The 56454-nt window shown below is 64.4% G+C and carries 52 protein-coding genes and 2 tRNA genes (1 of these 54 only partly in view); 27 read left to right on the plus strand and 27 right to left on the minus strand.

What is annotated here, in order from left to right; all coding sequences use genetic code 11:
- A tRNA-Asp gene (locus NX862_RS00005) sits at nucleotides 1–77 on the plus strand.
- A 25-nt stretch (nucleotides 78–102) separates the two neighbouring features.
- Nucleotides 103–179 (plus strand) — tRNA-Asp (locus tag NX862_RS00010).
- 91 nt (nucleotides 180–270) lie between these two features.
- On the opposite strand, the gene NX862_RS00015 is transcribed toward NX862_RS00010, so the two are convergent.
- Nucleotides 271–705, minus strand: coding sequence for a GNAT family N-acetyltransferase (locus NX862_RS00015; protein ID WP_264491820.1), 435 nt, complete (start codon nucleotides 703–705; stop codon nucleotides 271–273).
- Nucleotides 702–2075: a M20/M25/M40 family metallo-hydrolase gene (locus NX862_RS00020; RefSeq protein ID WP_264491821.1), complete on the minus strand. Its 1374-nt coding sequence runs from the start codon at nucleotides 2073–2075 to the stop codon at nucleotides 702–704. Before NX862_RS00020 ends, NX862_RS00015 begins: the two co-directional genes overlap by 4 nt.
- 105 nt (nucleotides 2076–2180) lie before the next feature.
- On the opposite strand from NX862_RS00020, the gene NX862_RS00025 reads away from it, so the two are divergent.
- The 4 genes from NX862_RS00025 to ispG all read left to right on the plus strand — a co-directional run bounded on the left by NX862_RS00025 (nucleotide 2181) and on the right by ispG (nucleotide 6349).
- Complete coding sequence (locus tag NX862_RS00025) at nucleotides 2181–2573, plus strand: hypothetical protein (protein ID WP_264491822.1); 393 nt, start codon at nucleotides 2181–2183, stop codon at nucleotides 2571–2573.
- 105 nt (nucleotides 2574–2678) lie between these two features.
- Complete coding sequence (hemA, locus tag NX862_RS00030; RefSeq protein ID WP_264491823.1) at nucleotides 2679–3902, plus strand: 5-aminolevulinate synthase; 1224 nt, start codon at nucleotides 2679–2681, stop codon at nucleotides 3900–3902.
- Nucleotides 3903–4027: 125 nt separating this feature from the next.
- On the plus strand, nucleotides 4028–5137 hold the full coding sequence (locus tag NX862_RS00035) for a helix-turn-helix domain-containing protein (RefSeq protein ID WP_264491824.1): 1110 nt from the start codon (nucleotides 4028–4030) through the stop codon (nucleotides 5135–5137).
- Nucleotides 5138–5221: 84 nt separating this feature from the next.
- Nucleotides 5222–6349 carry a flavodoxin-dependent (E)-4-hydroxy-3-methylbut-2-enyl-diphosphate synthase gene (gene ispG, locus NX862_RS00040; RefSeq protein ID WP_264491825.1) on the plus strand — a complete coding sequence of 376 codons (1128 nt, stop codon included), beginning with the start codon at nucleotides 5222–5224 and terminating at the stop codon, nucleotides 6347–6349.
- 148 nt (nucleotides 6350–6497) lie between these two features.
- Here ispG and NX862_RS00045 read toward each other — a convergent pair whose 3' ends face one another.
- Complete coding sequence (locus NX862_RS00045) at nucleotides 6498–7223, minus strand: DsbA family protein (protein WP_264491826.1); 726 nt, start codon at nucleotides 7221–7223, stop codon at nucleotides 6498–6500.
- A gap of 61 nt (nucleotides 7224–7284) precedes the next feature.
- Here NX862_RS00045 and NX862_RS00050 point away from each other — a divergent pair, with 61 nt between their 5' ends.
- Nucleotides 7285–8415, plus strand: a complete 1131-nt coding sequence (locus NX862_RS00050) for a pyridoxal phosphate-dependent aminotransferase (protein ID WP_264491827.1) — start codon at nucleotides 7285–7287, stop codon at nucleotides 8413–8415.
- Here NX862_RS00050 and NX862_RS00055 read toward each other — a convergent pair.
- Nucleotides 8393–9238, minus strand: a complete 846-nt coding sequence (locus NX862_RS00055; protein ID WP_264491828.1) for a DMT family transporter — start codon at nucleotides 9236–9238, stop codon at nucleotides 8393–8395. The genes NX862_RS00050 and NX862_RS00055 overlap by 23 nt on opposite strands.
- A 390-nt stretch (nucleotides 9239–9628) precedes the next feature.
- Here NX862_RS00055 and NX862_RS00060 point away from each other — a divergent pair, with 390 nt between their 5' ends.
- On the plus strand, nucleotides 9629–11101 hold the full coding sequence (locus tag NX862_RS00060) for an ABC-F family ATP-binding cassette domain-containing protein (RefSeq protein WP_264491829.1): 1473 nt from the start codon (nucleotides 9629–9631) through the stop codon (nucleotides 11099–11101).
- A gap of 35 nt (nucleotides 11102–11136) precedes the next feature.
- Here the strand turns inward: NX862_RS00060 and NX862_RS00065 are convergent, their stop codons facing one another.
- A complete protein-coding gene (locus NX862_RS00065; protein ID WP_264491830.1) occupies nucleotides 11137–12414 on the minus strand; it encodes a 4-aminobutyrate--2-oxoglutarate transaminase in 1278 nt (425 codons plus the stop codon).
- 140 nt (nucleotides 12415–12554) lie between these two features.
- Between NX862_RS00065 and dprA the strand changes: the two genes are divergently transcribed.
- The 3 genes from dprA to NX862_RS00080 all read left to right on the plus strand — a co-directional run bounded on the left by dprA (nucleotide 12555) and on the right by NX862_RS00080 (nucleotide 17142).
- Nucleotides 12555–13694, plus strand: a complete 1140-nt coding sequence (gene dprA / locus NX862_RS00070) for a DNA-processing protein DprA (protein WP_264491831.1) — start codon at nucleotides 12555–12557, stop codon at nucleotides 13692–13694.
- Between the two features lie 209 nt (nucleotides 13695–13903).
- Nucleotides 13904–16549 carry a type I DNA topoisomerase gene (topA, locus tag NX862_RS00075; RefSeq protein WP_264491832.1) on the plus strand — a complete coding sequence of 882 codons (2646 nt, stop codon included), beginning with the start codon at nucleotides 13904–13906 and terminating at the stop codon, nucleotides 16547–16549.
- Nucleotides 16546–17142 carry a hypothetical protein gene (locus tag NX862_RS00080; protein ID WP_264491833.1) on the plus strand — a complete coding sequence of 199 codons (597 nt, stop codon included), beginning with the start codon at nucleotides 16546–16548 and terminating at the stop codon, nucleotides 17140–17142. Before topA ends, NX862_RS00080 begins: the two co-directional genes overlap by 4 nt.
- A 31-nt stretch (nucleotides 17143–17173) precedes the next feature.
- On the opposite strand, the gene choV is transcribed toward NX862_RS00080, so the two are convergent.
- From choV to choX, 3 genes are read right to left on the minus strand one after another with little or no spacing between them, the layout of a single operon-like run.
- Entirely contained in the window at nucleotides 17174–18196 is a 1023-nt protein-coding gene (gene choV, locus NX862_RS00085) for a choline ABC transporter ATP-binding protein (RefSeq protein ID WP_264492707.1), read from the minus strand.
- Nucleotides 18197–18198: 2 nt separating this feature from the next.
- Nucleotides 18199–19029, minus strand: a complete 831-nt coding sequence (gene choW, locus NX862_RS00090; protein WP_264491834.1) for a choline ABC transporter permease subunit — start codon at nucleotides 19027–19029, stop codon at nucleotides 18199–18201.
- A gap of 53 nt (nucleotides 19030–19082) precedes the next feature.
- A complete protein-coding gene (choX, locus tag NX862_RS00095; protein ID WP_264491835.1) occupies nucleotides 19083–20012 on the minus strand; it encodes a choline ABC transporter substrate-binding protein in 930 nt (309 codons plus the stop codon).
- 109 nt (nucleotides 20013–20121) lie between these two features.
- Here choX and betI point away from each other — a divergent pair, with 109 nt between their 5' ends.
- On the plus strand, nucleotides 20122–20730 hold the full coding sequence (gene betI, locus NX862_RS00100; RefSeq protein WP_264491836.1) for a choline-binding transcriptional repressor BetI: 609 nt from the start codon (nucleotides 20122–20124) through the stop codon (nucleotides 20728–20730).
- Between the two features lie 14 nt (nucleotides 20731–20744).
- Nucleotides 20745–22406 carry a choline dehydrogenase gene (betA, locus tag NX862_RS00105; RefSeq protein WP_264491837.1) on the plus strand — a complete coding sequence of 554 codons (1662 nt, stop codon included), beginning with the start codon at nucleotides 20745–20747 and terminating at the stop codon, nucleotides 22404–22406.
- Here betA and NX862_RS00110 read toward each other — a convergent pair.
- From NX862_RS00110 to NX862_RS00120, 3 genes are read right to left on the minus strand one after another with little or no spacing between them, the layout of a single operon-like run.
- A complete protein-coding gene (locus tag NX862_RS00110) occupies nucleotides 22375–22845 on the minus strand; it encodes an SRPBCC family protein (protein ID WP_264491838.1) in 471 nt (156 codons plus the stop codon). The genes betA and NX862_RS00110 overlap by 32 nt on opposite strands.
- 32 nt (nucleotides 22846–22877) lie before the next feature.
- Nucleotides 22878–24074, minus strand: coding sequence for a multidrug effflux MFS transporter (locus tag NX862_RS00115; protein WP_264491839.1), 1197 nt, complete (start codon nucleotides 24072–24074; stop codon nucleotides 22878–22880).
- Complete coding sequence (locus NX862_RS00120; protein WP_264491840.1) at nucleotides 24074–24421, minus strand: DMT family protein; 348 nt, start codon at nucleotides 24419–24421, stop codon at nucleotides 24074–24076. Before NX862_RS00120 ends, NX862_RS00115 begins: the two co-directional genes overlap by 1 nt.
- A gap of 57 nt (nucleotides 24422–24478) precedes the next feature.
- Between NX862_RS00120 and NX862_RS00125 the strand changes: the two genes are divergently transcribed.
- The 3 genes from NX862_RS00125 to NX862_RS00135 all read left to right on the plus strand — a co-directional run bounded on the left by NX862_RS00125 (nucleotide 24479) and on the right by NX862_RS00135 (nucleotide 25742).
- A complete protein-coding gene (locus NX862_RS00125; RefSeq protein ID WP_264491841.1) occupies nucleotides 24479–24853 on the plus strand; it encodes a DUF6497 family protein in 375 nt (124 codons plus the stop codon).
- Nucleotides 24854–24865: 12 nt separating this feature from the next.
- Nucleotides 24866–25261, plus strand: coding sequence for a hypothetical protein (locus NX862_RS00130; protein WP_264491842.1), 396 nt, complete (start codon nucleotides 24866–24868; stop codon nucleotides 25259–25261).
- A gap of 268 nt (nucleotides 25262–25529) precedes the next feature.
- Nucleotides 25530–25742 carry a YMGG-like glycine zipper-containing protein gene (locus tag NX862_RS00135; RefSeq protein WP_264491843.1) on the plus strand — a complete coding sequence of 71 codons (213 nt, stop codon included), beginning with the start codon at nucleotides 25530–25532 and terminating at the stop codon, nucleotides 25740–25742.
- 54 nt (nucleotides 25743–25796) lie between these two features.
- Here the strand turns inward: NX862_RS00135 and NX862_RS00140 are convergent, their stop codons facing one another.
- From NX862_RS00140 to NX862_RS00150, 3 genes are all read right to left on the minus strand, one after another.
- Entirely contained in the window at nucleotides 25797–26195 is a 399-nt protein-coding gene (locus NX862_RS00140; RefSeq protein ID WP_264491844.1) for a (deoxy)nucleoside triphosphate pyrophosphohydrolase, read from the minus strand.
- 103 nt (nucleotides 26196–26298) lie between these two features.
- The gene (argJ, locus tag NX862_RS00145) at nucleotides 26299–27615 is read right to left on the minus strand and encodes a bifunctional glutamate N-acetyltransferase/amino-acid acetyltransferase ArgJ (protein ID WP_264491845.1); all 1317 of its coding nucleotides are present in this window, start codon (nucleotides 27613–27615) and stop codon (nucleotides 26299–26301) included.
- A 10-nt stretch (nucleotides 27616–27625) separates the two neighbouring features.
- A complete protein-coding gene (locus NX862_RS00150) occupies nucleotides 27626–28468 on the minus strand; it encodes a peptidylprolyl isomerase (protein ID WP_264491846.1) in 843 nt (280 codons plus the stop codon).
- Between the two features lie 201 nt (nucleotides 28469–28669).
- Here NX862_RS00150 and secA point away from each other — a divergent pair, with 201 nt between their 5' ends.
- From secA to NX862_RS00165, 3 genes are all read left to right on the plus strand, one after another.
- Entirely contained in the window at nucleotides 28670–31375 is a 2706-nt protein-coding gene (gene secA, locus NX862_RS00155) for a preprotein translocase subunit SecA (RefSeq protein WP_264491847.1), read from the plus strand.
- A gap of 118 nt (nucleotides 31376–31493) precedes the next feature.
- Nucleotides 31494–32315 carry a hypothetical protein gene (locus NX862_RS00160; RefSeq protein WP_264491848.1) on the plus strand — a complete coding sequence of 274 codons (822 nt, stop codon included), beginning with the start codon at nucleotides 31494–31496 and terminating at the stop codon, nucleotides 32313–32315.
- Between the two features lie 12 nt (nucleotides 32316–32327).
- Nucleotides 32328–33848, plus strand: coding sequence for a phosphate ABC transporter substrate-binding/OmpA family protein (locus NX862_RS00165; protein WP_264491849.1), 1521 nt, complete (start codon nucleotides 32328–32330; stop codon nucleotides 33846–33848).
- Nucleotides 33849–34061: 213 nt separating this feature from the next.
- Here the strand turns inward: NX862_RS00165 and radC are convergent, their stop codons facing one another.
- The 4 genes from radC to NX862_RS00185 all read right to left on the minus strand — a co-directional run bounded on the left by radC (nucleotide 34062) and on the right by NX862_RS00185 (nucleotide 39089).
- On the minus strand, nucleotides 34062–34835 hold the full coding sequence (gene radC / locus NX862_RS00170; protein ID WP_264491850.1) for a RadC family protein: 774 nt from the start codon (nucleotides 34833–34835) through the stop codon (nucleotides 34062–34064).
- Between the two features lie 140 nt (nucleotides 34836–34975).
- Nucleotides 34976–36136: a molecular chaperone DnaJ gene (gene dnaJ / locus NX862_RS00175; RefSeq protein ID WP_264491851.1), complete on the minus strand. Its 1161-nt coding sequence runs from the start codon at nucleotides 36134–36136 to the stop codon at nucleotides 34976–34978.
- Between the two features lie 63 nt (nucleotides 36137–36199).
- The gene (dnaK, locus tag NX862_RS00180) at nucleotides 36200–38104 is read right to left on the minus strand and encodes a molecular chaperone DnaK (RefSeq protein WP_264491852.1); all 1905 of its coding nucleotides are present in this window, start codon (nucleotides 38102–38104) and stop codon (nucleotides 36200–36202) included.
- A 163-nt stretch (nucleotides 38105–38267) separates the two neighbouring features.
- Nucleotides 38268–39089, minus strand: coding sequence for an ABC transporter permease (locus tag NX862_RS00185; protein WP_264491853.1), 822 nt, complete (start codon nucleotides 39087–39089; stop codon nucleotides 38268–38270).
- A 126-nt stretch (nucleotides 39090–39215) separates the two neighbouring features.
- Between NX862_RS00185 and cysQ the strand changes: the two genes are divergently transcribed.
- From cysQ to NX862_RS00215, 6 genes are all read left to right on the plus strand, one after another.
- Nucleotides 39216–40007 carry a 3'(2'),5'-bisphosphate nucleotidase CysQ gene (gene cysQ, locus NX862_RS00190; protein WP_264491854.1) on the plus strand — a complete coding sequence of 264 codons (792 nt, stop codon included), beginning with the start codon at nucleotides 39216–39218 and terminating at the stop codon, nucleotides 40005–40007.
- On the plus strand, nucleotides 40004–40798 hold the full coding sequence (locus NX862_RS00195) for a 3-deoxy-manno-octulosonate cytidylyltransferase (protein ID WP_264491855.1): 795 nt from the start codon (nucleotides 40004–40006) through the stop codon (nucleotides 40796–40798). The genes cysQ and NX862_RS00195 overlap by 4 nt, the downstream gene beginning before the upstream one ends.
- 181 nt (nucleotides 40799–40979) lie before the next feature.
- Nucleotides 40980–41891, plus strand: a complete 912-nt coding sequence (galU, locus tag NX862_RS00200) for a UTP--glucose-1-phosphate uridylyltransferase GalU (protein ID WP_264491856.1) — start codon at nucleotides 40980–40982, stop codon at nucleotides 41889–41891.
- A 2-nt stretch (nucleotides 41892–41893) separates the two neighbouring features.
- Entirely contained in the window at nucleotides 41894–42886 is a 993-nt protein-coding gene (locus tag NX862_RS00205; RefSeq protein ID WP_264491857.1) for a glycosyltransferase family 2 protein, read from the plus strand.
- Between the two features lie 177 nt (nucleotides 42887–43063).
- A complete protein-coding gene (locus NX862_RS00210) occupies nucleotides 43064–44074 on the plus strand; it encodes a glycosyltransferase family 2 protein (RefSeq protein WP_264491858.1) in 1011 nt (336 codons plus the stop codon).
- Nucleotides 44071–45768 (plus strand): DUF5927 domain-containing protein, encoded by a 1698-nt coding sequence (locus NX862_RS00215; RefSeq protein ID WP_264491859.1) that lies wholly within the window; start codon nucleotides 44071–44073, stop codon nucleotides 45766–45768. Before NX862_RS00210 ends, NX862_RS00215 begins: the two co-directional genes overlap by 4 nt.
- On the opposite strand, the gene NX862_RS00220 is transcribed toward NX862_RS00215, so the two are convergent.
- From NX862_RS00220 to NX862_RS00260, 9 genes are all read right to left on the minus strand, one after another.
- A complete protein-coding gene (locus tag NX862_RS00220; protein ID WP_264491860.1) occupies nucleotides 45753–46196 on the minus strand; it encodes a MaoC family dehydratase in 444 nt (147 codons plus the stop codon). The genes NX862_RS00215 and NX862_RS00220 overlap by 16 nt on opposite strands.
- A complete protein-coding gene (locus NX862_RS00225; RefSeq protein ID WP_264491861.1) occupies nucleotides 46193–47266 on the minus strand; it encodes an N-acetylglucosamine-6-phosphate deacetylase in 1074 nt (357 codons plus the stop codon). Before NX862_RS00225 ends, NX862_RS00220 begins: the two co-directional genes overlap by 4 nt.
- Entirely contained in the window at nucleotides 47266–48165 is a 900-nt protein-coding gene (locus tag NX862_RS00230; protein ID WP_264491862.1) for an ROK family protein, read from the minus strand. Before NX862_RS00230 ends, NX862_RS00225 begins: the two co-directional genes overlap by 1 nt.
- Nucleotides 48162–49130, minus strand: a complete 969-nt coding sequence (locus tag NX862_RS00235; protein ID WP_264491863.1) for an SIS domain-containing protein — start codon at nucleotides 49128–49130, stop codon at nucleotides 48162–48164. The genes NX862_RS00230 and NX862_RS00235 overlap by 4 nt, the downstream gene beginning before the upstream one ends.
- Entirely contained in the window at nucleotides 49127–50269 is a 1143-nt protein-coding gene (locus tag NX862_RS00240) for a Gfo/Idh/MocA family protein (RefSeq protein ID WP_264491864.1), read from the minus strand. The genes NX862_RS00235 and NX862_RS00240 overlap by 4 nt, the downstream gene beginning before the upstream one ends.
- A 10-nt stretch (nucleotides 50270–50279) precedes the next feature.
- Nucleotides 50280–51374 (minus strand): ABC transporter ATP-binding protein, encoded by a 1095-nt coding sequence (locus NX862_RS00245; RefSeq protein ID WP_264491865.1) that lies wholly within the window; start codon nucleotides 51372–51374, stop codon nucleotides 50280–50282.
- A 63-nt stretch (nucleotides 51375–51437) separates the two neighbouring features.
- Nucleotides 51438–52667, minus strand: coding sequence for an ABC transporter substrate-binding protein (locus NX862_RS00250; protein ID WP_264491866.1), 1230 nt, complete (start codon nucleotides 52665–52667; stop codon nucleotides 51438–51440).
- Nucleotides 52668–52705: 38 nt separating this feature from the next.
- Complete coding sequence (locus tag NX862_RS00255; protein ID WP_264491867.1) at nucleotides 52706–53548, minus strand: carbohydrate ABC transporter permease; 843 nt, start codon at nucleotides 53546–53548, stop codon at nucleotides 52706–52708.
- The gene (locus tag NX862_RS00260; RefSeq protein WP_264491868.1) at nucleotides 53548–54486 is read right to left on the minus strand and encodes a carbohydrate ABC transporter permease; all 939 of its coding nucleotides are present in this window, start codon (nucleotides 54484–54486) and stop codon (nucleotides 53548–53550) included. The genes NX862_RS00255 and NX862_RS00260 overlap by 1 nt, the downstream gene beginning before the upstream one ends.
- Before the next feature lie 204 nt (nucleotides 54487–54690).
- On the opposite strand from NX862_RS00260, the gene NX862_RS00265 reads away from it, so the two are divergent.
- The gene (locus tag NX862_RS00265; protein WP_264491869.1) at nucleotides 54691–55446 is read left to right on the plus strand and encodes a GntR family transcriptional regulator; all 756 of its coding nucleotides are present in this window, start codon (nucleotides 54691–54693) and stop codon (nucleotides 55444–55446) included.
- 89 nt (nucleotides 55447–55535) lie between these two features.
- A protein-coding gene (locus NX862_RS00270; RefSeq protein ID WP_264491870.1) for a beta-N-acetylhexosaminidase crosses the window boundary here: on the plus strand, nucleotides 55536–56454 show its 5' portion. Its footprint extends 893 nt past the window's final position; only the first 919 of its 1812 coding nucleotides appear in the window; the start codon lies at nucleotides 55536–55538; its stop codon lies beyond the right edge, outside the window.

Consider the following 56454-nt stretch of genomic DNA (forward strand, 5'->3'; position numbering starts at 1 on the left):
GCGGTGGTAGCTCAGTTGGTTAGAGTACCGGCCTGTCACGCCGGGGGTCGCGGGTTCGAGCCCCGTCCACCGCGCCAGCCGGTCCGACGAACGTGATGAAGTGCGGTGGTAGCTCAGTTGGTTAGAGTACCGGCCTGTCACGCCGGGGGTCGCGGGTTCGAGCCCCGTCCACCGCGCCACTTCAAAAGGCCCTCGTCGCAAGACGGGGGCCTTTGACGTTTTACGGCCTTGCTGGGCAGAGTAGGGCGGGGTTCACCCCGCCGCTCCTCCTCACAATCCGATGCGATAGCGGATATGGCCGTCCTCTTCGACAAAGCTGTCATACAAGGCCCGGGCGCGCGCATTGCCCCGGTCGGTGTGCCAGTAAAGCCTGTGCCAGCCCCGCCCTCGGGCGATCTCTTGCAGGTCCAGAATCAGCGCCCGTCCAAGGCCTTGGCCGCGGGCGGCTTCGCCGACAAACAGGTCCTCCAGATAGCAGTCATCCCCCATGACCCAGGTCGAGGGGTGATGCTGGTGGATGGCAAAGCCCAGCACCTGATCGCCCTGCACCGCCAGCCTGGCCTTCAGCGCATGGCCGGGGTCCATCAGGCGCGACCAAGTGAAGGCCACCTGAGCCTCGGGCAGGGGATGGTCGTAAAACGCCAGGTAGGCGGCCCAAAGGGACCGCCAGCCTGCTTCATCGCCCGCAACAGCCCAGCGGATCATGCCAGCCGCGCCAAGACACGGGCCCAGGAGCGGATGCCCTTGTGGAAGGACGAGACGTCGTATTTCTCGTTCGGCGAGTGGATCTGGTCGTCATCCTTGGCGAAGCCGATCAGCATGGCATCCATGCCCAGGATCGTCTTGAAATAGCCCGCAATCGGGATCGACCCGCCCTCGCCGGTAAAGGCCGCGGGCACGCCCCATTCTTCGGCCAAGGCCGCGCGGGCCAGTTCGAAGGCCGGGTTCGACAGGTCCATGATCGAGGCGGGCGACCCCCCGATCTCGTCATGCCAGAGGATCTGGCAATCGGCGGGGATTTGGGCCTCGGCCCAGGCGCGGAAGGCGGTCAGGACCTTGGCGGGGTCTTGACGCGACACCAACCGGAAACTGACCTTGGCATGGGCCTCGGAGGGCAGCACGGTCTTGAAGCCCGCGCCATTATAGCCGCCCCACATGCCGTTCACTTCGGCGGTGGGCCGCGACCAGATCATCTCCAGCGGGGTGCGGTCCTGCTCGCCTGCGGGAACCGAAAGCCCGACCTCGCCCAGATAGGCGGCATGGTCGAAGGCCAGCGCCTGCCACTGGCTGCGCAACGCGTCCGACAGTTCCGCCACATCGTCGTAAAAGCCCGGCACCGTGACGGCGCCCGTGGCGTCATGCAGCCCCGCCAGAAGCGATGCCATCACATGCAATGGATTGCGCGCAAGGCCACCATAGGCGCCGGAATGAAGGTCGCGCTTGGCGGCCTTGATGGTGAACTCGGCCTTGCAGAGGCCCCGCAGCATCGACGAAATCGCCGGCACCCGGTCTTCGTAAAGCCCGGTGTCGCAGATCATGGCCAGGTCGGCGGTCAGCTCGGCCCGGTTCTCTTCCATGAAGGGGATCAGCGACGGCGAACCCGATTCCTCTTCGCCCTCCAGAAAAATCGTCAACCGGCCCGGGAGTGACCCATGGACCGCCTTCCAGGCCCGGCAAGCCTCGACAAAGGTCATCAGCTGACCCTTGTCATCCGAGGTGCCACGGCCGCGGATCACCGGGCCCTTGGGGGTGTCCTGAACCACGGGGTCAAAGGGATCGCGGTCCCAAAGTTCCAGCGGGTCAACGGGTTGCACGTCGTAATGGCCGTAAAACAGCAGATGCCGCGCGCCGGTGCCACCATGGGCCACGACCATCGGATGACCGGGCGTCGGGCGGGCGGAGGCGTCAAAGCCCAGGGCCCCAAGGTCGGCGGCCAGCCAATCGGCGGCCCGCGCACAGTCCTTGGCATAGGCCGGGTCGGTCGAGATGGAGGGGATGCGCAACAGATCCTGCAGCCGCGCGATTGCCTGCGGCAAATCGGCGTCGATCCGGGCCAAGACGGCGTCCAAGGTCATATTTCTCTCCTTCTCGTGAACAGCAAGACAGGTTAGGTCGGACCAAAGCCCCTGTCCATGGGCGGGGTGCCTTGTTAGAACGATTCGAAAGTGAAAGGTCCCGTCATGCGTCTTGCCCTTGCCCTGTGTTTGCTGGCCTCTCCGGTTCTGGCAGAGGCCCCCCCGGTCGAGACCTCTGAACTGGGGGCCTCGGTCGTGACGCTGCATGTCCTGCCGTCGCTGGATCAGGCAGAGCTTTCGACGCTGCGGGTTGTGGCGACCAACGAACAGGCGCTGGCGCTGTTCGTGCCCGAGGGCGGCAAGGGCTTTTCGGCCATCGCGATTTCGCCCTCCGAAGGTTTCATGCGCGACAATGCCCCGGTGAAGTCGGCTTCGGCGATTGCCGGTCTGGCCGATGCGGCGACGGCTGCGGCCGATGCCATCGCCACCTGCGAGGCGGCGCGCGACCCGGCCTCCGAGCCCTGCGTGGTCGTGCTGGAGATTGCGCCCAAGGGCTGATTTCGGGGTGGGACCTTATGACCAATGGGCGGCCCGGCCCGTTTGATGCAAATCAAGGCCGCCTTAAGGCAAATGTCGCACAAGAAGGCGCGACAGGAGAACAGAATGAACTATGACGCCGCGCTGGACCTTGCCCTGAACCGTCTGCATGACGAGGGGCGCTATCGGACCTTTATCGACATCGAGCGCCAGCAGGGCCATTTCCCGCAGGCGATCTGGCACCGTCCCGATGGCAGCCAAAAGGAAATCACCGTCTGGTGTGGCAATGATTACCTTGGGATGGGGCAACATCCCGTGGTTCTGGCCGCCATGCACGAGGCGCTGGATGTCTCGGGCGCTGGGTCGGGCGGCACGCGGAACATCTCTGGCACCACGGTCTATCACAAGCGGCTTGAGGCCGAGTTGGCCGACCTGCATGACAAGGAAGCGGCCCTGGTTTTCACCAGCGCCTATGTCGCCAATGATGCGACTCTGTCGACCCTGCGGGCGATATTCCCCGGGCTGATCATCTATTCCGACGCCTTGAACCACAATTCGATGATCGAGGGGATCAAGCGCGGCGGTGGGGCCAAGCGGATCTTCCGCCACAATGACGTGGCCCATCTGCGCGAATTGCTGGCCGCCGATGATCCGGCGGCGCCGAAACTGGTGGCCTTCGAATCGATCTATTCGATGGATGGCGACTTCGGCCCGATTGCCGCGATCTGTGACGCGGCGCAGGATTTCGGTGCCCTGACCTATATCGACGAGGTCCATGCGGTCGGCATGTATGGTCCGCGCGGCGCCGGTGTGGCGGAACGTGACGGGCAGATGGCCCGGATCGACATCATCAACGCGACGCTGGCCAAGGCTTATGGCGTCTTTGGCGGCTATATCGCGGCCAGTGCCAAGATGGTCGATGCGGTGCGGTCCTATGCACCGGGGTTCATCTTTACGACCTCGTTGCCGCCTGCGGTGGCTGCGGGGGCTGCGGCCTCGGTCCGGCATCTGAAGACGGCGCAGGATTTGCGCGACGCCCAGCAACTGCATGCCCGTATCCTGAAGATGCGGCTGAAAGGGCTTGGCCTGCCGATCATCGACCATGGGTCGCATATCGTGCCGGTCCATGTCGGCAACCCGGTCCATTGCAAGATGCTGTCCGACATGTTGTTGGAAGATCACGGGATTTACGTTCAGCCGATCAATTACCCCACCGTCGCCAAAGGGACAGAGCGTCTGCGCTTTACCCCCTCGCCGGTGCATGACGCGGGGCAGATCGACCGCCTTGTGCGCGCCATGGATGTGCTTTGGGGGCACTGTGCGCTTAACCGTGCGCAAGCTTCCGCCTGATGTAACGATGGATCACGCTTCGGTGTGCGGAAAGGCTTGCCCTGCGCCATCCTTTACGGAATACGAAGGGTGAAGAGTCGTGAAAGGGCGACTCGTCATGGGTCAGGCAGGATGAGGACAAGCGCATGATCGGGCGGCTATTCCGCGCACCGACGCCGGAGGAGGAGGGGCCGAAGGGCTTCGACGACTACGAGTTGCGTTTGGGTGATCTGATGCGGGGCGAACGCGCCACGCTGGGCAAATCCTTGCTGGATGTGCAACGCGAGTTGAAGATCAAGGCGAGCTATATCGCTGCGATCGAAAACGCCGATGTCTCGGCCTTTGAAACCCCTGGCTTCGTGGCGGGCTATGTGCGGTCCTATGCGCGCTATCTGGGGATGGAGCCCGACGAGGCCTTTGCGCGGTTCTGCCGCGAGGCCAAGTTCGAGGTCGCCCATGGCATGTCGGCCGCGGCTTCGGGCCCGGTGGTCAAGCCGGTGCGCGCGATTTCCGAACCCCGCGACCCCTTTGTTCAGGCGACCTTCGTTCCCCGCGCCGAATCGCTGTTCGCCCGGGTCGAGCCGGGGGCTGTGGGCTCTTTCGCCGTGCTGATCGCGCTGATCGGCGCTCTGGGATATGGCGGCTGGTCCGTGTTGCAAGAGGTGCAGCGCGTCCAGTTGGCCCCGGTGAACGAGGCCCCCGCTGTGGTGGCCGAGATTGACCCGCTGGGCAATGTGAAACAGGGCGCCTCAGTCGACCTTCCGGCCCGCGCGCAGGCGCTGGATGTGCCGGTCATGGTGCCGCGCGATGGCCCCATCGCCGCTATCACGCCAGGCGAGGCCGCGCCTCAGCCGACCGTGATCGACCAGGCTGTGGCCGAAGCTGCGGGCGACGACGTTCAGGTCGTGGCCGATGCCGAACCCGTGGTCGAGGTCTTGGCCGTGCGCCCCTCTTGGGTGCGCGTCTCGGCCGAGGATGGCACGGTGCTGTTCGAGAAAATCCTTGACGCGGGCGAGCGTTACACGGTGCCCGCCCTGGCTCAGGCGCCGGTGTTGCGGGCGGGGAACTCGGGTTCGATCTATTTCACGGTGAACGGCAAGACCTATGGCCCGGCCTCGTCCGGCAACCAGGTGGTCAAGAACCTGTCCTTGGACATGGCCTCGCTGACCGTGGATTTCCAGACCGCCGATCCGGCCGCCGATGCCGATCTGGCGGAATATGTCGCCCAGGCGACGCAGGTGGTTCCGCAGAACTGATTGCCCGCAGGCCTCATTGCCCGCAGAACGGATTGCCTGTCCGGGCTTGCCGTCCTATCTAGGAGGGGCAACCCGGAGGCTTTCATGTCGCACAATCCCGTCCGTCCCTGGCGCAACATCGAACGCCGGTTCAGCCGTCAGATCCGCGTCGGCAAGGTGCTTGTGGGGGGCGATGCGCCGATCTCGGTGCAGACCATGACCAACACGATCACCTCCGATGTCAAGGCCACGCTGGAACAGGTGCAGCGGGCGGCCGTGGCCGGGGCCGATATCGTGCGAATTTCAACGCCGGACGAGGACAGCACGGCGGCGCTGCGCCATATCGTGGCCGAAAGCCCGGTGCCGATCGTGGCGGACATCCATTTTCACTACAAGCGCGCGATTGAGGCCGCCGAGGCGGGCGCGGCCTGTCTGCGGATCAACCCGGGCAACATCGGTGATGCCCGCCGCGTGGCCGAGGTGGTGCGGGCGGCCAAGGATCACGGCTGTTCGATCCGGATCGGGGTGAACGCGGGGTCTTTGGAAAAGCACCTCTTGGAAAAGTATGGCGAGCCCTGCCCGGATGCCATGGTCGAAAGCGGCATGGACCATATCAAGCTGTTGCAGGACCACGATTTCCACGAGTTCAAGATCAGTGTGAAGGCGTCAGATGTCTTTATGGCCGCCGCCGCCTACAGCCAACTGGCCAGCGTGACCGATGCGCCGATCCACCTTGGCATCACCGAGGCGGGGGGGCTGACCTCGGGCACGGTGAAATCGGCCATCGGGCTGGGGAACCTTTTGTGGGCCGGGATCGGTGATACGATCCGCGTCAGCCTGTCCGCCGATCCGGTCGAAGAGGTCAAGGTCGGGTTCGAGATCCTGAAGTCGCTGGGCCTGCGCCACCGCGGCGTCACGATCATCTCTTGCCCCTCTTGCGCGCGTCAGGGCTTTGACGTGATCAAGACCGTGCAAACGCTGGAGGAGCGGCTGGCGCATATCACCACCAGCCTGTCCCTGTCGATCATCGGTTGCGTGGTGAATGGCCCGGGCGAGGCGCTGATGACCGACATCGGCTTTACCGGCGGTGGGGCGGGCAAGGGGATGGTCTATCTGGCCGGCAAGCAGGATCACACGATGGGCAATGACCGGATGGTCGACCACATCGTCGAATTGGTCGAAGCCAAGGCCGCAGAGATTGAGAAGGCCGAAATCGAAAAGGCCGAGGTCTAGAAGGCCGAGGTCTAGAAGACTGGGCTCTGGAAGGCTGGGCTCTGGAAGGCTGGGGTCTAAGACACTCGCGCAGAGCCGCTTTGACCCAAATCCCGTCTGACCAATGCAGGGCCAAGCCGAAGGCGACGTTTGGCCGCGTAGCCCGGGTTTACCCGCGCGCCGCCGCCACGATCTCTCTCATCCCGTCTTCGGGCACATAGCCGCGCAACATCTCGTTGCCGATCACGAAGGTCGGCGTGCCGGTGATGTTCAGCGCCTGGGCAAGGGCATGGTTGGCGGCGATGACCTCGGCCACCTCGGGCGTGGCCATCTTGTCCAGGATCGCCTTGGGGTCATGGCCCAGGCTTTCGGCCAGGCGGGCCAGCGTCTCGGGGTCGGGCGTGCCGCGCAGCGTGATCAGCGCGTCATGCGTCGCCTCATAGGCCGCATCGCCATGCAGCATCCGCACCGCGATGGCGAATTGCGAGGAGGTCAGGCTATCGGGCCCCAGAATCGGCAGTTCCTTGACCACCAGGCGGATGTTGCCATCGCCCTCGACCAGGTTCGCCACCTCGGCATAGGCTTTGCGGCAATAGGTGCAGCGGTAGTCCATGAATTCGACCACGGTCACATCGCCTTGCAGGTTCCCGCCAACCCAGTCGCCCTTGGAGGCCAGGATCGCGTCCTTGTTGCCCTGCAGCGCCTGAATGTCGGCCATGGCGGCGGCCTCGGCCTGACGGGCCTGCAGCACATCCATGGCCTCGACCAGAACTTCGGGGTTCTCCAGCAGATAGGCCCTCACCTCGGCGCGGAAGGACTCGCGCTCTTCCAGGGTCATCTCTTCGGCCAGCGCGGGCGTGGCGGCAAGCAGCAGGGCGAAGGCGAAACGCAGCATGGGGACCTCTGGACAGACGGGCTTTGACGTGGTCAATCGGCGCAAACCATGGGGCAGGCAGATGGATAGATCAAGACGTGGTGAGGTCGATCCCTTCATCGTGATGGATGTGGTCGAGGCCGCGCGCCAGGCCGAAGAGGCGGGGCGCCACATCATCCATATGGAGGTCGGTCAGCCCGGCACAGGCGCGCCAAAGGGCGCCGCAGAGGCGGTCGCGCGGTCCTTGGCGCAGCCCCTGGGCTATACCGTGGCGCTGGGTCTGCCGGCGCTGCGTCAGGGGATCGCCACGCTGTATCAGCGCTGGTATGGCGTCGATCTGGACCCCGCCCGGGTGATCGTGACCAATGGGTCCTCGGGGGCCTTCCTGCTATCCTTCACCGCGCTGTTTGATGCGGGCGACCGGGTGGGCATGGGTCTGCCGGGCTATCCCTCGTATCGGCAGATCCTGAAGGCGCTTGATCTTGTGCCGGTGGGCCTGCCGACCCGCCCCGAAAACCGCTTTCAGCCCGTCCCCCTTGACCTGCCCGACCTTGAGGGCCTGATCGTCGCCTCGCCGGGGAACCCCTCTGGCACGATGCTGGACCGTGACGCGTTGGCGGCCCTGATGGCGGCGCAAAAGCGCGGCTTTGTCTCGGATGAAATCTATCACGGGCTGCACTACGGCCCCCGGGCGGTTTCCGCGCTGGAGATCAGCGACGAGGTCCATGTGATCAACTCGTTTTCCAAGTATTTCTCGATGACGGGGTGGCGGATCGGCTGGATGGTCGTCCCCGAGGACCACATCCGCCCGATCGAGCGTCTGGCGCAGAACCTGTTCATCTGCGCGCCCCATGTCTCGCAAGTGGCGGCGCTGGCGGCGCTGGACTGTATCGACGAGCTGGAGGCCAACCGCGCGACCTATGCCATGAACCGCGCCCTGATGCTGGAGGGCCTGCCGAAAGCGGGCTTTACCCGCATCGCGCCGCCGGATGGCGCCTTTTACATCTATGCCGATGTCAGCGATCTGACGACGGACAGCCGCAGCTTCTGTGCCGAGATTCTGGCCGAGGCGGGGGTGGCCGTCACCCCGGGCCTGGATTTCGACCCCTCCCGCGGGCATCAGACCCTGCGCTTTTCCTATGCCCGCGCGACGGCGGATATTCAGGAAGGCTTGCGGCGGTTGCAGGCCTTCATGGCGTCTCGCGCACCGTAGAGATATAGACCGCGCAGCCAATCAGGATGGCCACGCCCAGCAGCGTGTAAGCATCGGGAAAGTCGCCGAAAAACACGAGGCCAAAGATCGTGGCCGTCACCATCTCGGTATAGGCCAGGGGGGCCAGAAGCGAGGCCTCGGCATAGTCATAGGCCCGCACGATCAGCCAATGGCCCAGGTTCGCAATGACGGCGAGGCCGAAGAACAGCGCCCATTCCGTCGGGGTGGGCGCCTGCCAGACCCACAGCACCAGGACCGAGGCGATCACCCCGCCAATCGCATTGGTCTGAAACGTGGTCACAATCGCCGGCGCCGTGCCAGAGACCTTGCGCGTCAGCAGGAAATACAGCGCCAGCGCCGTGCCCGCTCCCAAGGCCAAAAGCGCGCCGGGGTTGAAGGCGCCCATGCCGGGGCGGATGATGATCAGCGTGCCGACGAACCCAACCCCCACCGCGATCCAGCGGCGCAGGCTGACACGCTCTTGCAGCACAAAGGGCGACAGGGCGGTCAGGACAAGCGGTTGGACAAAGAAAATCGCCAGGGCGTCGGCGATGGGCAGGAATTTCAGCGAGGAAAAGAACAGGAAGGTCGCCGCCATCAGGAACCCCGCCCGCGCGGTGTGCAGCCAGGGCCGTGCGGGCACCAGGCCGCCATGGCGGGCGGCGATGGGCAGGGTGATCAGCGCGCCCAAAGCCAGCCGCGCCCAGACGATCTGCAGGATCGGGATGGACTGGCCCAGGTGCTTGGCGATGACGTCGATCATCGGCAGGATCGCCATGGCGCCCAGCATGAAGAAGATGCCGATCAAGGGGTTGCGCGTCATGGGACCTCCGGTTGGGGCACCCTGACCGAAGCGGGGGGCCACCGCAAGCCTGCGGGGCGGTCCAGTCGGGCGGCGACGATAGGGCCAGAGGGGCTTGACGGTTGGGCTGGAGGGTGGGGGGGGTGGTTGAGCCAGTGGCGGGGTTTGGTGGTTGGGCTTGTGCCGGGGCCGGAAGGCGGGGTTTGGCATCTGGCCCTGTGGCGGGGCCTGACGGTTGCGCCCCGACAGTTGGGCTTGACGGTTGGGCCTGTGGCCGCCATCGTGGCGGTATGGCATCGAAACGCTGGCAGCTCCTTCGTCCTGGCCCTGTTCCGGCCCCGCTGAAATAGGCGGGGCGCGGCATCCCTTGTGATTGCGCGCCCTTTTTTCCGCGATATCAACAGGTGTGCCATGCTGCTTTCTGTCAAATCCCTGGGCCTGACTTTGGGCCAACCGCTGTTCTCTGACCTGTCTTTCACTTTGGCCGAGGGCGATATCCTGGGCCTGATTGCCGCCAATGGGCGCGGCAAATCCTCGCTCTTGCGCTGTCTGTCGGGCGACCTTGACCCCTCATCGGGCGAGATCACCCGGGCGCGGTCGGCCACCGTGGCCCGGGCCGAGCAGGACCCGGCCAACCTGGCGCCGACCCTGCGCGATACGGTGCTTGCAGGCCTTGCCGATCCCGAGGGCGAGTTCTGGCGCGCCGATATCCTGCTGGACGAGCTGCAGGTGCCCGAGCCCTTTCGCGACCAACCGCTTTCGGCTTTGTCGGGGGGGTGGCAGCGGACGGCCTTGCTGGCGCGGGCGGCGGTCAGCGACCCTTCGGTTCTGCTTCTGGACGAGCCGACCAACCACCTTGACCTGTCGCGCATCGCCCTTTTGCAACGTTGGCTGCGCGGCAAGACGGTGATCGTCGCCAGCCATGACCGGGCGTTTCTGGACGCGGTCACGACGCGCAGCCTGTTCCTGCGCGCCAGCGACAACCGGCTTTTCGCGCTGCCCTATACGGCCGCCCGCGCCGCCCTGACCCAGGCCGACGCGGCGCAAGAACGTCAGGCGGTCAATGACTTGGCCAAAGCGGATCAGCTGCGCCGTCAGGCGGCCAAGCTGAAGAACATCGGCATCAATTCGGGCTCTGACCTGCTGGTGGTCAAGACGAAACAGCTGAAGGACCGCGCCGACAAGATCGAGGCGGCGGCGCGTCCGGCCCATCGCGAGGGCAGTTCCGGCGCGATCCGGTTGGCGCCCACCGGCAGCCATGCCAAGGCGCTGATCGCCTATCAGGACGCCGAGATCCGCGGCGACCGCCCGCTTTACCGCACCGGGACCCTGTGGATCGAGCCGGGGGACCGCGTCGTGATCCTGGGCGCCAATGGGACGGGGAAATCGCGTCTGGTGGCGGCGACTTTGGCGGCCATTCGGGCGCCGGACCCGGCGATCAAGGTGACGCCCTCGCTGGTGCTGGGCCATGCCGGTCAGGGGCTGGAGGAGCTGCCCGCGCGTGCGACCCCCTTTGACCTGATCATGGCCCATCGCACCGGCGACGGCCCGGCGCGCAGTCTTTTGGCCGAGGCCGGGATCAGGCCGGACATGCAGGGCAAGGCGCTTGGCCTTTTGTCGGGCGGGCAAAGGGCGCGGCTGGCGATGCTGCTGTTGCGGCTGCAGGCGCCGAACTTCTATCTTCTGGACGAGCCGACCAACCATCTGGACATCGAGGGCCAGGAGGCGCTGGAGGCCGAGTTGCTGAAGCCCGAAGCGGCCAGTCTCTTGGTCAGCCATGACCGCGCTTTCGTGCGGGCGGTGGGCAACCGGTTCTGGGAGATCCGCGGCAAAAAGCTGATCGAGGTCGCCAGCCCCGAGGACTTTTTCAACGCTCAGATGTGAAAAGGCCCGGGATTGCGCCCGGGCCTTGGGGTTTCTCAACCTTGACGGGCGGCCGCGACCGACTCTTCCAGGATGGTCATAGCTTCGTTGAAGATCGCATCGGGAATGGTGATCGGTGCGAGGAACCGGACCACATTGCCGTAAACGCCGCAGGTCAAAAGGATCAACCCGCGCTTTTGCGCCTCGTTCTTGACGCGGTTGGTGAAGTCGGCATCGGGCACATGGTTGGCCGGATTGGCGAATTCCACCGCCACCATAAAGCCCGGGCCGCGGATGTCGACGATTTCGGGGGTGATGGCGCGCAGGCCCTCCAGCCGCTGCTTCAGCCGCGAACCCAATTCGTTGGCGCGGGCGCAAAGCTGTTCTTCTTCGATGACGTCCAGCACCGCATGGGCCGCCGCAATGCCGATCGGATTGCCGCCATAGGTGCCACCCAGGCCGCCGGGATTGGCCGCATCCATCAGGCTGGCCTTGCCGGTGACGGCCGCGATGGGGAAGCCGCCGCCCAGCCCCTTGGCCATGGTGGTCAGGTCGGCCGAGACGCCATAGGCCTCCATCGCGAACAGCGTGCCGGTGCGCGCAAAGCCGGTCTGGACCTCGTCAGCGATCAGCACGATGCCATTGTCGTCGCACAGTTTGCGCAGCGCCACGACCAGCGATTTCGGCGCGGGGTAAAAACCGCCCTCGCCCTGCACGGGTTCAAAGATGATGGCCGCGACGCGGGCCGGATCAAGGTCGGCCTTGAAGAGCTTGGTGATGCCGGCCATCGCATCTTCGGTCGAGACCTGATGGACTTCCTGCGGGAAGGGCACGTGGTAGACGTCGGGCATCATGGCGCCGAAGCCCTTTTTATAGGGCTCGACCTTGCCGGTCAGCGTCATGCCCATGAAGGTCCGCCCGTGGAAGGCGCCGCCAAAGGCGATGACCGCGGGGCGGCCGGTGGCGATGCGCGCGACCTTGATGGCGTTTTCGACGGCCTCGGCGCCGGTGGTGACGAAGATCGTCTTCTTCGGCCCCTCACCGGGGACGGCGGCGTTCAGACGCTCGGCCAGGTGGATGTAGTTTTCATAGGGCAGAACCTGGTGGCAGGTGTGGGTAAACCGCTCCAGCTGAGCATGGACGGCGGCCATGATCTTGGGGTGACGGTGGCCGGTGTTGACGACCGCGATCCCCGCGGCAAAGTCGATATAGCGGTTGCCCTCGATGTCCCAGACTTCCGAGTTCAAGGCGCGGTCGACATAGATCTGGGTCTGCATGCCGACGCCGCGGGAAATCGCCTCGACACGGCGGCTGGCCACCTCTGCATTCTTCATTTTGGTCTCCATGAATGGTTGGCGCCATATGATCAAATCCTGGGGCCTTGCACAATGCCAGTGATGTCGCAGGCGCAAGTCCAGATCCGTTCACCGGTTGTTAACCTTAACCCGACAGGTTTGCGGCAGGAGGTGCCACCTTGGACCCGATTCTTTGCCTGCAGCTGATCCGTTCGCGCCGTGTGGGGCCTGTGACCTATCATCGGCTGGTGGCCGAACATGGGGTCGAGGGGGCTTTGGACGCCTTGCCGGGGATTGCGGCGGCCGCCGGGGTTGTGGGGTATGAGGTCTGCCCCCTGGGCGTCGTGCGCGCCGAATTGGCGGCCGGGGCGCGGGCGGGGGCGCGGCTTTTGCTGCATGGAACGCCGGAATATCCGGCAAGCCTGATGGATTTGCCCGATGCGCCGGCGGTTTTGTGGGTGCAGGGTGACATCTCCTTGCTGATGCGGCCCATGGTGGCACTGGTGGGCGCGCGCAATGCTTCGTCGCTGGGCCTGCGCATGGCGCGCAAACTGGCCGAGGGGCTGGGGCAGGGGGGGCAGGTCGTGGTCTCGGGCCTGGCGCGGGGGATCGACGCCGAGGCGCATCGTGCGGCGCTGGCCACGGGGACGATTGCCGTGCAGGCGGGCGGGGTGGATCACATTTATCCGGCCGAAAATGCCACGCTGGCGGCGCAAATCCTGGAGCGCGGGCTTTTGGTTTCCGAAATGCCGCCGGGGATGGAGCCGCAGACCCGCCATTTCCCGCTGCGCAACCGAATCATCTCGGGCCTGTCGCGGGCGGTTGTGGTGGTCGAAGCCGCGGCGCGGTCGGGCAGTCTGCTGACCGCCGAAGCCGCACTGGAACAGGGGCGCGAGGTGCTGGCGGTGCCGGGCCATCCGTTCGACGCGCGGGCTGCGGGCTGCAACCGGCTGATCAAGGACGGCGCGGCCTTGGTGCGCGGGGTCAGCGACATCTTCGCCGCGCTGGGAGAGGAGATGCCGCGCAGGTCTGACGCCCCGGTCGTGGCCGAAGAGGCCCCGGCGCGGCGCCCGCGGTCCAAGCCCGCCATGCACGAACCCGCGCCTCTGCCCGGTCCTGTGCCGCCGCGCCGGCCGCTCTTGGACATCTCGCGGCTGCATACGATGATCCTGTCGCGGCTGGGCCCCTCACCCCTGCCCGAAGATCAGCTGATCCGCGACCTGGCGATGCCGCCTTCGACGCTGAACCCCGAACTCATCGCGCTGGAGCTGGAGGGCAAGATCGAGCGCCGCGCCGGGGGGATGCTGTCGCGGCTCTGACGCCGGATCGCGCGGCTGCAGCCGGAAACCTTGTCACCTGCGACCAGGGGGGCTCCAAGAATCGTCGCCCAGAATTCAGGGCGCGACGCCGGGCCCTTGGGGCGGCCCCTTGGTCGCAAAAGGCCAGCGGTTGACTTTCCCCCTCAAAGCCTACCATCTAGCCCCGCCTGAGGCCTTTGCGTCGCAGGCTTCGTGGTGAAAGGAATTCCATGCCCGTCGTCGTTGTCGAATCCCCGGCCAAGGCCAAGACGATCAACAAATATCTGGGCAGCAACTATGTGGTTCTGGCCTCTTACGGCCATGTCCGCGACCTGCCGCCCAAGGACGGCTCGGTGAACCCCGACGACAATTTCGCCATGACCTGGGAGATTGCGGCTGACAGTCGCAAACATGTCAAGGCCATCGCCGACGCGCTGAAGACCGATGACGAACTGATCCTCGCGACCGACCCTGATCGTGAGGGCGAGGCGATTTCCTGGCATCTGCAAGAGGCGCTGGCCTCTAGCATCAAGAAGGGCAAGAAGGTCTCTCGCGTCACTTTCAACGCCATCACCAAGGCCGCCGTCACCGAGGCGATGACCCGGCCCCGCCAGGTCGATGTGCCGCTGGTCCAGGCCTATCTGGCGCGGCGCGCGCTGGATTATCTTGTCGGTTTTACGCTGTCGCCGGTTCTGTGGCGCAAGCTTCCGGGCGCGAAGTCGGCGGGCCGCGTGCAGTCGGTCTGCCTGCGCCTGATCGTCGAGCGGGAAATGGAGATCGAGGCCTTCCGCCCGCAGGAATTCTGGTCGGTCGATGTGATGCTGGCCACGCCGCGCGGGCAGGACTATGCCGCGCGCCTGGTGATGCTGGGCGGCAAGAAGTTGGATAAATTCGACATTCCGACCGCGACGGCGGCGGAATTGGCGGTCTCGGCGATTGATCATCGCACATTCAGCGTGAAGGGCGTCGAGAAAAAGCCCGCGACGCGCAACCCCTATCCGCCCTTCATGACCTCGACCCTGCAGCAAGAGGCCTCGCGCAAACACGGCATGGGCGCCAAGATGTGCATGTCGGCGGCGCAGCGGCTTTATGAGGCGGGCTATATCACTTATATGCGGACCGACGGCATCGACATGGCACCCGAAGCCGTCATGCAGGCCCGCGATGCGATCAAATCCGAGTTTGGCGCGGCCTATGTCCCGGACAGCCCGCGGATGTATAAGAACAAGGCCAAGAACGCGCAGGAAGCGCATGAGTGCATCCGGCCGACCGACATGCACGCGACCCCCGAAAAGCTGCGTCTGGCCGACCCCGATCAGCGCAAACTTTACGACCTGATCTGGAAGCGCACCATCGCCAGCCAGATGGCCGCCGCCCGGATGGAGCGCACCGTGGTCGATGTGCAATCGCCCGACGGGCAAGTGGGCTTGCGCGCGAATGGCCAGGTGATCCTGTTCGACGGCTTTCTGCGCGTCTATGACGAGGGCCGCGATGACGATGGCGACGACGAGGGCCGCTTGCCGCAGATCATGGAGGGTGAGGCCGCGGACAAGCGGAAAGTCACGCCAGAACAGCACTTTACCCAGGCGCCACCGCGTTACACCGAGGCGACTTTGGTCAAGCGGATGGAAGAGCTGGGCATTGGGCGGCCGTCCACCTATGCCTCTGTGATCACGACGATTCAGGACCGCGAATATGTCCGCAAGGACAAGAACCGCCTGATCCCCGAGGACAAGGGGCGCATGGTCACGGCGTTTTTGACCAACTTCTTCCGCCGCTATGTCGAATATGACTTCACCGCCGACCTGGAAACCGAGCTGGACGATGTCAGCGACGGCAGCCGCACCTATACCGAGGTTCTGTCGCGGTTCTGGCGCGATTTCAGCGCGGCGATTGCCGAAACCGCCGACTTGCGCATCACCGAAGTGCTTGACAAGATTGACGAGTTTCTTGCCCCGCATCTTTATCCCCCGCGTGAGGATGGCTCTGACCCTCGCGTCTGTCCGACCTGTGGGCAAGGCCGTCTGCACCTGAAAACAGCGCGCAGTGGCGGCGCTTTCATCGGCTGCGGCAATTACCCGGAATGTCGCTACACGCGGCCCATCAACGGCGCCGATGAGGCGTCGGGGGATCGGGTTCTGGGTCAGGACGAAGGCCTTGATATCAGCCTGAAAACCGGCCGCTTTGGTCCCTATGTCCAAAAGGGCGAGGCGACGACGGAACAGCCCAAGCCGCCGCGGTCCTCGTTGCCGAAGGGCTGGTCGCCCGAGTCGATCACGCTGGAACGCGCGATCATGCTTTTGAACCTGCCGCGTCAGATCGGGCCGCATCCCGAAGATGGCGCCATGGTCGAGGCCGCGCTCGGCCGCTTTGGCCCCTATATCAAGCACAACACGACCTATGCGAACTTGGCCGATGCCGAAGAGGTCTTCACCATTGGCATGAACCGCGCGATGGAGGTGCTGGCGCAAAAGGCGCTGCGTCCGGGTCGTGCGCCCGCGGCTGGGCCCCTGAAAGAGCTGGGCGCCCATCCCGACGGCGGCGCAATCCAGGTCATGCCGGGTCGTTATGGGCCCTATGTGAAATGGGAGGGCGTCAATGCGACCGTGCCCAAGACCATTGACCCGATGGAGCTGACCCTTGACGAAGCCCTTGTTCTGATTGCGGAAAAGGCTGGCAAGACCCCGGTCAAGAAGACCGCGCGCAAAAAGCCCGAGGGCGAGGCCAAGAAGCCCGCCGCCAAGAAACCTGCCGCCAAGAAGCCCGCTGCCAAAAAGGCCGCACCCAAGGCGGCAGAGGTCGATGATGTCGTCGAAGCCGAGGCCCCCGCGCCCAAGGCCGTCAAGCGCACCGTCAAGAAGAAGGCCGAAGGATGATCCGCAAACTTCTTGCCTTGGTGTTGCTGGCCGCGCCCGCTGTGGCTGATCCGATCACGGAAAGCGGCTATGTCATTGGTTGCTCTGACAAAATGTGCAAGATCGCCGCGGCGGGGTTTACCCTGACCGCTGGCCGCAAAAGCACCGATCCCGAGGTCTTCCGCTTTATGCAAGAGCTGGAGCCGCTGACCGCGGTGTCCTTCGAGGGCGAGATCGGGACCCTGGGCGATGCCACCGCCCCGGTCAAAGTGACCTATATCGAGACGATGCCCGAGGACCCTTACCAAGACACCTTGCGCTATATCCAGGGCAATTGGGTGCCGATGGGCGATACCAGCGGATATTACATCCGAATCAAGGGGATGGAGTGGCAGGACATCATTGACGGCCAGGTCAGCTCCAGCTTTCTGATGCAGCCCTCGGACACTTGCACCAGCGGCGTGCAGCCGGGCGGCATCGCTTTGAACCTGGTGCCGATCGGCGGCGATCCGTCTTGGGCGATCTGCTGGAAGATCGACTATGCCACCGACACCGAAATGGACATCAGCGACTTTACCGGCGAACAGGGCCAGGTGAGCCTTTTGCGCAAGTGACGGGCTGTCCCGGGCTTGACCCGGGACCTCCTTACGCGCGGGGATTCAACAGCTTGGCCATCAGGTCGGCGCTGCGGATGCGGCCGATCCGGTCGGCGCCCTGGGTCACAGCCAGCTCTTCGACGCCCTTGGACAAGAGCTCCATCACCGCCTTGACCGGGGTTTCGCAATCGACCGCCGCCGAGGCCTCCGACGCGCCCAGTCCCATGACATCCCGCGCCGTAAGAACCCCAAGCGGGTTCATATGGGCGACGAAATCGGCCACGTAATCCGACACGGGGTTGGCGATGATTTCGCGCGCGGTGCCGATCTGGACGATGCGGCCACCCTCCATCAGGGCGATGCGATCCCCCAGCTTGAAGGCCTCGTCCAGGTCATGGGAGACGAAGATGATCGTGCGTTTCAACCGAGCCTGAAGGTCCAGAAGCTCGTCCTGCAGCTTGGCGCGGATCAGGGGGTCCAGCGCCGAAAACGGCTCGTCCATCAGAAGGATCGGCGCCTGGGTCGCAAAGGCGCGGGCCAGGCCCACGCGCTGCTGCATCCCGCCCGACAGCTCTCCGACCTTGCGTTCGGCCCATTGCGTCAGGTTCACCAGCGCCAGTTGTTCGTCGACCTTGGGCGCGCGGGTGGCCGGGTCCATGCCCGCCAGCTCTAGCCCGAGGCCGACATTTTCGCGCACCGTCCGCCAGGGCAGAAGGCCGAACTGCTGGAAAACCATGGCGATTTTCGACAGGCGCAGCTTGCGTAGCGCCTCGGGTTCGGCCTTGGTGACGGACACCATTTTCCCGCCATCGGCCACCCGAACCTCGCCCCGCACCACCGGGTTCAGGGCGTTCACCCCGCGCAGAAGCGTCGATTTGCCAGAGCCCGAAAGCCCCATCAGCACCAAAATCTCGCCCTCGGCCACCGAAAGCGAGCAGTCATGCACGCCCAGAACCTGCCCGGTCCGGGTCTGGATCTCGGCCCGTGACAGGCCCTCGTCCATCAGCGGCAAGGCGCGGTCGGAATGGTCGCCGAAAACGATGGAAACCTTGTCGAATTCAACAGCTGGCAGCGTCATTTCGTCACCCGAAGCATGCGGTCCAGAAGGATGGCCAGAGCCACGATGACAGCGCCGGATTCAAAGCCCAGGTCGGGCCGCACCTGGTTCAGCGCCTTGACGACCGGGACGCCCAGACCCGCGGCCCCAACCCAGGCCGAAATCACGACCATGGACAGCGACAGCATGATCGTCTGGTTCAGCCCGGCCATGATCTGCGGAAAGGCCCAGGGCAGTTCGACCTTCCACAGGACCTGACGCTTGGTGGCGCCAAAGGCGGTTGCGGCCTCCAGCAGCGCGGTGGGCGTCGAGGACACCCCCAGATGCGTCAACCGGATCGAGGTCGGCACGACAAAGATGATCGAGGCGAACAGCGCGGGCACCAAGCCGATGCCGAACAGGATCACGAAAGGGATCAGATAGACCGGCGCGGGCAGGGTCTGCATCAGGTCAAGCACCGGTTGCATGGCCTGATAAAGTCGCGGGCGATGGGCGGCCACGACGCCCATGGGCACACCGATGGCCATGCAGATGGCGCAGACGAAGGCCACCAGGCCCAGGGTCTCGGTGGTTTGTTCCCAATAGCCTTGGTTCAGGATGAACAGAAACCCAAGCGCCACGATGACACAGGGTTGCCAGCGGCGCTGGATGAACCAAGTCAGGGCCACGAAAAGCGCCACGATCACAAGGGCATGGGGCCATTGCAGCACGGCGGTCAGAGCGTTGATGCCGTCTTCGGTCGCATCGCCAAAGGCTTTGAACCAGGGTTTGAAATTGATCTTCAGCCCGTCGAAAACCCATTTCGCCGTGGCGCCTACCGGAATCTTCCAGCTTTCCAAGAATTCCATCTGTTCCCCGCGCGGAAAGGAAAACCCCGGGAGTTCTTCCCGGGGTCAGGGGTTTATTGCAGGGCTGCCGTGACCGCCGCTTTGGCGTCGCCGCCATCCTTGGTGGTCACGCCGTCAAGCCAGGGCTCCCAGGCGGCGGGGTTGGCGGCAAGCCAGGCCTTCGCGGCCACAGCCGGATCGGCGCCGTCATTCAGGATCGCGCCCATGATCTCGTTTTCCATAGCCAAGGAAAACACCAGGTTGGTCAACAGCTTGCCCTGATTCGGGCACTCGGTGACATAGCCCGCGCGGGTGTTGGTCGCGACCGTCGCGCCGCCGAAGTTCGGGCCGAAGTAATCGTCGCCGCCCGCCAGATAGGTCATCTTGTAGTTGGCATTCATCGGATGGGGCTCCCAGCCAAGGAAGATGATCGGCTTGCCCTCGCCGTCCTTGTTGCCGACCTCGGCCAGCATCCCCTGTTCCGAGCTTTCGACGACTTCGAACCCGTCCAGCCCGAAGGGACCCGAAGCGATCATGTCCGAGATCAGGCGGTTGCCGTCATTGCCGGGTTCGATGCCATAGATCTTGCCTTCCAGCGCGTCCTTGTGGGCGGCGATGTCCTTGAAATCCTTGATGCCAAGTGCCGCGCCGGCCTCGTTGGTGGCCAGGGTATACTTGGCGCCTTCCAGGTTGGTGCGCACGGTGTCGACGGTTTTCGCGTCCCGATAGGGGGCGATATCGGCCTCCATCGTCGGCATCCAGTTGCCCAGGAAAACGTCGATATCGCCCTCGGCCAGACCGGTATAGGTCACGGGCACGGCCAGAACCTTGGTCTCGGTCTCATAGCCCAGGGCTTCGACGATCAGGCTGGTGGCGGCGGTCGTCGCGGTGATGTCGGTCCAGCCCACATCCGAGAAAATGATCTTGTCGCAGCCTTCGGCGAAAGCCGCGCCGGACATGGCAAAACAGACAGCCGACGCCATCAGAGCCGATTTCAGTTTCATTCCAGTCTCCCCGTTTTTTGTTGATTGACGAGTCAATAAACTTCAAGCTAGCTGCAAAAAGCAAGTGTTTTTCACCGCGAACTGCACTGCGAACCCCTTGAGAGACAGCATGCCGAAGCTAGGGATGGAGCCTATACGCAAAGAAGCGCTCGTCAAAGCCACGATCGTCGAGATCGGGCGGACGGGCTCTTTGGACGTGACGGTCAGCCAGATTGCCAAGCGGGCGGGGATGTCTTCGGCCCTGGCGCATCACTATTTCGGGTCCAAGGAAGACATGTTCCTGGCCGCGATGCGCCATGTTCTGACGATTTACGGGGCCGAGGTGCGGGGCGCGCTGCACTTGGCCACGACGCCGATGGGGCGGGTCGAGGCGGTGTTGCGCGCCTCTTTCAGCCCGGCGAATTTTCGGCGCGAGGCGGTGGGGGCCTGGCTGAACTTCTGGGTTTTGTCGCTGACCGTGCCGGGGGCGCGGCGGCTGGTCGCGGTCTATCAGCGGCGCTTGCGGTCCAATCTGCTGGCGGGTCTGCGGCCCTTGGCGGGCGACCGGGCCGAGGTCGTGGCCGAGGGTCTGGGCGCGTTGATCGACGGGCTTTATCTGCGCGAAGTGTTGAAATCGGGCGCGCCGGATGGGGCGGCGGCAGTGGCGACGGCGATGGATTACCTGGCCGTTGAACTGGGCAAGGAGGGGCTTTTGGACGCCTCTCGCCCAACCTTGTGAATCAGGAGAATCGGATGCAGGCGGATTATGTGATCATCGGGTCGGGGTCCTCGGGCTCGGCTGTGGCTTACCGCTTGGGTGAGGCGGGCCATTCGGTCATCGTGATCGAAGAGGGCGGCACCGATGCCGGCCCCTTCATCCAGATGCCGGCGGCCTTGTCCTATCCGATGAACATGAAACGCTATGACTGGGGGTTCCAGTCCGAGCCGGAACCCTATCTGGGGGGGCGCAGGCTTGCCACGCCGCGGGGGCGGGTGATCGGCGGGTCGTCGTCCATCAACGGGATGGTCTATGTCCGCGGCCATGCGCGCGACTATGACACCTGGGAAGAGCTGGGCGCGCAGGGCTGGGCCTATGCCGATGTGCTGCCCTATTTCAAGCGGATGGAGCATTGGCACGGCGAGGCGGATGGGTCGTCCGAGGTCTCGGAATACCGCGGCACGGATGGGCCTTTGCACATCACGCGCGGGCCTCGGAACAACGTGCTGTTCAACGCCTTTGTCGAGGCCGGGCGTCAGGCGGGCTATAACGTGACGGGCGACTATAACGGCGAGGCCCAAGAGGGCTTCGGCGCGATGGAGGCCACGATTTACAAGGGCAAACGCTGGTCGGCGGCCACCGCCTACCTGAAACCGGCGATGAAATCGGGGCGCGTGCAGCTTTATCGCGCCTATGCGCGTCGGGTGGTCATTCAGGACGGCCGCGCGGTGGGGGTCGAAGTGTCCCGCGGCGACAAGATCGAGGTGATCCGGGCGACCCGTGAGGTCATCATCTCGGCCTCCACGATCAACACGCCCAAGATCCTGATGCTGTCGGGGATCGGCCCCGCGGACCACCTGCGCGAGATGGGGATTCCCGTTGTGGCCGACCGTCCCGGCGTGGGCGGCAACCTGCAAGACCACCTGGAACTGTATCTGCAATTCGCCGCGGTCAATCCGATAACGCTTTATAAATACTGGAATATCTGGGGCAAGGCGCTGATCGGGGCCGAGTGGCTTTTGACCGGCAAGGGGCTTGGCGCGTCCAACCAGTTCGAAAGCTGCGGCTTTATCCGGTCGCGGGCGGGGCTGGAATATCCGGATATCCAGTATCACTTCCTGCCCATCGCGGTGCGCTATGACGGCAAGGCCAGCGCGCATGGCCATGGGTTTCAGGTCCATACCGGGCCGATGCGGTCGCGCTCGCGCGGGCGGATCAGCCTGCGGTCGTCCGATCCGAAAGATTCGCCGAAAATCCTGTTCAATTATATGTCAGACCCCTCGGATTGGGAGGATTTCCGCAAGGCCATCCGCCTGACGCGTGAGATTTTCGGCCAGCCCGCCATGGCGCCGCATGTGAAATCCGAGATTCAGCCGGGCGCGGGCGTGCAGTCCGATGCCGAACTGGACGCCTTCATCCGCGACCATGTCGAAAGCGCCTATCACCCCTGCGGCACCTCGCGGATGGGGCGCGCCGATGATCCGCTGGCCGTGGTCGACCCCGAGGCGCGGGTGATCGGCGTCGAGGGCCTGCGCGTCGCCGACAGCTCGGTCTTTCCGCAGGTGACGAATGGCAATCTGAACGGGCCGTCGATCATGACCGGCGAAAAGATCGCCGATCACATTCTGGGGCGCAAGCTGCCGCGGTCGAACCTGCAGCCCTGGATCAATCCGAACTGGCGGACGGCCCAACGTTAGGCGGGCCTTCGACGTGATCGCGCAACCTGATGAAAAGGTTGCGCAAAATCTCGTTTGCTTGTTCCTCGCGTTCGGCCATCACCCGGCCCGCCAGCCCTTGGGCGCGCAGCTCTCCGGTCCACGACAGCGTGGCCAGACCGTCGTCATCCGGCGGCGCAGTGGTCAAATCCAGCTGCACTTGCACCTTGCCGCCGATCAGATGGGCGGCCTTGATCGCCAGCGTGAAGGCCGGGGCGGTCTCGGTCAGCGCCATCGTGCCTTGCAAGGTCAGCGAGATCGGGCCGATGCTGCGGCGGACGGTGAAGTCGGCCACGCCGTCCTCGACCTTGCGGAAGTCAAAGCCGAAGGGGGCGATGGCGGTCAGGACTGCGCCCTGGGCCAGGCCGCGGGCCACGAGTTCCGCCGGTCCGGTGGTGCGAATACTGCCGTCGAGTTGCATGGCCAGGGTCCTGTTTTGAATCCGGTTGATGCTTAGCCAAGTGGCTTGGGCCTTGCAAGGCCACGAGGCAGATCAAGGCTAAGGGCAAGCGTGGAAAGCACCGAAGCCGCAAGCATAAGCGCGACAAGCGGCAGGGCGCCGCTGCCCGGCCCCAAAAGCCAGACCGCCAGCGCCGAAAGCCCCGCCCCCGCCCCGATCGAGATCGCGCCACCAAGTCCCGAAGCCGTGCCAGCCAGTTCCGGGACGGCTTGCAGCATCCCGCCATTGGCGTTGGGTAGGGCCATGCCATTGCCCACCCCCAAAAAGACCATGGCGCCGAAAAACACCCAAGGCCCCGACAGGTCCAGCAGGGTCAAAAGCGCAAGGCCGGCCATCGAAAGGGTGGTGATCGAGGTGCCGATGACGATCATCCGCACCATCCCCAGCCGCACCGAATACCGTCCGGCAAGGTAGTTTCCCGCCATATAGCCGACCGAGGGCAGGGCAAAAGCCGCGCCGATCTGGGCGGGGCTTAGGCCATAGACCACGGCGCCGACGAAGGGGGCTCCGCCAAGGAATGAATAAAAACAACCGGAAGCCAGGGAAGCGACCCCGCAAAACGCCCAGAAGCTGCGATTTTTCAACAACCGGGGGTAGAGGTGCAGGTGTGACACGCCCCGCCGCGGCGTCGCGGTCTCTCCCAGGTCGGCGAAGGTCAGGGCCGTGGTGATCAGGCCAAGCGCCAGCAGCATCCAGAAGGTCGATTGCCAGCCAAAGCTGTCGGCCATGGCGCCGCCGATGGCCGGGCCGATCATCGGCACCAGGCTCATCCCCATGGTGACATAGCCGATCATCGAGGCGGCCTCGGGGCCTTCGACCATGTCGCGGACCACGGCGCGCGACAGGACCATGCCGGTCGAGACGACGGCCTGGATCATGCGGAACACAAGGAATGTCCCGGCGTCGGGGGCGTAAAGCGTCCCCACCGTCGCCAACAGAAAGACCCCCAGCGCCCCCAGGATCACCGGCCTGCGCCCAAAGCGGTCCGAGATCGGCCCCACCGCCAGTTGCAGCACCGCCGACAGCGCCAGATACAGCGACACCGACAGCTGCATCGTCGCCACATCGGTGTGAAACCACGCGGCCATGGCGGGCAAGGCGGGCAGCATCAGCGACAGGGTAAACGAAGACAGGCCGGCCAAAAGCGTCAGCGTCACGATCCGCGGCGGGGTCTGGCGGTTCAGGAACATCAGAACTTGTGAAAGATGAAAAAGGCGCCAAGTGCGATAAAGCCAAATCCGATGCCTTGGCTCCAAGAAATCGGCTCTTTCAGGTAGAAGTATGAAAAGGCCACAAAGACGGTCAGGGTCAGGACCTCTTGGATCGTCTTCAGTTGCGCTGCGTTATAGATGCCATGCCCGATGCGATTGGCGGGGACCTGCAGCACATATTCGAACAGCGCGATGCCCCAGGACACCAGGATCACCGTCACCAAAGGCGCGGTCTTGAACTTCAGGTGGCCATACCAGGCGAAGGTCATGAAAACGTTCGAGGCGGCCAAAAGAAGGATGGTCAGGATCGGGGCGGGTATCGACATGGGCGTCTCCTTCAGGTTCAGATAGCGCAAGGCGATCGGCGGCGGAAGGGCGTGTTGATGCGGGTATTCCTTGGTGTGATGGCGTTTTGGCCGGGCCTGGCCCTGGGGCAAGAGCCCATCCTTCTGCCCTCGGGCGCCCAGGCCGCGCTGGTCGAGGTCATTGCCAATTCCCCCGGGTCAAACGGCCCGGCGCTGCGCTATCGCTTTGTCGCGCCCGACCTGGGCGCGGCGGAGGCGGTGTCGGCCGACTCGGATTGGCTGTGCCAGACCTATGCCCTGCCGCGCCTGCCGGTGACGGGGCCGGTGCCGGGCGAAATCATCATCTCCTTGGCCGACCGCGATGTGCCCTTGGGTGAAAGCGACCCCGAGGCGCGGCAATTCTTCAACGCCTATTCCATCGAGGCCGGAAACTGCCTATGGGAACCCTTCTGAGAGGGACTAGCGATGCAAAAACACCGGGGATTCCCAAGCCGCCTGCCAGGCACCGACTTCCAGTTCACCATTCGCCGGGCGAACATGAAGGAAGGCGCCTCAAAGATCGTGCGCCGTGAGCGGTTTCGCGACCGCAAGACGCTGGATCGCAAGGCCGATACGGCCTTTATGGCAGCCCTGTGGGCGCAGTTCGGCGAAGAGGTCTTCGAGCGCGGCAACCTGGATGCCGGGCGGCTGTCGTGGCTGATCGGGCGCGAGGTCGTGCCGGCGGAAGACCCCTGGGACCCGGCCTCTTATGACACCTTGTTCCGGATCGACCTGACCAAGGCGCAGATCGCCTTTCCAGAGGTCTTTGCCGAGGATGCCGAGGACTTCTTTGCCGGTGGCGAGGACGAAGACTGGGAGTGATGGGCGGGCGCTTGCCCAAGGCGGGCCAACCATGGGCGGGAACTGGCCGCTTCACGGGCGCGTCATTTGCCCGCAGCCCGGGACCGCGGCAAGGTTAATACAGGGCATCGAGAGCGATCCCTTCGACCCTACCCTTCCTATCCTTGGGCCCGGCCTTTGGTCGGGCCGCCTTTTTGGCGAAGCTTTGCCGGTGGGTGGGAAAACCGCTTTGCCAATTGTCCCGAAATGGGGGACAATGGCGCGGCAACTTTAGTTTGCGTAAAGAGGAATGAGGCAGAACATGTATAAATCTCTCGCAGCCTTGGCTTTGATGACCGCCGCTCTGGCGGGCTGCAATGGCCCGGTGAATTCGAACTGCGCCGCTTTGGGCGCTGTGGCTGGTGCGGCTTTGGGCGCTGCCACCGACAACAAGCTGGCCGAATCGGCCATCATCGGCGGCGTGGCCGGTGCAGTGGCTGGCGATCAGGGCTATTGCCGGTAACACCTTCCCACGGGAAGCAGAACGCCCGGGACCCATGGTCCCGGGCGTTTTCATTTACAGCCAGTCGCGCAGGATCGGGATCAGCGGGATGTCGGCGGGCGGCATCGGGTAATCCTTCAGCCGCTGCGGCGCGACCCAGGCCAGGGTCTGCCCCTCACGCGGGGTGGGGATGCCCTGCCAGCGCCTGCAGGCGAACAGCGGCATCAGCAGGTGGAAGGTCTCGTAGCTGTGGCTGGCGAATGTCAGCGGCGCGAGGCAAGAGCTGTGGGTTTCGATGCCCAGCTCTTCGTGCAGCTCGCGGATGAGGGCGGCTTCGGGGGTCTCGCCGGGTTCGACCTTGCCACCGGGGAATTCCCAAAGGCCCGCCAGGGACTTGCCCGGTGGGCGTTGCGCCAGAAGCACGCGACCTTCGGTGTCGATCAGGGCGACCGCAGTGACGAGGAGCAGGTTCATGTGACACGTCCCGGGGGCGCTGCCCCCGGACCCCCGGAATATTTGGGTCAATGTGAAAGGTGGCGCAGTTTCTGCCGCGCCACCCGGATTACGACCGCCCGGATTACGACCGGTAGTCGGCGTTGATCTCGATGTAGCGGTTGGTCAGGTCGCAGGTCCAGACCTTGCGGTTCGCCCGACCCAGGCCGATGTCGACCGAGATTTGCAGCTCGGGCTGAAGCATATAGGCGGCGCCGTCCTCTTCGCGGTATTTCGGGTTCCGCCAGCCCTTTTCGGCCACGAGAATATCGCCGAACTTGATCGTCAGGCGGTCGCGGTCGGCCATGGCGCCGGATTTGCCGATGGCGGCGACGATGCGGCCCCAATTCGGGTCCTGGCCGGCGATGGCAGTTTTCACCAGGGGCGAGTTGGCGATGGCGAAGGCGATGCGGGCCGCGTCATCAGGAGAGGCCGCGCGGGTCACGTTGATCTCGACGAATTTGGTCGCGCCCTCGCCGTCGCGGATGACCTGGTGGGCGAGGTTCAACATGACCTCGGACAGGGCCTGTTCGAAGGCCTTCAGCACGGCGCCCTTCGGCTCGGCGGCGTCAGATTGGCCGGTGGCGGCCAGAAGCAGCGTGTCAGAGGTCGAGGTGTCGCTGTCCACGGTGATCGAGTTGAAGGTCGCGTCCACATTGCGCGACAACAGCTTTTGCAGCGTCGCCTGGGGGATCTTGGCGTCGGTGAAGATATAGACCAGCATCGTCGCCATATCCGGCGCGATCATGCCCGAGCCCTTGGCGATGCCGGCGATGTGGATCGGACCGCCCTCGCCTGCGATGGTCGCAGCCGCGCCTTTGGGGAAGGTGTCGGTCGTCATCATGGCTTGGGCGGCCATGGCGATGGCGTCCTCGGTCAGGCCATCGACCAGGGTGGGCAGGGCGGCGACGATCTTGTCATGGGGCAGGGGCTCGCCGATGACGCCGGTGGAGGACGAAAACACGCGCGAGGCGGGCAGGCCAAGCGCCTTTGCCACGCCCTCGGTGATGGCCTTGACCGAGGCTTCGCCGCGCTTGCCGGTGAAGGCGTTGGAATTGCCCGAGTTCACGATGATGGCCGCGCCGTCCTTTGACGGCAGGGCGATCTTTTGCTGGCAATCGCGCACGCAGGCTGACCGCGTGGTGGACCGCGTGAAGGTTCCGGCCATCGCCGTGCCGGGGTCCAGCTTGATCAGCATCACATCCTTGCGGTTTTGATACTTCACCCCCGCCTCGGCGGCGGCAAAGGAGGCGCCGCGCACCAGGGGCAGGTCGGGGAAGCTGGCGGGGGCCAGGGGCGAGACCGGTTTGGCCTTTTTCACCGGAGCTTCGGGCGCAGTTTTCATCGCCTTCAGCTCTTTCTTCAGGCTTTTGGCTTCGGATTTCCAGTCGGTCTTGCCCATGGCTTTTCCCTTATTTGTCCAGCAAAGCAGTATCCTTGATCACGGCCGGGTCAATGGCCGTGATGTCGGGACGCTCCACTTTCGCCGCATCCATCTTCGTTTTTATGAAAGCGTCGATGGCGGTTTTTTGCAATTCGGCGGCGATCTGGGGTTTGACCTCTTCCAGCGCGGGGGCGGCCTTGTTGCGGGTTTCCGACACAAGGATCAGGTGCCAGCCGAAATCGGACTGGATCGGGCCGACCGGCTCGCCCACCTTGGCGGCGATCACGGCGTCTTCAAAGGGTTTGACCATGACGCCCAGGCCAAACCAGCCCAGATCACCACCATTGGCCGAGGACCCGTCCAGCGAATTGGTCTTGGCGACCTCGGCGAAATCCTTGCCGCCCTGGATTTCGACCATCAGCTGTTTGGCCTTTTCCTCGCTGTCCACAAGGATATGGGCGGCGTGATATTCGGTGGCGGGGTCGATATGGGCGTATTTCTCGTCATAGGCCTTTTGGACCGCGGCATCGCTGGCCGCGTCCTTGATGCCGGACAAAAGCGATTCATTGGCCAGGTAGTTGCGCTGCAGGGCGGCCAGAGCGCGGGTCTGGCGCGGAGACAGGGCCTCACCGGCGGATTGGCGCAGGACCTCTTGCTGGACCAGCTGATCCACCAGGCCGGTGAAAAGCTGTTCGTCGGGCAGGGCCTTATACTGCTCGGGCAGGCCTTCGCGGGTCACGATCACGTCGCCCAGGGTGATGTTCACCCCGTTCACCGTGGCCAGCACCGTATCGGCCGTGGGGGCGGTTTGGGCCGCCGACATCCCCGCGCTCAGCGCCAGCACCGCGCAAAAGCTGGAAAGTTTCAACATCTCACAGGCTCCTGAAGCTTCCGCAGATCACGCGGCGTTGACTATGGCATGGCCAGCCCTTAAATCCCGGGCGTCCTCATCACTGGGGCAATGGCCCGCTCCCGGTCCTTCTAGGGGGTGACAGGAGTGCGGGCAAGGCCAAGCCTCACACGATCCTGTCAGCCGCCACAAGGCGGAATTGACCTTGGCCGGAGAGACGTGATGCTGGGTTTCGGATCGCTTGCACGGAAGATCTTTGGGACGCCGAATGACCGCGCGGTCAAGCTGGTGCGGCCTCTGGTTGCGCAGATCAACGCGCTTGAGCCGGAATTCGCGGCCCTGACCGACGAGGGCATCATCGAGAGGACCCGCGCCTTGCAAGCCAGGGTTCAGGGCGGCGAGGATCTGGAAGCCGTCCTGCCCGAGGCTTTCGCCAACTGCCGCGAGGCCGCCAAGCGCGCCCTGGGCCTGCGCGCCTTCGATGTGCAGCTGATGGGCGGCATCTTTTTGCACCGCGGCAATATCGCGGAAATGCGGACGGGTGAGGGCAAGACCCTGGTGGCGACCTTTCCGACCTATCTGAACGCGCTGGCGGGCAAGGGCGTGCATGTGGTCACGGCCAACGACTACCTGGCCAAGCGCGATGCGGCCTGGATGGGCAAGGTCTACGGGGCTTTGGGCATGACGACCGGCGTCGTCTATCCCTATCAGCCCGAGGCCGAGAAGATGGCCGCCTACCGCGCCGACATCACCTATGCGACCAACAACGAATTGGGCTTTGACTATCTGCGCGACAATATGAAGGGCTCGGTCGCCGAAATGGCGCAGCGCGGGCATTTCTTTGCCGTCGTGGACGAGGTCGACAGCATCCTGATCGACGAGGCGCGCACGCCGCTGATCATCTCGGGTCCCTCGCAGGATCGCAGCGACCTGTATCAAAAGATCGACCTGCTGATCCCCGAATTGCAGGCCGACCATTACAAGCTGGATGAAAAGACCCGGCAAGTGACCTTTACCGAAGATGGCAACGAATTCATCGAACAGCGCCTGCAGGCAGCGGGGCTCTTGCCCGAGGGCCAGTCGCTGTATGACCCGGAATCGACGACCATCGTTCACCATGTCACGCAGGCCCTGCGCGCCCACAAGCTTTACGCCAAGGACCAGCAATACATCGTCAAGGATGGCGAAGTGATGCTGATCGACGAATTCACCGGCCGCATGATGCGCGGCCGCCGCTTGTCCGAAGGCCTGCACCAGGCCATTGAGGCCAAAGAGCGCGTCAAGGTCCAGCCCGAGAATGTCACCTTGGCAAGCGTGACATTCCAGAACTACTTCCGGCTTTACGGGCGCCTGTCGGGCATGACCGGCACGGCTTCGACCGAGGCCGAAGAGTTCATGGAAATCTACAAGCTGGGCGTGATCGAGGTTCCGACGAACCGCCCGATCTCACGCAAGGATGACCATGATCAGGTCTATCGCACCGCCAAGGAGAAATATGCCGGCGTGGTGAAAACCATCGCCGAGGCCCATGCCAAGGGTCAGCCGATCCTGGTTGGCACGACCTCGATTGAAAAGTCGGAAATCCTGTCGGGCCTGCTGCAAGAGGCCGGGATCAAGCACAGCGTCCTGAACGCCCGCCAGCATGAACAAGAGGCCAAGATCGTCGCCGATGCCGGTAAATTCGGCGCCGTGACGATTGCGACCAACATGGCAGGCCGCGGCACCGACATCCAGTTGGGCGGCAATGTCGACATGAACGTGATGGAGGCGCTGGCCGCCGATCCTGCGGCCCATCCCGACGAACTGCGCGCCCGGATCGAGGCGGAACATGCCGAGGAAAAGGCCCGCGTTCTGGCCGCCGGGGGTCTGTTCGTGCTGGGCACCGAACGCCACGAAAGCCGCCGCATCGACAACCAGTTGCGCGGCCGGTCCGGTCGTCAGGGCGACCCGGGGCGGTCGTCGTTCTTCCTCTCGCTGGAAGATGACCTGATGCGGATCTTTGGGTCCGAACGTCTGGACAAGGTGCTGTCGACGCTTGGCCTGAAGGATGGCGAATCCATCGAACATCCTTGGGTCAACAAGTCGCTGGAACGCGCCCAAGCCAAGGTCGAGGGTCGCAACTTCGACATCCGCAAGCAGCTTCTGAAGTTCGACGATGTGATGAACGACCAGCGCAAGGCGATCTTCAGCCAGCGGCTAGAGATCATGGAGGCGACCGACATCGAGGAAATCGCCCAGGACATGCGCCACCAGGTGGCCGAAGACCTGGTCGATGGCTTCTTGCCGCCGAAGTCCTATGCCGATCAGTGGGACGCCAAGGGGCTGTATGCGGCGATCATCGAAAAGATGAACATGGACCTGCCGGTCATCGCCTGGGCCTCTGAAGAGGGCGTCGATCAGGCCGTGATGCTGGAACGCGTCATCGCCGAAAGCGACAAGATGATGGCCAAGAAAACCGAGGCCTTTGGCACCGATACGATGCGGTCGATCGAAAAGCAGCTGTTGTTGCAGACCATCGACGCCAAGTGGCGCGAACATCTGGTGACGCTGGAACATCTGCGGTCGGTCATCGGGTTCCGCGGCTATGCGCAGCGCGACCCGCTGAACGAATACAAGACCGAGGCCTTCGCGCTGTTCGAATCCATGCTGAACTCGTTGCGGCAAGAAGTGACGCACAAGCTGGGGCTGATCCGGCCGATCACCGCCGAAGAGCAACAGGCGATGATGGCGCAGTTGGCGGCTCCGGTGGGCCAGGCGCCCGCTCCTGCGCTTGCCGAACCCGCGCCCGCGCCTGCCGAAGCGGCCCCTGCTGCGCGGCCCGGGTTTGACGCGGCGGACCCTGCGACCTGGGGCGATCCCTCGCGCAATGACCCTTGCCCCTGTGGCTCGGGCGAGAAGTTCAAGCATTGCCACGGCAAGCTGGATTAACCCCTGCGACGGCGGCGGCCACAATACCGCCGCCTTCGTCGCAAGAATTCCCCAAATCGGGCCAATGCAGGCCGTGATTGCGGCCGAAGTCCTACTGATTGATTAACAGGAGACTTCGATGCGCGACATGGTGCCCGCCTGGTTTTCTGCCCTGCTGTGGCGCGGGGCCGAGGCGGCTTTCGTGGTGGCCGTGGCGGTCACTTGCGGGTCCTATGTCGAAAACTCGGCCCAGGCCCGTCAGGCCGCCTGGCAGGCCCGGATGAGCCCGAATTCCATCACCCCCCTGTCGGCCAGCCTGACCGAAGAGGCGCCGCGCAGCCAGCCGCATTACGGGCTGATGGCCGCGCCGAACTGTGCCCCGCAGTTGACCCTTGCCGCCCGGGATGGCGCGCTGATCGTTCTGACGCTGCAGGCGGCTTGTGCGGCGGATGGAAGGGTCGAGATCACCCATGCCGGCATGACCTTTGCCGCGCGGATGCCCATCGGTCGCCCCCTGCGCCTGACGCTTCCGGCGCTGGATGCCGCGGGCGAGGTTCTGGCGGTCCTGCCCGGCGGGATGCAGGCGCGGGCGGCGGTGGCCTTGCCGGACTTGCGCGCCTTGCACCGTTTTGCCGTGACGGCGCCGACGGCTCAGGCGCTGCAGCTGCAGGGCGATCCCGAAGCCGGGGGGGCGCTGACGCTTTTGGGCGATGCCGACCTTGCGCAACCGCTGCTGGCGCAGGTCTATACCTATCCGGCCAAGGGCGCGGCACAGGCCCGGGTCGAAGTAACCTCCTCGGCCGTGTTTTGTGGCCAGAGCCTGATCGGTCAGACCATCTCCAGCCGCTTTGGTCGGGCGGATGCGACGGCGTTGCGGGTCGATCTGCCGGAATGTGGGGCGCGACCTGTCGTCATGCACTTGAAGAATCTTGACCAAGACGTGAAAGTCGCCTCGCGGTAAGCGGGGTGTGGGATGTTCAAGTGCTGGCGCGCGGCGGTTTTCGCCGCGCTTTCGATTCCGGGTCTCGGTTCGGCTCTGGCTTGGGCGCAGGACGTCACCCTGACCTCGCGCGATGGGGCCATTGCCGTCGAGGGCCGGTTGAACGGCTATGACGGCGAGTTCTTTCGGCTGGACACCGCCTTTGGGCCGCTGACCGTCGATGCCCAGGGCGTGACCTGCGACGGCCCGGCCTGTCCCGACCTGACCGCGCCCAAGGCCGTGATCGCCATCACCGGCAGCGCCGACATGGCCGCCCGCCTGCTGGCGCCCCTGTTGCAGGACTTTGCCCGGACCCAGGGCTGGACCTATGCCGCGGGCCCGCCCTTCACGCTGTCGACCGCCGCCGGCGAGACCCTGGCCGAGATCACCTTCGCGCCCGCGCCGCCCGATCAGGCCCATGCGGCGCTGATCTCGGGGGCGGCGCTGCTGGCGTTTTCTTCGCTGACCGAACCCGATCTTGGCAGCCAATCCGTCGCGCTGGATGCCATGGTGCCGATCACCGCGGCGGACAATCCCCTGCCGCAGATCGCGACCTCGGACCTGGCGCGGGTCCTGTCGGGCGAGGTCACGAATTGGAACCAGATCGGTGGGCCGGACATGCCGCTGGTGCTGCATGGGCTGGCCGCCGAAAGCGACCTGGGCCGGGCCTTGCGGGCGCGGTTGGGCAAGGACCTGGCCGTGACCGAGGTCCATGGTTCGGCCGCCGAACTGGCCGCGGCGGTGGCGCGCGACCCCTGGGGCCTTGCTGTGACCGGCCTGTCCCAGGTGGGGACGGCGCGGCGCCTGCCCCTGACGGACAGCTGCGGTTTTCCCCTGTCGCCCGGGCGGTTGGCGGTCAAAGCGCAGGACTATCCCCTGACGCTGCCTGTGTTTTTCCTGAAACCGCGGCACCGCCTTCCCCTGGTGGCGCGCGACTTCCTGGCCTATCTTTCGACGCCCCAGGCGCAGGGCGTGATTGCCCGCAGTGGCCTGACCGACCGCAGTGTCGAGCGCTTGCCGCTGGGGGCCGATGGCGCGCGGCTGATCAGTGCGATCAAAGGGGCCGGCGAGGAAACCACGCTGGCCGATCTTCAGGCGCTGGTGGCGGCGATGGAGGGAGCGGAGCGGCTGTCGCTGACCTTTCGCTTTGATGCGGGGGGGATGACGCTGGATGCGACCAGCCGCGATGCGCTGGCGGATCTGGCGCAGATGCTGGAGGCGGGGGTGTTCAAGGGTCAGGCGCTGAGCCTGGTGGGGTTCTCGGACGGTGAGGGCAGCGCCGAGGCCAACCGCGACCTGGGCCTTGCGCGGGCCGGTGCGGTGCTTGCGGCGCTGAAGGCCTTGGTGCCGGGGATGGAAGTCGCGCAACTGCCCGCGCTTGCCTCTTTTGGCGAGGCATTGCCGATGGCCTGTGACCGCGTCCCGGCCGGACGGAATTTGAACCGCCGGGTCGAGCTTTGGATGCGTCCGGCCTTTGCCGCGCCGCCGCCGGTCGATTCCGAGGGCGACCCCTAGGGCGACTTCCGGGCCTGTTCTGCGCGAATGGGTTCGGGGGGTCCTTTGGAAAACCAAGCCCCAAGAGGGCTTGGTTTTCCAAAGGAGGGGGCCGTTTTTCTGCGAAAAACGGCCGGGGTCCGCCTTGTCCGACCCGGTTGGTGTCAGCCAAAGGGGAGATATGGACTTGGGCCGCTAGGCGCGCTTTCGGGTCTGGGGGGCAACCCTCGGGCGTCACAAATACCCTTCGGCGCGGAACGACAGCTCCCGGCTTTTGCCGATGATCAGGTGGTCGTGGACCACGATCCCCAGAACCTGCGCCGCATCTTGGATCTGCATCGTCATCGAGATATCGGCCTCTGATGGCGTCGGATCGCCCGAGGGGTGGTTGTGCACCAGGATGATGGCCGAGGCATTCAGCTCCAAAGCGCGCTTCACCACTTCGCGCGGATAGACCGGCACATGGTCGACCGTGCCCTTGCCCTGTTCCTCATCCGCAATCAGCACATTCTTGCGGTCCAGGAACAGGATGCGGAACTGTTCTGTCTCGCGATGCGCCATCACCGTCTGGCAATAGGCCAGAAGCGCATCCCACGAGGACAAAAGCGGCTTGTTCATGACCTTGGCCCGCATCAGCCGCCCGGCCGCCGCCTCGACGATCTTCAGCTCTTGCACCACGGCCTCGCCCACGCCCTTCACCAGCATCAGCCGCTGCGGCGTGGCCGAGATCACCCGGTTGAAGTCGCCAAACACCTCGAGCAGCAGACGCGCGAGCGGTTTCACATCCTGCCGGGGGATGGCGCGAAAGAGGATCAGCTCCAGCATCTCATAGTCGGGCAGGGCGGCCGCCCCCCCCTCCATGAACCGCGCGCGCAACCTTTTGCGGTGGTCCATGATATAGGAGGGCAGCTTGCCACCCGGGCCGCCCATGGGCAGCGGAAAGGCCTCATCCTCGTCGCCATGGAGGAAAAGGCCGGCCTGATTGTCTGAGAAACCTTGATGTGCCATGGCGCCAGACTGCCACGGCATGGTTGACGAAGGGTTAACAGCCGCTGGGCCCGAAACGCCAATCCCGCGACGGGTCCCAGTCAAAAGCAAGACAGGCCCCGGTCAAAATGAAAAGGGCCGCGACTTGCGCGGCCCCCTATTTACTGACCCTTCATCCCGTCCCAAAAGCCCTTGACCTTGGCAAAGAACGACGACCCTTCCGGGTTGTTCTCATCGGCCTCAAGCTTTTCGAACTCGCGCAGCAACTCTTTCTGCCGGGTCGACAGGTTGACCGGGGTTTCCACCGCCAACTCGATCAGCATGTCACCGGTTCCAGCCCCGCGCAAAGCCGGCATCCCCTTGGCCCGCAAGCGCATTTGCTTGCCTGTCTGGGTGCCCGAGGGGACCTTCACACGGGCCTTGCCGCCGTCGATCGTCGGAACCTCGACCTCGCCCCCCAGTGCCGCCGTGATCAGGCTGACCGGCACGCGGCAATACAGGTTCACGCCGTCGCGCTGGAAGATCGGGTGATCCCGCGTCTCGATAAAGATATACAGGTCGCCCGAAGGCCCGCCCCGCATCCCCGCTTCGCCTTCGCCAGCCAGACGGATCCGCGTGCCGGTCTCGACCCCGGCCGGGATATTGACCGACAAAGAGCGTTCGCGTTCCAGCCGACCCGCGCCATGGCACGACTTGCAGGGGTTCTTGATCGTCTGGCCCGCGCCCTGGCAGGTCGGGCAGGTGCGTTCGACGGTAAAGAAACCCTGCTGCGCCCGGACCTTGCCCATGCCCGAACAGGTCGGACAAACCACAGGTTCCGCCCCGCCCTCGGCCCCGGTGCCGCTGCAGGTGTCGCAAGCGATGGACGTCGGCACGGTGATGGTCTTTTGGACGCCCTTGAAGGCCTCTTCCAGCGTCACCCGCAGGTTGTAGCGCAGGTCCTGACCGCGTTGCGCCCGCCGCCCGCCGCCGCCGCCACGTTGCTGGCCACCCCGGCCCATGAAATCGCCAAACAGGTCCTCGAACACATCCGAGAAGGCGGAGGAGAAATCCCCGCCGCCACCGCCGAAACCCTGACCGCCCCGCGGACCGCCGCCCTCGAAGGCTGCGTGACCATAGCGGTCATAGGCGGCCTTCTTGTTCTCGTCCTTCAGCACGTCATAGGCCTCGTTCACTTCCTTGAACAAGGCTTCGGCGTCGGGATTGTCGGCGTTGCGGTCGGGATGCAGCTCTTTGGCCTTGGTGCGATAGGCCTTTTTCAGCTCTTCGGCCGAAGCGCCCTTCGCGGCGCCAAGCACTTCGTAGTAATCGCGCTTTGCCATTTCTGACCTTTCTACAAGCGATAAGGCTGCCCCCGCGGGGGCAGCCTTCGCCATTTCGCGCGGTTACTTCCGCTTGGAGTTGCCCAGATCCTCGAAGTCGGCGTCGACGATGTCATCGTCATCGCCGCCGTCCCGACCCTCGGGCGCCTCATTCGACTCGGCCTGCGCCTTGTAGATCGCCTCGCCCAGACGCATCGCCGCATCGGTCAGGTTCTGGATGCCGCCCTTGATCTTGCCGGCGTCATCCGACTTGACCGTCTCTTCCAGCGCGCCCATGGCCAATTCGATCGCCTCGACGGTGGACGGGTCCACCTTGTCCGCGTGTTCGGCAATCGACTTCTTGGTCGAGTGCAGCAGGCTTTCGGCCTGGTTCTTGGCCTCGACCAGCTCTTTGCGGGCCTTGTCGGCGTCGGCATTGGCCTCGGCGTCCTTGACCATGCGTTCGATATCGGCATCAGACAGGCCGCCCGAAGCCTGGATCGTGATCGCCTGCTCCTTGCCGGTGCCCTTGTCCTTGGCCTTGACCGTCACGATGCCGTTGGCGTCGATGTCGAAGGTCACTTCGATCTGGGGCACGCCGCGCGGGGCGGGCGGGATGTTTTCCAGGTTGAACTGGCCCAGCATCTTGTTGTCGGCCGCCATTTCACGCTCGCCCTGGAAGCAACGCAGGGTCACGGCGTTCTGGTTGTCTTCGGCAGTCGAGAAGATCTGAGACTTCTTCGTCGGGATCGTCGTGTTGCGGTCGATCAGACGGGTGAAGACACCGCCCAGGGTTTCGATGCCCAACGACAGCGGCGTGACGTCCAGAAGAACCACGTCCTTGACGTCGCCCTGCAGCACGCCGGCCTGGATCGCGGCGCCAGCGGCCACGACTTCATCCGGGTTCACGCCCTTGTGGGGCTCTTTGCCGAAGAACTTGGTCACTTCCTCGATCACGCGGGGCATGCGGGTCATGCCGCCAACCAGAACGACTTCGTCGATGTCGCCGATGGACACGCCGGCATCTTTCAGCGCGGCCTGGCAGGGCTTGATCGACCGCTTGATCAGGTCTTCGCACAGGCTTTCCAGCTTGGCGCGGGTCAGCTTGACCACCAGGTGCAAGGGCTGCCCGGTGTTGCGGTCCATCGAGATGAAGGGCTGGTTGATTTCGGTCTGCGACGAGGACGACAGCTCGATCTTGGCCTTTTCGGCGGCCTCTTTCAGACGCTGCAGGGCCATCTTGTCCAAGGTCAGGTCGACGCCATGTTCCTTTTTGAACTCGTCGGCCAGGAAGTTGACGATGCGCATGTCGAAGTCTTCACCACCAAGGAACGTATCCCCGTTGGTCGATTTCACCTCGAACAGGCCGTCGTCGATTTCCAGGATCGTGATGTCGAAGGTGCCGCCACCAAGGTCATAGACCGCGATGGTCTTGGTCTCTTTTTTGTCCAGGCCATAGGCCAGGGCGGCCGCGGTCGGCTCGTTGATGATGCGCAGCACTTCCAGACCGGCGATCTTGCCCGCGTCCTTGGTCGCCTGACGTTGCGCGTCGTTGAAATAGGCCGGAACCGTGATCACGGCTTGCGTGACGGTCTCGCCCAGATAGGCTTCGGCGGTCTCTTTCATCTTTTGCAGGATGATGGCCGACACTTGGCTGGGCGAGAACTTTTCGCCGCGGGCCTCGACCCAAGCGTCGCCATTGCCGCCGTTGACGACCTTGTAAGGCAGGTTCTTCATGTCCTTGGCCAGCATCGCATCATCGGCCCGACGACCGATAAGACGCTTGACCGCGAAGATGGTGTTGGACGCGTTCGTCACCGCCTGACGCTTGGCGGCTTGGCCGACCAGGCGTTCGTTTTCGGTGAAGGCGACGATGGAAGGCGTGGTGCGCGCGCCTTCGGAGTTTTCGATGATGCGGGGCTGGCTGCCATCCATGATGGCCACGCAAGAATTGGTGGTCCCGAGGTCGATGCCGATGATCTTGGCCATGTTGCTATCCTCTCAAGGCGATATGTTGGGGCGGACCCGATCAGGCGTCCGTCCCCGATCCCGAACGACAACCGGATCTCTCCGGCTTCGTGGCGTATATAAGGGGGGGGAAAAGACCCTGCAATGGGCGTGCAGGGCCGATTTCCACTCGATTGCGCGAAATCTACTTGCCGGCGACCCAGGACAGCGAGGCATGTTTGCGCGTAAAGCTGTCGCCCATGAAACCAAGGACCAAAAGCGCGCAAGAGACCCAGATCGGATAGCTGATCGAAGAGTAATGCGGGTTGTAGTTCAGGAAGACGAATCCGCGCTGTTGGTCGATGATGTGAAACAGCGGATTCCACCAGAACCAGGACAAAAGCCAGGTCGGCGTGGCATTGGCCAGGAACATCTTGCCCGAGGCGATGACGTTGATCCGCGTGTAAACCGAGTTCGCCACCTGAAAGAAATTCGGCGCCCAGGGCGTCGCCGCCTTGAAGATCATGCCGATGCACAGGCCGGAAAACCAGGCCAGAAGGATCATCCCCATGGCGGGCACGGGTTCGTCTATCGTGATCTCGCGAAAGCAGGTGTGATAGAAGAACAGGATGACCGCGATGGCCAGAACCTGCTGATACAGCGCCGCAAGCGCCTGACCGCCAATGGTCACGATCGTGTTCATCGGCGCGTGTTTCATCATGGCATTGGTCGGACCCTCGGCCATGGCGACGGCCTTGATCGCCTTGATATGGGTCATATACATGAAAATCCCGCTCATCGAATACAGCAGGAAGTCGCCACGCACCGCGGTCGAGCGCATGCCCAGCAGCGTGAACATCAGCCAGAAGAACAGGACCATCGTCACCGACTGGATGATCGACAGGGCCAGACCCATGATCGCATTGCCATGGGTCTTGCGGATGTCGCGGATGGCAATGTGAAAGATCAGCTCTGCCGTCTTGGCAAAGCCGCCGACAGAGGTTTTGGGCGCGCCGGGGTGGAACATGGAAGAGGAGTCCTCGCGGGGTCTGATCAATCCGCCTCAGTTTGTCAGGGAAACCTTGCCGTTCCCTTTACCAATGCAGCATAAGGGCGCGGCAAGATCATGGCAATCGCGCCTCCAGGAGCCAAAATGGATTTCGACCACCTTGTTCCCGTCATGCGTCGTCTGGCCATCGAGGCCGGCGCCCGTATCATGGAGGTCTATAACGGCCCCGATTTCGCGGTGAAGTCGAAGTCCGATGCCTCGCCCGTGACCGAGGCCGACGAGGCGGCGGATGCGCTGATCTCGGCCGGGCTGCGGGCCGAATTCCCCGATGTCGTGCTGATCACCGAGGAACAGGCGGCCAGCCATGCCTTGACCGCCCAGACCTTCCTGATCGTCGATCCGCTGGACGGCACCAAGGAATTCGTCCAGCGCCGCGGCGATTTCACGGTGAACATCGCCTATGTCGAAAACGGCGTCCCCCTGCGCGGTGTGGTCTATGCCCCCGCCCAGAACCGGCTGTTCTATACGCTGGCCGATGGGACCGCCGTCGAAGAGACCGGGGCGCATGCGGCCGCGACCCCGGGCCCCGTGGCGCCGATCCGGGTGGCGCAGCCCAAGGGGCCGCTGATGGTCGTGGCCTCGAAGTCCCACCGCGACCAGGCCACCGACGACTATATCGCCAAATATGACGTCCGCGACATGAAGTCGGCGGGGTCCTCGTTGAAATTCTGTCTGGTGGCGACCGGAGAGGCCGATCTTTACCCGCGCCTGGGCCGCACGATGGAATGGGACACGGCGGCGGGCGATGCGGTCTTGCGCGGGGCGGGCGGCCATGTCGTGCGCTTTGACGATCACAAGCCGCTGGCCTATGGCAAACCCGGCTGGGACAATCCCTTCTTTATCGCCCATGCCCCCGGAGTGGTCTTGCAAAAATGAGCGTTCTGATCGCCATCCCCGCCCGCTTTGCCTCCACCCGCTATCCGGGCAAGCCTCTGGTTTCGTTGAAGGGTCCTGATGGCGACAAGACCCTGATCCGCCGCTCCTGGGAGGCCGCCATGGCCGTCCGCGGCGTCGACCGGGTCGTGGTGGCCACCGATGATGCGCGCATCGCAGACCATGCCAGCGCCTTCGGGGCAGAGGTCGTCATGACCTCGTCTGATGCCCAAAACGGCACCGAGCGCTGCGCCGAGGTGGTCCGCCAGCTGCCCGGTTACGATGTCGTCGTGAACCTGCAAGGTGATGCGCCGCTGACCCCCTCGTGGTTCGTCGAGGACCTGGTGACGGGCCTTCTTGCCGACCCAGAGGCCGATATCGCGACCCCGGTTCTGGCCTGCGATGGCGCCGCGGTCGAGGGATTTTTGGCCGACCGCAGGGCAGGGCGCGTCGGTGGCACGACGGCGGTCTTTGGCGCCGGGGGCCGGGCGCTGTATTTCTCGAAAGAGGTGATTCCCTATACCGGCCGGACCTTTGCGCCCGAAGATGCGACCCCGGTCTTTCACCATGTCGGCGTCTATGCCTATCGCCCCGCCGCGCTTGCGGCCTATCCGGCCTGGCCGATGGGGCCTTTGGAAAAATTGGAAGGTTTGGAGCAGTTGCGCTTCCTGGAACAGGGCCGCAAAGTGCTGTGTGTCGAAGTTCAGGCGCGGGGGCGGAAGTTTTGGGAACTGAACAACCCGTCGGACGTTCCAGTGATCGAAGCCATGATGCAGGCCATGAAACTGACGTGAAACCGCCGTTTTTCCCCCTTGTTGGTCGCTTGCATGCAACAGGCGGGAAGGCTTATTCTGGGTTTGACATTGTTTTCAACGTTTGCACTACGAATTGGCAACAAAAACCGGGTAAAGATTCCTGAGTCCATGGCGAGTCGCGGAAGTTCCGCGCCTGGCACCCACAGGCAAGAGAGAGCAGATGGCAGAAGACACGCCGCGCAAGGTCAAAAAGGTCCTGAAGGCGATTTTCCCGGTCGCCGGGATGGGAACCCGCTTTCTGCCCGCCACCAAGTCGATCCCGAAAGAGATCCTGACGCTGGTTGACCGACCGCTGATCCAATACGCCATCGACGAGGCGCGCGCCGCCGGGATCAAGGAATTCATCTTCGTCACCGCGCGGGGCAAATCCGCGCTGGAAGATTACTTCGACTACTCCCCCGAGCTTGAGGCGACCTTGCGTCGCGCGGGCAAGGACCAGCTGCTGGAGACGTTGAAGGAAACCAACATGGACTCGGGCGCCATCGCCTATGTCCGCCAGAACCGCGCCATGGGTCTGGGTCACGCCGTCTGGTGCGCCCGCCGGTTGATCGGGAATGAACCCTTTGCCGTGCTTTTGCCCGACGACGTGATTGCTGCCGAAAAGCCCTGTCTGCAACAGATGGTCGAGGCCTACGAACAGACCGGCGGCAATATGGTCGCGGCCATGGAAGTGCCGGTTGACCGCACCTCGTCCTACGGTGTGCTGGACGTGGCCGAGGACATGGGCTCGATCGTGCAGGTCAAGGGCATGGTGGAAAAGCCGAAAGAGAATCCGCCCTCGAACTTGGCCGTGATCGGGCGCTATATCCTGACGCCGCAGGTGATGAACAACCTGAACAAGATGAAGGCCGGCGCGGGTGGGGAAATCCAGCTGACCGACGCCATCGCCGAAGAGTGTCAGACCCCCGGCAAGGTCTTTGGCTTCCGATTCCGCGGGCAGCGCTATGACTGCGGCTCGAAGGCCGGGTTCCTGCAGGCGACGGTGGCCTTCGGCCTGTCGCGCCCCGACCTGCGTGAGGAATTCTCGGCCTATCTGAACGACATGGTCGCCATGCAGAAGGCGGCCCAGTAAACGTGGGCTCTTTGGCCGAAGCGTTTCGCCTGCGCTGGTTGCGCAGGCGTTTGCTTTGGCGGGCGATGCGGGCGCAGCTGCGGCCGGTGATGCGGCGCGACTTCGGCCGGGATGCGATCCTGGGGTTCGCCTGTATCCGCAACGAGATGGGCCGCCTGCCGTGGTTTCTGGACCATCATCGCAAGTTGGGGGTGGACCACTTTCTGGTGGTCGACAATGCCAGCTCTGACGGCAGCGCGGAATTCCTTGCGGGTCAGCCCGATGTGTCTTTGTGGGCGACCTCGGACAGCTACAAGGCCAGCCGATTCGGGATGGACTGGATCAACGCGCTTTTGATGCGGCACGGGTCGGGCCATTGGTGCCTGACGCTGGACGCGGACGAGCTGTTCACCTTTCCCGAGGATCACCGCGGGTTGCGCGCCCTGACCGATTGGGCCGACGCCCGCGCCGTCCCGGCGATTTCCGCCCTGATGCTGGACCTTTACCCCAAGGGGCCGCTGGGCACCCAGACGCCCGACCCCAATCCACTTATGGTCCTGCCGTTTTTCGACCCCGAGGGCTACGCTCGCACGCCCATTGCGCGTTACGCCCATGTGTCGATTCGCGGCGGCCCCCGGGCGCGGGTGTTCTTTGCCGACGACCCCGCCCGCGCGCCGCATCTGCACAAGACGCCGCTGGTGCGCTGGCATTGGCGCTATGCCTATCTGTCCTCGACCCACCTGGCCTTGCCCATCCGGTTGAACGCCGGCTTTGCCCGGGCCGACCTGCCGACCGGCGCGCTGTTGCACACCAAATTCCTGCCCGAAATCGTGCAGAAATCCCGCGAAGAGCGAGTGCGGGCCGAGCACTTCACCCATCCCGAGTATTATGGCGACTATTACGACGGGGTGATCGCCGGGCGGGACCTCTGGCATCCGGGCAGCGCGCGCTATGAAGGCCCCACCCAGTTGGAGGCGCTGGGCCTGATCCAGCGCGGCGCTTGGGCGTCCCGATAGGAATTGTCACAAACCGCGCGGGAAACGCTGGATTTTTCCTGTGATTGACTTCAAAACGTGAACAATACGTCGGGAAAATTCCCTGGGGGCGTGGCACAGGTGCAAAACGTCAAGGCTTCCTTCAGCTTTGGCGTCTAGGTCTGTGAAACGGCATGGGATCGGCGTTGGAGACGCGGGTTGAAGATCACAGAGGCCATCAAACTGCGCTATCGCCGCCGCCTCGCGCATCTGCGTGCGCGGGTCAAGGGGCGGGAAATGCGCGTCGTGGCTGACCGCACGCGGGGCATGGCCAAGGATGCGATCATCCTTCTGTGCACCCTGCGCAACGAACGCATCCGGCTGCCCTATTTCCTGCGCTATTACCGCGATCTGGGGGTCGAACACTTTTTCTTCGTCGACAACGACAGCACGGATGGGTCGCGCGAATACCTGGCGCCGCAGCCCGATGTTTCACTGTGGACGACCAAGGGCAGCTACAAGCGGTCGCGGTTTGGCGTCGATTGGCTGGCCCATCTGCAGCGCCGCCATTGCCACGACCATTGGTGCCTGACCGTCGATGTGGACGAATTCTTCGTCTATCCCTTTTGCGAAACGCGGCCCTTGCGCGCGCTGACCGACTGGCTGGACGCCTCTGCGGTGCGCAGCTTTTCGGCCATGATGCTGGACATGTATCCCAAGGGCTCGATCACCGCGCAGCCCTACCGCGAGGGGCAGAACCCGTTCGAGATCGCGCAATGGTTCGACAGCGGGAACTATACGATCCACCGCAACCCCTCGATGGGGAACCTGTGGATTCAGGGCGGGCCGCGCGCGCGGGTGTTCTTTGCCGACCGGCCCGACATGGCGCCAGCGCTGAACAAGGTGCCCCTGGTGCGCTGGCAGCGGTCCTATGCCTATCTGTCCTCGACCCATATGATCCTGCCGCGGGGTCTGAACCTGGTCTATGACGAAAGGGGCGGCGAAAAGGCCTCTGGCTGCCTGCTGCACGCCAAGTTCTTGGATACATTCGCCGAAAAGGCCGCCGAAGAGATGGCGCGGGGCCAGCATTTCGGCGCCTCCAAAGAGTATAAGGCCTATCACGACAAGCTGTCGCGCCACCCCGACATGTGGTGCAAATATTCCGAGAAATACATCAACTGGCGCCAGCTGGAGATCCTCGGCCTCATGTCCAAGGGGAACTGGGCATGAGCGTCGGTTTCGTCATGCTGTGCCACACGGCGCTGGAGCGCGCGGCCGAGGTGGCGCGCCATTGGGCCGAACGCGATTGCCCCGTGGTGATCCATGTCGACCGCAGGGTGGAAAAGCTGGCCTATGATGGGCTGGTGCAGTCGCTGGCTGATCTGCCCAACATCCTGTTTTCCCCGCGTTTTGCCTGCGAATGGGGCACTTGGGGGATCGTCGCCGCCACGCAAGAGGCCAGCGCCCTGATGCTGCGCAGCTTTGCCGCGGTGCGCCATGTCTACCTCGCCTCGGGGTCGTGCCTGCCGCTGCGCCCGGTCGAGGATCTGCGCGCCTATCTGGACAGTCGTCCGCGCACCGATTTCATCGAAAGCGTGACGACGACCGATGTCGGCTGGACCGTCGGCGGGCTGAATCTGGAACGCTTTACCCTGCGCTTTCCGTTTTCCTGGCGCAGCCAGCGCAAGGCCTTTGACTTCTACGTCAGCCTGCAGCGCCGCGCGGGCTTTCGCCGCCCCATCCCCGAGGGCATCGCACCGCATCTGGGCAGCCAGTGGTGGTGCCTGACGCGGCAAACCCTGTCGGCCATTCTGGAAAACCCCGACCGTGTGGCCTTGGACCGCTATTTCCGCCGGGTCTGGATTCCGGATGAAAGCTATTTTCAGACCATGGTGCGCAAGTTCTCGACCCAGGTGGAAAGCCGGTCGCTGACGCTGGCCAAGTTCGACTATCAGGGCAAGCCGCATATCTTTTACGACGACCATCTGCAGCTTTTGCGGCGGTCGGATTGCTTTGTCGCCCGCAAGATCTGGCCTCAGGCGGACAAGCTGTATGACACGTTCCTGCGCGCCAATTCCCATGGTCAGGCCAGCGCCGAGCCCAATCCCGGCAAGATTGACCGGCTGTTCTCCAAGGCCGTCGATCGGCGGACCAAGGGCCGGGCCGGGCTTTACATGCAAAGCCGCTATCCCAATGAAAACTGGGAGAATGGGCGCACCGCCGCGCCCTATTCCGTCTTTGAGGGCTTTGCCGAGGTCTTCGAGAATTTCGAGGTCTGGTTGGGCAAGGTCGCAGGCACCCGCGCCCATGGCCACCTTTTTGCCCCCGGCACGGTGCAATTCGGCGGCGGAGAGACGGTGTTTTCCGGCGCCCTGTCCGACAGCGCCGCCCTGCGCGACTATGCGCCCAAGAATTTCCTGTCCAACCTGATCTGGAACACCCGCGGAGAGCGTCAGTGTTTCCAGTTCGGCCCCGGCGACAACCAGGACATCAGCTGGTTCGTCGCCTGTGATCCCAATGCGCAGATTTCGGTGATCACCGGGGCCTGGGCCGTGCCATTGTTCCATTCCAACAACAATTTCAGTGACATAAGGCGCGAGGCCGCGCGGCTGCAAAAGCTTGAGACCGACCATGTGTCGATCCTGCGCAGCCATTTCGCCAAGGCGCGCATCCGCATCTGGACCCTGGCCGAATTCGTCGAAAACCCGATGGAGCCGCTGCAAAGCATCATCGACGAGATCAGCCCCCGCAGCCAGCGCCGCCTGACCGAGGCGCCGCGCTTGGCCGATCTGAAAGGCTTTGGCCAGTTCCTGCAAAACCTGCGCAATCAGGGGATGCAACCGGTGATGATGGGCGATTTCCCGACCGGAGAGGACCCGACCCCCGCCGCCAATCGTCGCGGGCGGCCCTATCTGGTGAAGTGACCGAAATAGCGCGCCTTGGCCGTCAGGACCTGGGTGTCGGTCCAGCCCTCGATGACCAGCGTGATCATGGCCTTGTCGCCGGTGCGCCGCAGCGCCTCGACCCGCAGACGGGCCGACAGGGTCTCGTCGACCAGAACCGGGGCGCGGAAGGTGACATCCCATCCCAGCGCGATTTCGGTGGACAGTTGCACGGGGGCGCGGGTCTTCAGCCCCTCGATCAGCGACAGAACCAACAGCCCATGCGCCACGCGCCCGGCAAAGCCCGCCTTTTGCGCCGCCGCCTCGCACAGATGCAGGCCGGTGGCATCGCCGGTCAGGGCGGCAAAGTCGCGGATCATCTGGGCCGTGACCCGGACGCTGTCGGTCTGGAATTGGTCGCCGGGGGCGAGGTCTGACAGGTTGTAAAGGCCGGGTTCCAGCTCTCTCACAGCGCGCGAACCTGCCAATCCTGGTCCAGGATCACAAGGTCCGCGGCGCTTTGGCCGACGATCCCCGTGGGCAGGCCCATGACGCGGGCGGGGATCGTGGTGGCCATGCGCAAGGCGGCCTCGGGGGCAAGGCCGACCTTGTCGATCAGCCGCTTGACGCTTTCTGCCATGGTGACATGGGCCCCGGCGAGTGAGCCCTCGGCATTGACCAGCCGCCCGTTTTCGACATGGATTTCGCGGCCATAAAGCGTGAACCGGTCCGATCCGCCGACCGTCGGCATGGCGTCCGACACCAGAAAGGTCGTGTCGGGCAGGGGGCGGGCGCGGATCGCCAGGCCCACCATCTCGTCGGCGACATGAACGCCGTCGCAGATGATCCCGGCAAAGGCATGAGAGTTGATGCAGGCCCCGGTCACGCCCTCGGCCCGGTTGACCATGGGCGACATGGCGTTGAAAAGATGGGTGAAACAGCTTGCGCCTGCCGCCAGAAGCCCGCGCACCTCGGCCCCCGTCGCATCGGAATGGCCGATCGAGATCACGACGCCCAGGGCCGCCAGTTCGGCCACCTGCGCCGGTGTCGCGGCCTCGGGCGCCAGCGTCAGCATGACGCGCACGCCCCCCGCCCGCAGGCGCCGCACCGCCGTCAGCGTGCGGTCGTCGAAGGGCCGCACGAAGGCGGCCTTATGTGTCCCGCGCCTGGGAACCGAGATATGCGGCCCCTCGATATGCAGGCCCAGGATGCCCGGCAGCCCCCGCGCCGCCAGGGCCGCATCCGTCACCGCGTCCAGCACATCGGGCGCATCCGTGATCACGGTGGGCAAAATCCCCACCGTGCCAAAGCGCCGATGGGCCGCCGCAATCGCCTGCATCCCCGCGACGGTGGGTGAGGTGTTCAACAGCACATCCCCGCCGCCATTGACCTGCAAGTCGATGAAACCCGGGGACAAAATCCCTGCGATGCGCTCTCCGGCGCCGTCCTGAATGGCCAGCACGCGGTCGCCCTCCAGGCGCAAGACCCCCTTGCGCAGGCTTTGGCCGTCAAAGATCAGGTCGGGTTGCAGCAGGGTCATCAGGCCCTCCCTTGGGCAAAAGCGGCAAAGGCCGCGCCGCGCGCGCCCGTGGTATCCCCCCCCTCGGCCAAAAGGATCGGAGGGGCGCCATAGCCCGGCAGGGCAACCCGGGTCAAGGCGTCTGACAGGTCGCCCACCAGTCCCGGCGCGCGCGAAAGCCCGCCCGCCAGCACGACGCAGCCCGGATCGACGACCATGATCAGGGTGTGGATCAGCTCGGCGGTCAGGCCAAGCCAGGTCTGCCAGACCGCCGCCAGATCGGGGTCGGCGCGGCCTGCGACGATCTCTTCGGCGCGCAACTGCCGCCCCGTGCGATGGTGCAGGAGGCGCGACAGGCCCGGCCCCGCGATCAGGGTTTCGGTGCAGCCCATGCGCCCGCAGCCGCAGGCAACCAAGGGCAGGTCGCGGGTCAGATGGGCGGGCAGGGCGAAATGGCCGAACTCGCCGCCCGTGCCGGAGGGGCCTTCCAGCAGCCGCCCGTTCACCACGATCCCGCCCGCCAGCCCGGTGCCAAGGTTCAAGGCCAGCGCGGTCTTGAACCCGCGGGCGGCGCCGAATTGCGCCTCGGACAGGGCTTGGGCGCGGCAGTCGTTGATATAGACCACGCCGCGCCCGGCGGCCGTGGCGATGTCGGCCGGAAAGGGGCGACCGGTGGCGGGCAGGTTGGCGGTCAGGGCCAGCCCGGTCAAGGGGTTCACCAGCCCCGCCGCCGCGATCCCCACCGGCAGACCGGGCGCAAAGCCTTCGGCCCAGGCGACGGCTGCGGCCATCTCGGCCACCAAGGCGTTGTAATCCTTGGGCGTCGGCACGCGGCGGGTGTCGACCTTGGCCCAGGTCGCATCGAAGACCTGCGCTTCGATCTTGGTCCCGCCCAGGTCGATGCCAGCTGCAATGATCATATCGTCTGGGTCACTTTCGACAGGGTCTCGGGCCGGTCCGGGTCATGCCCCAGCGCCAAAGCGGTCTCTAGCACCAAGGGATAGGTCAGGCACAACAGCAGCGCCGCCGCAGCCGCCGGCGTCAGGTCGCGGGCGCCGATATCCGAGGGCCGCAGCCGAAAGACCGTGCCGCCCGCAGCCGCAAACCGCGCCTCGGCGGTATCAAGGCTGGCTTGGACGTCGGGTTGTTCGGTGTCGAGTATCACCACCAACAGCGGATTGGTCGCCAGTTGCAGCGGGCCATGCAGCACCTCGGACGAGGAATAGGCCTCGGCATGGATCGCGCTTGTCTCTTTCAGCTTCAGCGCCAGTTCCTGCGCCGCGCCATATCCCGTGTCGCGGCCGATCACATAGACATGCCGCGCACGCAGCAGCGCCGACAGCAGCGCCTTGGTCTGGGGCAGGGCGCCTTGGGCCCAGGGCGCCACGGCCCTTGCGCGATAGGCGGGCACCATGGCGCCCAGCAGGGCCATCCCCGCCGCAATCGCGCCAACGACCGACTTGGTCGCAGGCACGGCCAGTTCCGGACCCGCGCCGATGGGCAGGATCAGCCCCGCATGATCCGCCACCGGGCTATGCGCCGCATTGATCAGCCCGATGACCTCGGCCCCGCGTGCCCTTGCGCCCTTGGCCGACAGCACCAGGTCATTCGAGGCGCCGGATTGGCTGACGACCAAGGCCAGCGCTCCGGTCATGTCCACCCCGCGCCCCACCGAAAAGACCGAGGGCGGCAGCGAGGTCATCGGCACGCCCAGTTCGCGCATGAATTCATAAGACAGGATATTGGCCGCCGCATCGGACGAGCCGCGGGCGATGGTGTAAATCGCCTTGGGCGGGGGCATGGGCGCCAGTTCCATCGCGACGGTCGCGGCAAAGACGCCCGCCGCCTCGGCCAGTTCGGCCCGCATATGTGCGCCGGGGGTCATTTGCGCAACCCATAGCTGTCCAGTTTCGCCCAGACCTCGGTCAGGTCGACGATCTGACCCGTCACCCGCGCCTGATCCAGCGCGATGGCGGCGATCCCCGCCTCCATCGCGTCCAGGATCGACACCGGGAGGCCCTTGCTTTCCCCGCGCAGATAGGTGGCGATGTCCTGGCACATCATCTCGTCGGCGCCGTAATGCGCGCCCTTGGCCGCCGCGCCCGCCGTGTAATCGTAATCGGCCAGCCGCCGTCCGTCCCGCGCCGTAACCTTCAGATATCCCCGCACAAAATCGCCCTCAGCCATGCCATGCGTGCCAAAGACGGCAAAGCGCCTTTGGTCGTCGGGGGCGTTCAGGTTGGTGTGAAAGGCAAGGCTTGCGCCGCTTTCATACTCCAGGATCGCGGTCTGATAGTCGATGATGTCGCCATCCGAATGGAACGGGTCCGGAACCGAATTCCAGACCGACTTCTTGACGTGGAAAATCTCGGCCTCGGCGTTTGACGCGGGCGCGTTCGCGGGCAGGAACGACTTCCGCCCGCCGAAACTGGCGACGCGGCGGGGGCGTGAGCCCGTCACCATGTTATAGATGTCGATGTCGTGGCAGCATTTCTCCAGCATGAAGCCGCCGGTCAGACCGGTGTTCCGCCGCCAGTCCCGCATGAAAAAGGCGCCGTGATAGGGCGGGATATGCTCGTTGGCCTCCAACGACACGACCTGGCCCAGTTGCCCCGACCCCAGGGCCGCCCGCAGGTCGACCATATGCTGAGAATACCGCAGCACCAGCCCCACCATGGCGCGGCTTTCCCCGCCATGGATCGACAAAAGCCGTGCCAGTTCAAGGGTTTCCTCGATCGACACGACCACCGGCTTTTCGGTGAAGATCTGCACCCCGGCCTCAAGCCCCAGGCGGATCTGGTCCAGGTGAAAAAGGTTCGGCGAAAAGACGCAGTAAAGGTCGGGCTTCGCGTCCGACAACATCGCCTCGATGCTGTCATAGCGGGGAGTGTCCGTCCCGATCATCTCCAGATGCGTCGGCTGGGGGTCGTAGAAGCCCACGATCTCGGCCTCGGGCATGGCCTCTTTCAGGGTGGACAGGACATGGCCGGCCCGAAGACCGATCCCGGCGGTGACGATGCGCATTTTGCTTCCTTCAGGCGGCAAGGGCAGGGGCCTGGCGACGCCGCATCACGGCGCCCGAGGCATCAAAGACATGGGCGTCGGCGGGGGCGATGGCCACGGAAAGCTCTTCGCCCTCGCGGATCATCGCGTCACCGGGCAGGACGGCGCACAGCCGCTGTCCGGTGGGCAGCATCCCATAGGTGATCGAGGCGCCGCCCAGCCGTTCCAGCACGCGGACCTTCATGGTCAGGCCCGGACCGATGTGCAGGTTTTCGGGGCGCATGCCCACTTCGACGCGGTCGCCTTTTTGCGCCTGGCCATCGACGGGCAGGGTCATCGTGCCGCCGCCGTCCAGTTCGACCGTCAGGCCTGCCGCGTCCTGGCCCAGCACGGTGGCGGGCAACAGGTTCATGTTGGGCTGACCGATAAAGGTGGCGACAAAGCGGGTCGCGGGGTGGTGATACAGCTCCATCGGGGTGCCGAATTGTTCGACGCGTCCGGCGTTCAGCACGACGATGCGGTGGGCCATGGTCATCGCCTCGACCTGGTCATGGGTGACATAGACCATGGTGGCCGACAGGTCGCGGTGCAGTTGAGAAAGCTCCACCCGCATGTCGCCGCGCAAAGCCGCGTCAAGGTTCGACAGCGGCTCGTCGAACAGGAAAACCTTGGGGTTGCGCACGATGCTGCGTCCGATGGCGACGCGCTGACGCTGACCGCCTGACAATTGCCCCGGCTTCAACTGCAGCTTTTCGGTCAGCTGCAGGATGCCCGCGGCGCGGCCAACCTTGGCGGCCACTTCGGCCTCTGGCAGGCGGGCGACGCGCAGGGGGAAGGCGATATTCTCATAGACCGACAGATGGGGGTAAAGCGCATAGCTTTGAAACACCATGGAAATCCCGCGTTCGACCGGGGGCAACTGCGAGACGTCATTCCCGCCGATCACGATCCGGCCCGAGGTCGCATCCTCCAGCCCCGCGATGATGCGCAACAGGGTGGACTTGCCGCAGCCCGAGGGGCCGACGAAGACCACGAATTCCTTGTCGCGGATGGCAAGGTCGATGCCGCCCAGCACCGCATGGGTGCCGAAAGACTTGGTGATGGAACTAAGGTCAAGCGTGGCCATGGAATCCTCGGCAATAGGTCGGGGAGAGGGGGGCAGGGCACTGAGGCGCCCTGCCCGGGGGATTTACTTCACGTCGGCCAATTCGGCTGCGGCTTGGGTCACAAGCTCGTCGACCGTGCCGCCTTCGCCCAGCATCACGCCCTGGATCATGTTGGTGAAGACGCCCTGCAGCGACTTGAAGTCGGTCACAAGCGGCTCGGGCCCACCCGAGGCGATGCCATCGACAAAGACCTTCCAGTTGGCGTCGGTGACGTAATAGGGCGTCTCGCCGACATCCAGCTTGGTATAGTCCAGGATCGGCGTCAGGCCCCAGGTCTTGTCCAGGTCATATTGCGCCGCGCCCGAGGTCAGGGCCTGAGCCAGCTTTTGCGCCGCCGCCTCGACCGCCGGGTCCTTTTGCTTGAAGACCGCGATGCTGTCGGTGATCAGGATCGTGCCCGAAGCGCCCGAGGGGCCAGCCGGAACCGGCGCAAGGATCTGGTTCGGCACCTTGTCCTTGTGCTGTCCCCAGCCCCAGGGCCCGTTGACATACATGCCCAGCTTGCCGTCGTTGAACAGGTCCTTCATCTGGTCCCGCTCCCAGGCGGTCGCGCCCTCGATGCCATAGGGCAGGATGTCGGCATACATCTGCAGCGTCTCGCGGGTCTGCTGGCTGTCCAGCGTGACCTCTCCGGTTTCCGCGTTCAGAACGGAGCCGCCGTTCGAATAGAGGAAATCAAGGAACATATGCATCGTGTTGTCAAAGTCTTTGCCCGCGATGCCGATGCCCGCGACGCCGTTCTTTTCCTTGATCGCCTTGGCCATGGTGATCATGTCGGCCCAGGTGGCGGGGGCCTTGCACTCAAGTCCGGCCGCGGTCACGAGGTCGCAGTTGATATACAGGCCCTTGGTGGAAAACGCATGGGGATAGCCCCAGTATTTCCCGCCCGAAGACACGGTCTTCAGCACGCCGGGCTGATAGGCGGCGGCGGCCTCATCAGAGATTTCGGCCGGGACGATCAGGCCTTCGGACGACAGCTTGAGCAGCGTCCGCGAGCCCATATAGGCGACCGAGACCGGGTTGCCCGCGGCGGCCAACTGCATCGACTTGTCCTGGCAGGTGCCCCACGGAACTGCTTCCATGGCGACCTTGATGCCGGGATTGTCGACCTGGAACTTGTCGATGGTCGCCTGATCGGCCGGGCGGATATCGCCGCACATGATGAAGGACAGGGTGATGTCCTCGGCCTGCGCGCTCAGCACCGTGCCGCAAAGCAGGGCGGCCGAGGCGGCCAGGGTTTTGGTATAATACATTCTAGACTCCCTTTGTTGAACTGCTGAGCCTTGGTGGCTCATTCCTTCACCGCGCCGCGGGTCAGCCCCGCGACGAGGTATTTTTGCAAGAACAGGAAGACCGCCATCACCGGCAGCACCCCCGTCAGGGCGGCGGCCATCATCTGATTCCATTCAACCGTCTGATAGCCGATGAATTGCTGCAGCCCGTTGGGCAGGGGTTGCAGCTCGGCCACCTGATTGAAGGTCGCCGCAAAAAGAAACTGTTGCGCATAGGCCCCGATGAAGAGGGAAACGCCGACCACGACCAGCCCAGGTGCGGCCAGGGGCAGAACCACCCGGCGCAGGGTATAAAGGCGGCTGGCACCATCGACGAAGGCGGCTTCTTCCAGCTCTTTGGGGATCTTCTCCAGATAGCCGCGCAGAAGCCAGATGCCGGTGGGGATCTGGAAGGCCACGCCCGGAACGATCATCGCCCAATAGGTGTTAAGCAGCCCCAGCGTCATCATCACGCGATACAGCGGGATCAGCAGAACCGCGCCGGTGAACATGTTGACCGCCAGAAAGGCGCCGATCGACAGCTCTTTCAAGGGGAAGTCCAGCCGCGCATAGGCATAGGCGGCGGGCGTCACCAGGATCATCGCAATCCCCGTCACCATCGAGGCAATGTAGATCGAGTTCCAGATATAGCGGCCCAGAAGCGGCACCTTCACCCACATGTCACGGTAGGCCTGAAAGGACATCTCGCTGTTCCACAGCTCATAAGGGGTCGAAAACAGGTGGCTCATCGGGTTCAGAGAGGTGCGGAACATCTCCAGGAAGGGCAGCAGGACAAAGGACAGAAAGACGAACATCGCCGCATAGATGCCGATCTTTTGCCAAAGCGAATAACGGTCGATCATCATTTCACCCCGTAGTGGCGTTTGACGCGGTTCAGGATCGCCATATAGGCCAGCGAGAAGATCCCCAGGATCACCACGATGGCCACGGCGCGGGTGGCGCCCTCGCCGAATTTGAAATTGCCGATGGCGGTTTTATAGGTGTCGATGATCAGCGTCGTGGTGCCGCCGCGCGGACCGCCCTGGGTCAGGATGTAGATGATGTCGAAGCTGTTGAAGGTCCAGATCGCGGACAAAAGGGCCATCGACACAATGGTCGGCATGATCTGCGGCACGGTGATGCGGCGGAACCGATACCAGCGCGAGGCGCCATCGACCCAAGCCGCCTCATACAGGTCCTTGTTCACGCCCTGCATGGCGGCCAGGAAGAACAGCGACACCATCGGCGTGCCGACCCAGACATCCGTGACCACGGCGGAGTAAAACCCCGAGGTCTTGTAGGCGAGGAACTCAAACGGCCCATCGAGGATGCCAATCCTTTGCCCCATGCCCGACAGAAACCCGAACTGGCCGTTATACAGCCACAGCCAGCCAAAGCAGCCAATCGCAATCGGGATCACCCAAGGCGGCATGACCATCATGCGAAACAGCCCCCGCCCCGGCACCGCCGCGTTCAACAGCGTCGCCCCGGCAAGCCCCAGGATCATCTTCAGCCCGACCGACAGGAACATCCAGAAAAAGGTCCGCCCCACGACCTCATAGAATTTCGACGAGGCGAGCATCTTTTCGTAGTTCACCAGCCCCACATAGTCCTCACCGCCCATCGAGGCATTGGTGAACGAAAGCCGGATCGTTTCCAGCAGGGGCCAGGCGACGATGACGCCGATGAACAAAAGCGCGGGGGCGATCAGGGCCCAGGCGAACCAGGCCTCGGACAGGCCCTTGCGGCGCAAGACCTTTGGCGCAGATGGGGCGGGCGCAAGCGAGGCTGCGTCGGACATCTGTATCCTCTCTGTTGCTGTCCGGGGTCGATGCCCCGAATCTGTCGTTAGGATCATGTTACCAAACATTCATCACTATGCTACCTATTTAATACCAATCCGGCAGAAATTTCACATCACCCTGTTTTTCCGCTTGTTTTTTGGCATCAGAGGGGGTCAATTGCGGAAAGTGGTCTGGTTTCCATCCGCGAAAGTAATACCAATATGGACGCGCCGTTTGCCCTTGATGCCTGGTATCGCGCCGACCGCGGCCCGCGGTATATGCAGCTTTCGGCCCATATTGCGGGGCTGATCCGGTCGGGCGCGCTGGAGCCCGGGACCCAGCTTCCGCCCGAACGTGACCTTGGCGATTTGGCCGAGGTCTCTCGCGTCACCGTGCGGCAGGCCGTGGCGCAGCTGGTGACGGATGGCCTGCTGGAGCAGCGCCGCGGCGCCGGCACCTTTGTGCGCCCCCAGCCGCCCAAGATGGAACAGTCGCTTTCCGCGCTGTTGTCGTTTTCCGAGTATATGCGGGCGCGGGGGATGACCTCGTCGTCGCGCATCCTGTCGCGGGGGATTTTCCTGCCCAATCCGCATGAACAGGTGGCGCTGGGTCTTGCGGGCGCCACGCGGGTCGCGCGGGTCGAACGCATCCGCTCGGCTGATGGGGTGGCGATTGCGCTGGAATATTCCTCGCTGCCCTTGGATATCCTGCCCGATCCCGCGGCGGTCGAGACCTCTTTGTATGACGTCCTGCGCGCCTCTGGCACCGCGCCGACGCGTGCCGTGCAGCGCATCAACGCGGTCAACATCGGCGCCGAAGAGGCGCGGATGCTGAACCTGTCCGAGGGCACGGCGGTCCTGCGCGTCGACCGCACCGCCTATTTGCCCTCGGGGCGGCCGATCGAATTCACCCGCGGGCTTTACCGGTCCGACATCTATGACTTCGTGGCCGAACTGCGCCAAGAGCCCAACGCCTAAGACCCGACCGCCAGACCCGCCCACAAGACCCGGGGCATGCCCCGGGCTACGCAAGCGGAGACAGAGCCCTGCACCCTTCAAGGACCGTCATGCACTTTACTGCCGAAATCCAAGGCCCCCATATCGCCTGCACGGTCACCGCCGACCGGGCGATCAAGGCGCCGACCTTTTGCACCTCGATCATGGCGCCGGGGGTCGTCGTGTCGGGCGGGGTGCTGACCCGTCAGGTCGCGGGATATCTGGAGGTCGCCTTGCCCGACCTGGTGCAGGGTCAGCCCCATGCCCTGATCCTGGCCCATGAGAATCCCGATTTCATCCCCCGCAACCGCGCCTGGCTGCCCTTGGGCGCCTATCTGCGGACGTCCGCGGGCCCGGTCCCCCTGCCGCCGTTGGAGCAAGGCGTGCGTCAGGCCGAGGCCGCCGCGGTCCCCGACTTTCCCGGTCTGCGGCTGATCCCGCAACCGCAAAGCTGGACCCCCTCGGGCGCTGTGACCCCTTTTGCCGCCCTGACCTGCGCCCATCCCGCCTTTGCCGCCGTGGATGCCCTGGCCCGCCGCCGGGGTCTTGCGCCATTCCTGGGCGCGGGTCCTCAGGTCACGGTGACGCTGGACCCTGCGTTGGGGGACGACCATATCCTGACCCTGGGCGAGGATATCACCCTGCAAGCCGGCACTGACGCGGCGGTCTTTCACGCCGCCATCACGCTTTTGACCCTGCGCGAGACGCATGGAAGCCTGCCCCATGGCCGCATCACGGACGGCCCGCGCTTTGGCTATCGCGGCCAACATCTTGATTGCGCACGGCATTTCTTTGGCGTCGAGACGATCCTGAAACTGCTGGACCTGATGGCGCTGATGAAGCTGAACCGCTTTCACTGGCATTTCTCGGATGATGAGGCCTTTCGGCTGGAGACCCAAGCCACGCCCGAGATCTGGCAAAAGACCGCCCTGCGCGGTGAAGGTCATGCGGTGCCCTCGGTCTTTGGCGGCGGCATTTCCTCGGGCGGCA

Source organism: Stagnihabitans lacustris (assembly GCF_025950525.1).
Lineage (GTDB): Bacteria > Pseudomonadota > Alphaproteobacteria > Rhodobacterales > Rhodobacteraceae > Stagnihabitans.

Bases quoted from the DNA above. Each gene is read 5' to 3' on its own strand.
- NX862_RS00020 (WP_264491821.1), bottom strand. From the start codon at position 2,075: ATGACCTTGGACGCCGTCTTGGCCCGGATCGACGCCGATTTGCCGCAG.
- hemA (WP_264491823.1), top strand. From the start codon at position 2,679: ATGAACTATGACGCCGCGCTGGACCTTGCCCTGAACCGTCTGCATGAC.
- betI (WP_264491836.1), top strand. From the start codon at position 20,122: ATGCCGAAGCTAGGGATGGAGCCTATACGCAAAGAAGCGCTCGTCAAA.
- NX862_RS00015 (WP_264491820.1), bottom strand. From the start codon at position 705: ATGATCCGCTGGGCTGTTGCGGGCGATGAAGCAGGCTGGCGGTCCCTT.
- NX862_RS00025 (WP_264491822.1), top strand. From the start codon at position 2,181: ATGCGTCTTGCCCTTGCCCTGTGTTTGCTGGCCTCTCCGGTTCTGGCA.
- NX862_RS00135 (WP_264491843.1), top strand. From the start codon at position 25,530: ATGAGGCAGAACATGTATAAATCTCTCGCAGCCTTGGCTTTGATGACC.
- NX862_RS00125 (WP_264491841.1), top strand. From the start codon at position 24,479: ATGCGGGTATTCCTTGGTGTGATGGCGTTTTGGCCGGGCCTGGCCCTG.
- NX862_RS00080 (WP_264491833.1), top strand. From the start codon at position 16,546: ATGATCCGCAAACTTCTTGCCTTGGTGTTGCTGGCCGCGCCCGCTGTG.
- radC (WP_264491850.1), bottom strand. From the start codon at position 34,835: ATGGCACATCAAGGTTTCTCAGACAATCAGGCCGGCCTTTTCCTCCAT.
- NX862_RS00065 (WP_264491830.1), bottom strand. From the start codon at position 12,414: ATGAAGAATGCAGAGGTGGCCAGCCGCCGTGTCGAGGCGATTTCCCGC.
- dnaK (WP_264491852.1), bottom strand. From the start codon at position 38,104: ATGGCCAAGATCATCGGCATCGACCTCGGGACCACCAATTCTTGCGTG.
- NX862_RS00255 (WP_264491867.1), bottom strand. From the start codon at position 53,548: ATGATCGACCGTTATTCGCTTTGGCAAAAGATCGGCATCTATGCGGCG.
- argJ (WP_264491845.1), bottom strand. From the start codon at position 27,615: ATGGGCAAGACCGACTGGAAATCCGAAGCCAAAAGCCTGAAGAAAGAG.
- NX862_RS00215 (WP_264491859.1), top strand. From the start codon at position 44,071: ATGAGCGTCGGTTTCGTCATGCTGTGCCACACGGCGCTGGAGCGCGCG.
- NX862_RS00165 (WP_264491849.1), top strand. From the start codon at position 32,328: ATGTTCAAGTGCTGGCGCGCGGCGGTTTTCGCCGCGCTTTCGATTCCG.
- NX862_RS00035 (WP_264491824.1), top strand. From the start codon at position 4,028: ATGATCGGGCGGCTATTCCGCGCACCGACGCCGGAGGAGGAGGGGCCG.
- NX862_RS00260 (WP_264491868.1), bottom strand. From the start codon at position 54,486: ATGTCCGACGCAGCCTCGCTTGCGCCCGCCCCATCTGCGCCAAAGGTC.
- dnaJ (WP_264491851.1), bottom strand. From the start codon at position 36,136: ATGGCAAAGCGCGATTACTACGAAGTGCTTGGCGCCGCGAAGGGCGCT.
- NX862_RS00225 (WP_264491861.1), bottom strand. From the start codon at position 47,266: ATGACCCTGCTGCAACCCGACCTGATCTTTGACGGCCAAAGCCTGCGC.
- secA (WP_264491847.1), top strand. From the start codon at position 28,670: ATGCTGGGTTTCGGATCGCTTGCACGGAAGATCTTTGGGACGCCGAAT.
- NX862_RS00230 (WP_264491862.1), bottom strand. From the start codon at position 48,165: ATGATCATTGCAGCTGGCATCGACCTGGGCGGGACCAAGATCGAAGCG.
- NX862_RS00265 (WP_264491869.1), top strand. From the start codon at position 54,691: ATGGACGCGCCGTTTGCCCTTGATGCCTGGTATCGCGCCGACCGCGGC.
- NX862_RS00235 (WP_264491863.1), bottom strand. From the start codon at position 49,130: ATGACCCCCGGCGCACATATGCGGGCCGAACTGGCCGAGGCGGCGGGC.
- NX862_RS00140 (WP_264491844.1), bottom strand. From the start codon at position 26,195: ATGAACCTGCTCCTCGTCACTGCGGTCGCCCTGATCGACACCGAAGGT.
- NX862_RS00130 (WP_264491842.1), top strand. From the start codon at position 24,866: ATGCAAAAACACCGGGGATTCCCAAGCCGCCTGCCAGGCACCGACTTC.
- NX862_RS00250 (WP_264491866.1), bottom strand. From the start codon at position 52,667: ATGTATTATACCAAAACCCTGGCCGCCTCGGCCGCCCTGCTTTGCGGC.
- NX862_RS00240 (WP_264491864.1), bottom strand. From the start codon at position 50,269: ATGCGCATCGTCACCGCCGGGATCGGTCTTCGGGCCGGCCATGTCCTG.
- NX862_RS00185 (WP_264491853.1), bottom strand. From the start codon at position 39,089: ATGTTCCACCCCGGCGCGCCCAAAACCTCTGTCGGCGGCTTTGCCAAG.
- choW (WP_264491834.1), bottom strand. From the start codon at position 19,029: ATGGAATTCTTGGAAAGCTGGAAGATTCCGGTAGGCGCCACGGCGAAA.
- NX862_RS00115 (WP_264491839.1), bottom strand. From the start codon at position 24,074: ATGTTCCTGAACCGCCAGACCCCGCCGCGGATCGTGACGCTGACGCTT.
- NX862_RS00150 (WP_264491846.1), bottom strand. From the start codon at position 28,468: ATGTTGAAACTTTCCAGCTTTTGCGCGGTGCTGGCGCTGAGCGCGGGG.
- NX862_RS00050 (WP_264491827.1), top strand. From the start codon at position 7,285: ATGGATAGATCAAGACGTGGTGAGGTCGATCCCTTCATCGTGATGGAT.
- NX862_RS00120 (WP_264491840.1), bottom strand. From the start codon at position 24,421: ATGTCGATACCCGCCCCGATCCTGACCATCCTTCTTTTGGCCGCCTCG.
- NX862_RS00160 (WP_264491848.1), top strand. From the start codon at position 31,494: ATGCGCGACATGGTGCCCGCCTGGTTTTCTGCCCTGCTGTGGCGCGGG.
- NX862_RS00245 (WP_264491865.1), bottom strand. From the start codon at position 51,374: ATGGCCACGCTTGACCTTAGTTCCATCACCAAGTCTTTCGGCACCCAT.
- NX862_RS00110 (WP_264491838.1), bottom strand. From the start codon at position 22,845: ATGCAACTCGACGGCAGTATTCGCACCACCGGACCGGCGGAACTCGTG.
- galU (WP_264491856.1), top strand. From the start codon at position 40,980: ATGGCAGAAGACACGCCGCGCAAGGTCAAAAAGGTCCTGAAGGCGATT.
- choX (WP_264491835.1), bottom strand. From the start codon at position 20,012: ATGAAACTGAAATCGGCTCTGATGGCGTCGGCTGTCTGTTTTGCCATG.
- NX862_RS00060 (WP_264491829.1), top strand. From the start codon at position 9,629: ATGCTGCTTTCTGTCAAATCCCTGGGCCTGACTTTGGGCCAACCGCTG.
- cysQ (WP_264491854.1), top strand. From the start codon at position 39,216: ATGGATTTCGACCACCTTGTTCCCGTCATGCGTCGTCTGGCCATCGAG.
- NX862_RS00055 (WP_264491828.1), bottom strand. From the start codon at position 9,238: ATGACGCGCAACCCCTTGATCGGCATCTTCTTCATGCTGGGCGCCATG.
- ispG (WP_264491825.1), top strand. From the start codon at position 5,222: ATGTCGCACAATCCCGTCCGTCCCTGGCGCAACATCGAACGCCGGTTC.
- NX862_RS00045 (WP_264491826.1), bottom strand. From the start codon at position 7,223: ATGCTGCGTTTCGCCTTCGCCCTGCTGCTTGCCGCCACGCCCGCGCTG.
- NX862_RS00195 (WP_264491855.1), top strand. From the start codon at position 40,004: ATGAGCGTTCTGATCGCCATCCCCGCCCGCTTTGCCTCCACCCGCTAT.
- topA (WP_264491832.1), top strand. From the start codon at position 13,904: ATGCCCGTCGTCGTTGTCGAATCCCCGGCCAAGGCCAAGACGATCAAC.
- betA (WP_264491837.1), top strand. From the start codon at position 20,745: ATGCAGGCGGATTATGTGATCATCGGGTCGGGGTCCTCGGGCTCGGCT.